At 72.4% G+C, this 56,104-nt stretch carries 52 protein-coding genes, 2 pseudogenes and 5 riboswitches (1 of these 59 only partly in view); of the genes and pseudogenes, 37 read left to right on the forward strand and 17 right to left on the reverse strand.

The window, feature by feature from the left end:
- The 5 genes from ACFOSY_RS12570 to ACFOSY_RS12590 all read left to right on the forward strand — a co-directional run.
- Window positions 1–452 carry the end of an ABC transporter substrate-binding protein gene (locus ACFOSY_RS12570; RefSeq protein WP_394306853.1) on the forward strand. Its footprint begins 559 nt before the window's first position, so only the last 452 of its 1,011 coding nucleotides appear in the window; its start codon lies beyond the left edge, outside the window; it ends in the stop codon at window positions 450–452.
- A 103-nt stretch (window positions 453–555) separates the two neighbouring features.
- Window positions 556–1,314, forward strand: a complete 759-nt coding sequence (locus tag ACFOSY_RS12575) for a methyltransferase (RefSeq protein ID WP_394306854.1) — start codon at window positions 556–558, stop codon at window positions 1,312–1,314.
- Complete coding sequence (locus ACFOSY_RS12580) at window positions 1,311–2,120, forward strand: Rossmann-like domain-containing protein (RefSeq protein ID WP_394306855.1); 810 nt, start codon at window positions 1,311–1,313, stop codon at window positions 2,118–2,120. Before ACFOSY_RS12575 ends, ACFOSY_RS12580 begins: the two co-directional genes overlap by 4 nt.
- Entirely contained in the window at window positions 2,117–3,121 is a 1,005-nt protein-coding gene (locus ACFOSY_RS12585) for a GHMP family kinase ATP-binding protein (protein ID WP_394306856.1), read from the forward strand. The genes ACFOSY_RS12580 and ACFOSY_RS12585 overlap by 4 nt, the downstream gene beginning before the upstream one ends.
- Window positions 3,079–4,092 (forward strand): pyridoxal-phosphate dependent enzyme, encoded by a 1,014-nt coding sequence (locus ACFOSY_RS12590; RefSeq protein WP_394306857.1) that lies wholly within the window; start codon window positions 3,079–3,081, stop codon window positions 4,090–4,092. The genes ACFOSY_RS12585 and ACFOSY_RS12590 overlap by 43 nt, the downstream gene beginning before the upstream one ends.
- A gap of 556 nt (window positions 4,093–4,648) precedes the next feature.
- On the opposite strand, the gene rpsR is transcribed toward ACFOSY_RS12590, so the two are convergent.
- The 4 genes from rpsR to rpmG are packed head-to-tail and all read right to left on the reverse strand — an operon-like array spanning window position 4,649 to window position 6,538.
- Window positions 4,649–4,885 carry a 30S ribosomal protein S18 gene (gene rpsR, locus ACFOSY_RS12595; RefSeq protein ID WP_369153189.1) on the reverse strand — a complete coding sequence of 79 codons (237 nt, stop codon included), beginning with the start codon at window positions 4,883–4,885 and terminating at the stop codon, window positions 4,649–4,651.
- A gap of 36 nt (window positions 4,886–4,921) precedes the next feature.
- Window positions 4,922–6,076 carry a CobW family GTP-binding protein gene (locus ACFOSY_RS12600; protein ID WP_394306858.1) on the reverse strand — a complete coding sequence of 385 codons (1,155 nt, stop codon included), beginning with the start codon at window positions 6,074–6,076 and terminating at the stop codon, window positions 4,922–4,924.
- Entirely contained in the window at window positions 6,076–6,330 is a 255-nt protein-coding gene (locus ACFOSY_RS12605; protein WP_394306859.1) for a type B 50S ribosomal protein L31, read from the reverse strand. Before ACFOSY_RS12605 ends, ACFOSY_RS12600 begins: the two co-directional genes overlap by 1 nt.
- Before the next feature lie 43 nt (window positions 6,331–6,373).
- A complete protein-coding gene (rpmG, locus tag ACFOSY_RS12610) occupies window positions 6,374–6,538 on the reverse strand; it encodes a 50S ribosomal protein L33 (RefSeq protein ID WP_269726976.1) in 165 nt (54 codons plus the stop codon).
- 72 nt (window positions 6,539–6,610) lie between these two features.
- Between rpmG and rpmB the strand changes: the two genes are divergently transcribed.
- Window positions 6,611–6,847, forward strand: coding sequence for a 50S ribosomal protein L28 (rpmB, locus tag ACFOSY_RS12615; RefSeq protein WP_030833456.1), 237 nt, complete (start codon window positions 6,611–6,613; stop codon window positions 6,845–6,847).
- A complete protein-coding gene (gene rpsN, locus ACFOSY_RS12620; RefSeq protein ID WP_225656982.1) occupies window positions 6,847–7,152 on the forward strand; it encodes a 30S ribosomal protein S14 in 306 nt (101 codons plus the stop codon). Before rpmB ends, rpsN begins: the two co-directional genes overlap by 1 nt.
- A gap of 361 nt (window positions 7,153–7,513) precedes the next feature.
- On the opposite strand, the gene metE is transcribed toward rpsN, so the two are convergent.
- From metE to ACFOSY_RS12665, 9 genes are all read right to left on the reverse strand, one after another.
- Entirely contained in the window at window positions 7,514–9,832 is a 2,319-nt protein-coding gene (gene metE, locus ACFOSY_RS12625) for a 5-methyltetrahydropteroyltriglutamate--homocysteine S-methyltransferase (protein ID WP_394306860.1), read from the reverse strand.
- Window positions 9,833–10,023: 191 nt separating this feature from the next.
- A riboswitch (cobalamin riboswitch) is annotated at window positions 10,024–10,254 on the reverse strand.
- 104 nt (window positions 10,255–10,358) lie between these two features.
- Complete coding sequence (locus ACFOSY_RS12630; protein ID WP_394306861.1) at window positions 10,359–11,159, reverse strand: ABC transporter ATP-binding protein; 801 nt, start codon at window positions 11,157–11,159, stop codon at window positions 10,359–10,361.
- Window positions 11,156–12,271, reverse strand: coding sequence for a FecCD family ABC transporter permease (locus ACFOSY_RS12635; RefSeq protein ID WP_394306862.1), 1,116 nt, complete (start codon window positions 12,269–12,271; stop codon window positions 11,156–11,158). The genes ACFOSY_RS12630 and ACFOSY_RS12635 overlap by 4 nt, the downstream gene beginning before the upstream one ends.
- The gene (locus ACFOSY_RS12640) at window positions 12,268–13,293 is read right to left on the reverse strand and encodes an ABC transporter substrate-binding protein (RefSeq protein WP_394306863.1); all 1,026 of its coding nucleotides are present in this window, start codon (window positions 13,291–13,293) and stop codon (window positions 12,268–12,270) included. Before ACFOSY_RS12640 ends, ACFOSY_RS12635 begins: the two co-directional genes overlap by 4 nt.
- A 28-nt stretch (window positions 13,294–13,321) precedes the next feature.
- Window positions 13,322–13,499, reverse strand: a riboswitch (cobalamin riboswitch).
- 53 nt (window positions 13,500–13,552) lie between these two features.
- Complete coding sequence (locus ACFOSY_RS12645) at window positions 13,553–14,302, reverse strand: class I SAM-dependent methyltransferase (RefSeq protein WP_394306864.1); 750 nt, start codon at window positions 14,300–14,302, stop codon at window positions 13,553–13,555.
- Window positions 14,271–15,539, reverse strand: a complete 1,269-nt coding sequence (locus ACFOSY_RS12650) for an MFS transporter (RefSeq protein WP_394306865.1) — start codon at window positions 15,537–15,539, stop codon at window positions 14,271–14,273. Before ACFOSY_RS12650 ends, ACFOSY_RS12645 begins: the two co-directional genes overlap by 32 nt.
- A complete protein-coding gene (locus ACFOSY_RS12655; protein ID WP_394306866.1) occupies window positions 15,532–16,785 on the reverse strand; it encodes an ATP-grasp domain-containing protein in 1,254 nt (417 codons plus the stop codon). The genes ACFOSY_RS12650 and ACFOSY_RS12655 overlap by 8 nt, the downstream gene beginning before the upstream one ends.
- A complete protein-coding gene (locus ACFOSY_RS12660; protein WP_394306867.1) occupies window positions 16,782–17,804 on the reverse strand; it encodes a cysteine synthase family protein in 1,023 nt (340 codons plus the stop codon). The genes ACFOSY_RS12655 and ACFOSY_RS12660 overlap by 4 nt, the downstream gene beginning before the upstream one ends.
- The gene (locus ACFOSY_RS12665) at window positions 17,801–18,736 is read right to left on the reverse strand and encodes a GHMP family kinase ATP-binding protein (RefSeq protein ID WP_394306868.1); all 936 of its coding nucleotides are present in this window, start codon (window positions 18,734–18,736) and stop codon (window positions 17,801–17,803) included. The genes ACFOSY_RS12660 and ACFOSY_RS12665 overlap by 4 nt, the downstream gene beginning before the upstream one ends.
- Window positions 18,737–18,903: 167 nt before the next feature.
- Window positions 18,904–19,134, reverse strand: a riboswitch (cobalamin riboswitch).
- Window positions 19,135–19,340: 206 nt separating this feature from the next.
- On the opposite strand from ACFOSY_RS12665, the gene ACFOSY_RS12670 reads away from it, so the two are divergent.
- The 3 genes and pseudogenes from ACFOSY_RS12670 to ACFOSY_RS12680 all read left to right on the forward strand — a co-directional run bounded on the left by ACFOSY_RS12670 (window position 19,341) and on the right by ACFOSY_RS12680 (window position 21,702).
- Window positions 19,341–20,321, forward strand: coding sequence for a ferric reductase-like transmembrane domain-containing protein (locus ACFOSY_RS12670; protein ID WP_394306869.1), 981 nt, complete (start codon window positions 19,341–19,343; stop codon window positions 20,319–20,321).
- A 51-nt stretch (window positions 20,322–20,372) separates the two neighbouring features.
- Window positions 20,373–20,519: riboswitch (cobalamin riboswitch) on the forward strand.
- Window positions 20,520–20,580: 61 nt separating this feature from the next.
- Entirely contained in the window at window positions 20,581–20,985 is a 405-nt protein-coding gene (locus ACFOSY_RS12675) for a (2Fe-2S) ferredoxin domain-containing protein (RefSeq protein ID WP_394306870.1), read from the forward strand.
- 34 nt (window positions 20,986–21,019) lie between these two features.
- A pseudogene (locus ACFOSY_RS12680) lies at window positions 21,020–21,702 on the forward strand ((2Fe-2S)-binding protein).
- Window positions 21,703–21,728: 26 nt separating this feature from the next.
- On the opposite strand, the gene ACFOSY_RS12685 reads toward ACFOSY_RS12680, so the two are convergent.
- From ACFOSY_RS12685 to tsaD, 3 genes are read right to left on the reverse strand one after another with little or no spacing between them, the layout of a single operon-like run.
- Window positions 21,729–22,085 (reverse strand): hypothetical protein, encoded by a 357-nt coding sequence (locus ACFOSY_RS12685; protein ID WP_394306871.1) that lies wholly within the window; start codon window positions 22,083–22,085, stop codon window positions 21,729–21,731.
- Between the two features lie 16 nt (window positions 22,086–22,101).
- Window positions 22,102–22,671: a GNAT family N-acetyltransferase gene (locus tag ACFOSY_RS12690; protein WP_394306872.1), complete on the reverse strand. Its 570-nt coding sequence runs from the start codon at window positions 22,669–22,671 to the stop codon at window positions 22,102–22,104.
- Window positions 22,668–23,717 (reverse strand): tRNA (adenosine(37)-N6)-threonylcarbamoyltransferase complex transferase subunit TsaD, encoded by a 1,050-nt coding sequence (gene tsaD / locus ACFOSY_RS12695; RefSeq protein WP_394306873.1) that lies wholly within the window; start codon window positions 23,715–23,717, stop codon window positions 22,668–22,670. Before tsaD ends, ACFOSY_RS12690 begins: the two co-directional genes overlap by 4 nt.
- A gap of 142 nt (window positions 23,718–23,859) precedes the next feature.
- Here tsaD and ACFOSY_RS12700 point away from each other — a divergent pair.
- From ACFOSY_RS12700 to ACFOSY_RS12830, 27 genes and pseudogenes are all read left to right on the forward strand, one after another.
- A pseudogene (locus ACFOSY_RS12700) lies at window positions 23,860–24,184 on the forward strand (cobalamin biosynthesis bifunctional protein CbiET); the annotation flags it as partial.
- Between the two features lie 294 nt (window positions 24,185–24,478).
- Window positions 24,479–25,963 (forward strand): PepSY-associated TM helix domain-containing protein, encoded by a 1,485-nt coding sequence (locus ACFOSY_RS12705; protein ID WP_394306874.1) that lies wholly within the window; start codon window positions 24,479–24,481, stop codon window positions 25,961–25,963.
- Window positions 25,960–26,601, forward strand: a complete 642-nt coding sequence (locus tag ACFOSY_RS12710; protein ID WP_394306875.1) for a DUF5134 domain-containing protein — start codon at window positions 25,960–25,962, stop codon at window positions 26,599–26,601. The genes ACFOSY_RS12705 and ACFOSY_RS12710 overlap by 4 nt, the downstream gene beginning before the upstream one ends.
- 127 nt (window positions 26,602–26,728) lie before the next feature.
- Window positions 26,729–26,986, forward strand: coding sequence for a hypothetical protein (locus tag ACFOSY_RS12715; protein WP_394306876.1), 258 nt, complete (start codon window positions 26,729–26,731; stop codon window positions 26,984–26,986).
- Window positions 26,983–29,280, forward strand: coding sequence for a heavy metal translocating P-type ATPase (locus ACFOSY_RS12720; RefSeq protein WP_394306877.1), 2,298 nt, complete (start codon window positions 26,983–26,985; stop codon window positions 29,278–29,280). The genes ACFOSY_RS12715 and ACFOSY_RS12720 overlap by 4 nt, the downstream gene beginning before the upstream one ends.
- On the forward strand, window positions 29,277–29,822 hold the full coding sequence (locus ACFOSY_RS12725) for a copper chaperone PCu(A)C (RefSeq protein WP_394306878.1): 546 nt from the start codon (window positions 29,277–29,279) through the stop codon (window positions 29,820–29,822). The genes ACFOSY_RS12720 and ACFOSY_RS12725 overlap by 4 nt, the downstream gene beginning before the upstream one ends.
- Before the next feature lie 161 nt (window positions 29,823–29,983).
- Complete coding sequence (locus ACFOSY_RS12730) at window positions 29,984–30,712, forward strand: hypothetical protein (protein WP_394306879.1); 729 nt, start codon at window positions 29,984–29,986, stop codon at window positions 30,710–30,712.
- A 232-nt stretch (window positions 30,713–30,944) separates the two neighbouring features.
- Complete coding sequence (locus ACFOSY_RS12735) at window positions 30,945–31,547, forward strand: sigma-70 family RNA polymerase sigma factor (RefSeq protein WP_394307355.1); 603 nt, start codon at window positions 30,945–30,947, stop codon at window positions 31,545–31,547.
- A gap of 459 nt (window positions 31,548–32,006) precedes the next feature.
- Window positions 32,007–32,561, forward strand: coding sequence for an aspartyl/asparaginyl beta-hydroxylase domain-containing protein (locus tag ACFOSY_RS12740; RefSeq protein WP_394306880.1), 555 nt, complete (start codon window positions 32,007–32,009; stop codon window positions 32,559–32,561).
- Window positions 32,562–32,651: 90 nt separating this feature from the next.
- The gene (locus ACFOSY_RS12745) at window positions 32,652–34,001 is read left to right on the forward strand and encodes an MFS transporter (protein WP_394306881.1); all 1,350 of its coding nucleotides are present in this window, start codon (window positions 32,652–32,654) and stop codon (window positions 33,999–34,001) included.
- A 41-nt stretch (window positions 34,002–34,042) separates the two neighbouring features.
- Entirely contained in the window at window positions 34,043–35,092 is a 1,050-nt protein-coding gene (locus ACFOSY_RS12750; RefSeq protein ID WP_394306882.1) for a beta-ketoacyl-ACP synthase III, read from the forward strand.
- Window positions 35,089–35,328 carry an acyl carrier protein gene (locus ACFOSY_RS12755; RefSeq protein ID WP_394306883.1) on the forward strand — a complete coding sequence of 80 codons (240 nt, stop codon included), beginning with the start codon at window positions 35,089–35,091 and terminating at the stop codon, window positions 35,326–35,328. Before ACFOSY_RS12750 ends, ACFOSY_RS12755 begins: the two co-directional genes overlap by 4 nt.
- Before the next feature lie 22 nt (window positions 35,329–35,350).
- Entirely contained in the window at window positions 35,351–36,241 is an 891-nt protein-coding gene (scoE, locus tag ACFOSY_RS12760; RefSeq protein WP_394306884.1) for a (3R)-3-[(carboxymethyl)amino]fatty acid oxygenase/decarboxylase, read from the forward strand.
- Window positions 36,238–36,789: a (2E)-enoyl-ACP glycyltransferase gene (gene scoD / locus ACFOSY_RS12765; RefSeq protein ID WP_394306885.1), complete on the forward strand. Its 552-nt coding sequence runs from the start codon at window positions 36,238–36,240 to the stop codon at window positions 36,787–36,789. Before scoE ends, scoD begins: the two co-directional genes overlap by 4 nt.
- Before the next feature lie 20 nt (window positions 36,790–36,809).
- Window positions 36,810–38,393: a fatty acid--CoA ligase gene (locus tag ACFOSY_RS12770; protein ID WP_394306886.1), complete on the forward strand. Its 1,584-nt coding sequence runs from the start codon at window positions 36,810–36,812 to the stop codon at window positions 38,391–38,393.
- Window positions 38,394–38,486: 93 nt separating this feature from the next.
- Complete coding sequence (locus tag ACFOSY_RS12775; RefSeq protein ID WP_394306887.1) at window positions 38,487–38,744, forward strand: phosphopantetheine-binding protein; 258 nt, start codon at window positions 38,487–38,489, stop codon at window positions 38,742–38,744.
- Window positions 38,731–43,182 carry an amino acid adenylation domain-containing protein gene (locus ACFOSY_RS12780; RefSeq protein ID WP_394306888.1) on the forward strand — a complete coding sequence of 1,484 codons (4,452 nt, stop codon included), beginning with the start codon at window positions 38,731–38,733 and terminating at the stop codon, window positions 43,180–43,182. The genes ACFOSY_RS12775 and ACFOSY_RS12780 overlap by 14 nt, the downstream gene beginning before the upstream one ends.
- A gap of 94 nt (window positions 43,183–43,276) precedes the next feature.
- Window positions 43,277–44,314 (forward strand): ABC transporter substrate-binding protein, encoded by a 1,038-nt coding sequence (locus ACFOSY_RS12785; protein WP_394306889.1) that lies wholly within the window; start codon window positions 43,277–43,279, stop codon window positions 44,312–44,314.
- 56 nt (window positions 44,315–44,370) lie between these two features.
- Window positions 44,371–45,336, forward strand: a complete 966-nt coding sequence (locus ACFOSY_RS12790) for a FecCD family ABC transporter permease (protein ID WP_394307356.1) — start codon at window positions 44,371–44,373, stop codon at window positions 45,334–45,336.
- A gap of 4 nt (window positions 45,337–45,340) precedes the next feature.
- A complete protein-coding gene (locus ACFOSY_RS12795; RefSeq protein WP_394306890.1) occupies window positions 45,341–46,147 on the forward strand; it encodes an ABC transporter ATP-binding protein in 807 nt (268 codons plus the stop codon).
- A 229-nt stretch (window positions 46,148–46,376) separates the two neighbouring features.
- On the forward strand, window positions 46,377–46,592 hold the full coding sequence (locus tag ACFOSY_RS12800; protein WP_394306891.1) for a hypothetical protein: 216 nt from the start codon (window positions 46,377–46,379) through the stop codon (window positions 46,590–46,592).
- Window positions 46,593–46,800: 208 nt separating this feature from the next.
- Complete coding sequence (locus tag ACFOSY_RS12805; RefSeq protein ID WP_394306892.1) at window positions 46,801–47,013, forward strand: heavy-metal-associated domain-containing protein; 213 nt, start codon at window positions 46,801–46,803, stop codon at window positions 47,011–47,013.
- 161 nt (window positions 47,014–47,174) lie between these two features.
- A riboswitch (cobalamin riboswitch) is annotated at window positions 47,175–47,353 on the forward strand.
- Window positions 47,354–47,474: 121 nt separating this feature from the next.
- Window positions 47,475–49,004: an ABC transporter substrate-binding protein gene (locus ACFOSY_RS12810; protein ID WP_394306893.1), complete on the forward strand. Its 1,530-nt coding sequence runs from the start codon at window positions 47,475–47,477 to the stop codon at window positions 49,002–49,004.
- 13 nt (window positions 49,005–49,017) lie between these two features.
- Window positions 49,018–50,055 carry an ABC transporter permease gene (locus ACFOSY_RS12815; protein ID WP_394306894.1) on the forward strand — a complete coding sequence of 346 codons (1,038 nt, stop codon included), beginning with the start codon at window positions 49,018–49,020 and terminating at the stop codon, window positions 50,053–50,055.
- A complete protein-coding gene (locus tag ACFOSY_RS12820) occupies window positions 50,052–52,535 on the forward strand; it encodes an ABC transporter ATP-binding protein/permease (RefSeq protein ID WP_394306895.1) in 2,484 nt (827 codons plus the stop codon). The genes ACFOSY_RS12815 and ACFOSY_RS12820 overlap by 4 nt, the downstream gene beginning before the upstream one ends.
- A 276-nt stretch (window positions 52,536–52,811) precedes the next feature.
- Window positions 52,812–53,234, forward strand: coding sequence for an aspartate 1-decarboxylase (panD, locus tag ACFOSY_RS12825; protein WP_006131763.1), 423 nt, complete (start codon window positions 52,812–52,814; stop codon window positions 53,232–53,234).
- Window positions 53,235–53,284: 50 nt separating this feature from the next.
- Complete coding sequence (locus tag ACFOSY_RS12830; RefSeq protein WP_394306896.1) at window positions 53,285–53,629, forward strand: GNAT family N-acetyltransferase; 345 nt, start codon at window positions 53,285–53,287, stop codon at window positions 53,627–53,629.
- Between the two features lie 839 nt (window positions 53,630–54,468).
- Here ACFOSY_RS12830 and gndA read toward each other — a convergent pair.
- A complete protein-coding gene (gndA, locus tag ACFOSY_RS12835; RefSeq protein WP_031063442.1) occupies window positions 54,469–55,908 on the reverse strand; it encodes an NADP-dependent phosphogluconate dehydrogenase in 1,440 nt (479 codons plus the stop codon).
- Window positions 55,909–56,104: the final 196 nt, after the last annotated feature.

Below are 56,104 nucleotides of genomic sequence, written 5' to 3' on the forward strand. Positions count from 1 at the left end.
TCGAGAAAAAGGCCGCCGAAGTCGTCGACGGGCTGAATAAGCGCGTGGCGGATGTCGAGGCGAAGGCCCCGGACGGTGATCCGGTACCCGTCTTCCTCTACGACTCCGGCACCGACCAGCCGTTCACCGCGGGCAACCAGGTGCCGCCCAACGACATCATCAAGACGGCGGGCGGCAGGAACGTCTTCGACGGCCTCGACGAGCGCTGGACCCAGGTCAACTGGGAATCCGTGGCCGAGAGCGAACCCGAAGTCGTCATCATCCTCGACTACGGCGACCTGCCGGCCGAGCGGAAGATCGACTTCCTCAGGAAGTCCCCGCACACCAGGGAACTCCCGGCCGTGAAGAAGAACAACTTCTTCGTCCTCGACTACAACGAGGGCATCAGCGGCCCCCGCAACATCGACGGCCTGGAGAAGTTCGCCGCCTACCTGCGCGAACTCAAGGGCTGACGTCCCACACCACGGCCTGTCCGGGCAGACGGAACGCCCGCCCGACAGGCCGTTCATCGGCGTGGCTGCGCGCCGTCCCGCTGTGTGACAAGGAAAGGACTTCATGGACATCGACCGTGACTCCCTCGGCCCGGCTCTTCTCGAGCAGTTGCCCCCGCCCCTGCCCGCCGACCTGATCATCTCGCTCAATCAGCCCAAGGCCGATCTGCACACCACCCGTGCCTACGAGTGGAACGGCTGGACGTTCGACGTTCCGCCCGGCGTCTTCCTGCCCGGCTGGACCAGCCGCCTGATCCACGAGCGGGTGCTCGACGGCCGTATCGAGACACGCGGCCTGCGGTACGCCGCCATGGGCGTGGGTCTGGGCGTCGAGGCCGCCGCGGCGGGCGTCCGGGGCGCCCGGGAGATCCACGCTCTCGACGTCCACCCGGAGAGCGTGGCCGCCGCCACCGGACACTACCGGCGCCTGGTCGGCGAGCGTCCGGACACCACGTTCCTCCCCGCGGTGAGTGACCTCTTCGACGCTCTGGCCGACGACGTCCAGTTGGACGTCGTCACCTTCAACCCGCCGGCCGTGAGCCGGACCGTCAGCGACGACCCGGACGTCGTGCGCAACGTCTGCGTGGGTGCGTCCCTCCTGGCGAAGTTCTTCGCACAGATCGCGGAGAGGAACCTGCTCGCCCCCGGCGGTGAGATCCATGTGATCGCCTCCAACACCGCCGACCTGCGTGCCCTCGTCCAGCATGCCCTGGACCACGGACTCAGTCCTCGGATCGACCACCTCCACGACTGGCAGGACGGCGTCCTGACCTTCCTCTTCCGCATCAGCCACGACACGTCCCGCACCGGAGGACAGCGATGAACAACACCGACGAACTCCTGGCCGGCGTGCTGGCGGGCGACCTCGGCCCCCGCCCCGCCGACCTGGTGGCCACGAGCGTCTTCTGGCTGCACCACGGCACGCGGCTGGCCGGCGGGAACACCACCTACCTCAATCAGTACCTCCTCGTCCGCCAGGGCGGCTCCTTCGGCGCCTGCGCCTTCGAGGCCGGCGAGGTGGACGCGGCCATATGCCGCGACGCCTCCGGGGCTTCTCTCGACACTCTGCTGCGCGAGGCACCGAGGCCGCTGCGGTTCGCCGCGCTCGACGCCTACCTCGGCGCCGTGAGCCCGCACCGGGAGGCGGCCGGGGCGGAACCGGTCACCCTGCCCGCCGGAACGCCCGAGACCCGTGCGCTGGCCCGCGACGCGGCGATCGCCGGACTGCTGGACATCGAGGCCGGGGCGAAGGTCGGTCTGATCGGTGTCGTCAATCCACTCGTCGCGGCCATCCGCGAGCGTGGCGGTGATCCTCTCCTCTGCGACTTCAACCTGCGTACCACCCAGTGGGGCGACCCGGTCACCGACGACATGCACGAGGTCCTCGACACCGCCGACGCCGTGGTGGCGACCGGCATGACCCTGAGCAACGGCAGTTTCGACACCGTCCTGGCCCGCTGCCGCGAGCGTGAGGTGCCCCTGGTGGTGTACGCCCAGACCGGCAGCGCCGTCGCACGCGCCTTCCTCGGCGCCGGTGTGACCGCCCTGTCCGCGGAGCCCTTCCCCTTCTCCCAGTTCAGCGCCGACGCCACGACCCTGTACCGCTACCGGGCGGTGGCCGCCGCATGACGTCCGTCACCCGCCCATCGGAGACCGCCGCCCCCGGCAGGGCGGGCACCGGCCACGCCGCATGTCATCACGGCGAGATCATCCAGGGCGTCTTCCTCGACGAGCGTCGCCGACCGGTTCACGCACTGGTCACCCTGCCGATGAACGGACCGGGCAGCGCCGCCCGGTTCGCGCGCCGGCCCGGCAGCCCGCCGGACGAGGTGACGGTGGAGCCCGACGGCCGGACCAAGGCCCGCACGGCCGCCGTCCTCACCGTCCGTGAGTGCGCCGCGCGCCTCGGCGCGCAACCCTGCGGCGGCGAACTGGCCCTCACCGGCGACCTCCCCGTCGGTCTCGGCATGGGCTCCTCCACGAGCGACGTCATCGCCACGATCCGGGCGGTCGCCGACGCGTGGGGTCTGCTCCTGCCACCGGACACCGTCGCCCGCATCGCGGTGCGCGCGGAGGGCGCCAGCGACCCCCTGATGTACGGCTCGCGCCCGCTGCTGTTCGCGCAGCGGGAAGGCCGGGTCCTCGAAGTGCTGGGCGACGCGCTGCCACCCGTCGTCGTGGTGGGGTGCGTACTCGGTCAGGGCGCGCCCGTCGACACCCTCTCCTTGCCCACCCGCGTCCACCACGACGACCTCGCGGCGTACGGACACCTGCTCCGCATGCTCCGCCGCGCGGTCCGCGACACCGACACCGTGCTGCTCGGCCGGGTCAGCACCGCCAGCGCACGCATGTGTCAACGCGTCCTGCAGCACGAGGAGTTCCCCGTCCTCACGGGCATCGCCGACCGCACGGGCGCGGTCGGCGTGCAGATCGCCCACAGCGGCAACGTCGCCGGCATCCTCTACGACCCCCGCTCTCCCGCGCTGCGCCGCGGCCTGCGCCACTGCACCCGCGCCCTCCAGCGGGAAGGCATCGCGCCGACCCGGACCTTCACCCTCTCCGCGTCCCCCATCAGCGAGGAGTTCCCGTGGACGACCACATCTCGGAAGCCGTCGGCCGCCCGGACCTGATACGTCTCGACGACGGTCTCGTCTGCCTGCGGTTCGAGACGATGAAGGTCGTCTCCGCCCTGGCCGCCGTACGCCACCTGCTCGACACCGGAGCCGTACGCCGCGGCGACACCCTCGTCGACAGCTCCAGCGGCATCTACGCCTACGCCCTCGCCCTGGCCTGCCACCGCCACGGCATGCGCTGCCACATCGTCGGCTCCACCACCGTCGACCACACCCTGCGCACCCAACTCGACATCCTCGGCGCCCACCTGGAGCAGATGCCGCCCAGCAGCGACCTCAAGCTGGACCAGAGCCGCCGCGTCGCCCGCGTCCAGGAAATCCTCCGCGACCATCCGGACTACCACTGGATGCGCCAGTACCACGACGACATCCACTACCTCGGCTATGAGGCCGTCGCCGAGTCGATCCACGTCCGGACCGGAGGCGGCCCTCTCGTCCTCGTCGGGGGTGTGGGGTCGGGCGCCTCGACCGGCGCCCTCGCCCACTACCTGAGGAAACGGTCCGTCGATGTGCGGCTCGTCGGCGTCCAGCCCTACGGGAGCGTCACGTTCGGCAGCGCTCACGTCGCAGACCCGGAGATCATCATCGCCGGCATCGGCAGCTCCATCCCCTTCGGCAACGTCCGCCACGACCTCTACGACACCCTGCACTGGCTCGCCTTCGACGCCGCCCTCGCGGGCAGCGTCGATCTGCTGCGCCGGCACGCCGTCTTCGCGGGCCTGTCCACGGGCGCCGCCTATCTCACCGCGCGCTGGGAACACCGTGAAGAGCCCGCCCGCACCACCCTGTTCATCGCTGCCGACACCGGACACCGCTACGTCGACACGGTCTTCGCCCGGCACCGGGAGGCGTCCCGGATCGAGGACCTGGCCCCGCGGCAGGTCCGCGGCACGGACGAACTCGCGCTCCCGTGGTCACGCATGAACTGGAACGGGGCGTCCACACCGGACGAAGCCGTTTTCAGGTAGGCCCGAGCCGGGGCCGCGACGGGGGCCAGGCAGCCGCCGAGCCGAGGCGGCCCCGGGGGTGCCAGGTGCCGGTCGCCGTCACGCAGGTGCCGGTCTCCGGTGCCCCCGCGCCGCGGACCTCCGGCGCACCGGCAACCAGGCCGGCCGGCTCCTCGCCGCCGGTCGGTGGGACGCCGTTCAAGCGCGCGCTCCGCGGAGCCCTGGCCCGGAGCGATCCGGGTGAACCGCACCGGTCGCAGACACCGGTCAGTTCCAGCGAGTGCTCGACCTCCGTGCTGAGGCCGCAGCCGCGGCAGACGAGACAGTGGCGGTGCCGCCCGTCGGCGGGCCGAGGTCGGTACAGCCGCTCCCCGCCTTTCTCCGGCATCACCATCGGTCTGACCACGGTGTACCGGATGCAAGGTGAAGCCGCCGCGCTGGTGCAGTGCGCTCATCACGGCCTTCCGTTGGCGTGTCGGGCGCAGAAAATCGAGATGCACCCCTCCTCCAAGGGGTGCATCTCGTGTGCTTCCGTATTGCTTGGGCAAAGGCTTGTGCAGGACTAAGGGGTCGCCTCTCATCGAGTCGAGTAGGGGAGAAGCGCCATCTCCCGGGCGTTCTTGATCGCTGCGGCGATCTGCCGCTGCTGTTGAGCCGTGACGCGGGTGACGCGGCGGCTGCGGATCTTGCCGCGGTCGGAGATGAACTTCCGCAGCAGGTCCGTGTCCTTGTAGTCGATGTACGTGATCCCGGCCGCGTCCAGCGGGTTGGGACGGGACTTGACGGGCTTGCGGGGGTTCTGGCGGGGGGCCATGGCGCTCCTTCTGTGCTGAGGCGGACGGGGCCTGGATTACGCGACGGGGTCGAGGAGAGAGTTGAATGCGGCCGGGAATCGCTTCCACGCTTCGGGCCCCGCGGCGTACTCGGCGTCGGTGAGCAGGCAGGACTCCAGCACCCGCTCGAGTCCGTCGCGGTCCAGGCCGGGTGAGGTGAAGACGAGGTGCTGGCAGCGGTCGCCGTGCTCGGGGTGCCAGTCCAGTGCGGCGGCCGCTCGGCGTACGGGCGGGGCCAGTTCCCAGGCGGCGTCCGGCAGGGAGGCGAGCCACGGGCCGGCGCTCTCCACGCACAGGGCTCCGCCTGCGGCGTCCCAGGCGAGCAGGGTGTCGGGGCGGTCGGCGAGCCAGAACCGTCCGCGGCTGCGGGCCGCGGCGCAGCAGAGGTCTTCCAGCGCCTGGTAGAGACGTTCGGGGTGGAACGGGCGGTGCCGGCGCCAGACGAATGTGGTGACGCCTGCCTCTTCGGCTTCCTGGGGGAGCAGGGCGCAGGCCGGGTGCTGGGCTGCCGCGGCGGCTTCGATGTCGAAGCCGGCGAAGGCCAGCCGAGCGAGTTCCGGGGAGTCGGCGCTCACCTGGCGTGCGGTGGGGTGGAGTTGAGTGAGCAGTGCGCGGTCCTCGTCGTCGGCGTCCTCGCTCTCCACGACGGCGAGAACGGGGGCGTACTCCAGTTGCCTGGCCCAGGTGTCGCCGACCGTGCGCTGGTCGCCGGCCGCGGCCGCGAGGCCCGCCTCGGCCAGGTCGTCGCCGTTGCCGAGGCAGGGGAGGACGAGTGCCGGGTCGACCGCGGTGATCACGTTGGTGAGCCGGATCGCGTCGCCGCCGTGGTGGACGACGACCTCGGCCATCCCCTTGGGTTCCACGGAGTCCCAGAGTTCGACGACGGCGAGCCGGGTGAGGCCGGTGTCGGCGAGTCGTTCCAGCTCGGGGACCAGGTCTTCGCGCAGCGCACAGCACGCGCAGTCGTTGACCAGCGGGGCCTCTTCTCGTGACAGCTCGCCCGAAGCGTCGCGCACCTGGCGCAGAACGGTGCCGTCGGCCGCGGAGGACAGGTCGTGGTGAAGGGCGACGCTGCCGGGTACCAGGCGCAGGAGGTGCTCCACGACCTTGCGGCGTGCCTCGGAGTGGAGCCCGGCGACGATGACGACGGGCAGTCCGGTCTCGTCCCGCATCAGTTGGCTCCGCGTCGGCCGTACCGGCGTTCGAACCGTTCGACTCGCCCGGCGGTGTCCAGGACCCGGGCGGTGCCCGTGTAGAAGGGGTGGCTGACGTTCGAGATTTCGACGTCGACCACCGGGTAGGTGGTGCCGTCCTCCCACTCGATCGTCTTGTCACTGGTCATGGTGGAGCGGGTGAGGAACGCGTAGTTCGCGGCACGGTCGCGGAAGACGACGGGACCGTACGCGGGGTGGATTCCGGGCTTCATGGGGCGTCCTTGGGATCGGAGGTCGGTGGCGTGGTGCGGGAGGTCAGCGTTCCTCGCGGAAGTCGACGTGGCGCCGGGCGACCGGGTCGTACTTGCGCAGGACCATGCGGTCGGGGTCGTTGCGGCGGTTCTTGCGGGTGACGTACGTGTAGCCGGTTCCCGCGGTGGAGCGGAGCTTGATGATCGGGCGTACCTCATTGCGTGCCATGAGCGGTACTATATGGGAATGGTTTCCATTACCAAAAACTAGCCCCGTCTCAGGTGAGAGGTAGGTACGACCTTGTCCGCCCACTGCCAACTGACCGGCGCCCAGCCGGGCTTCGGCAACACCATCTCCCACTCGCATCGGCGCACCTCGCGCCGTTTCGACCCCAACATCCAGCGCAAGCGCTACTGGCTGCCCAGTGAGGGGCGGTACGTCCGGCTGACGCTCAGCGCGAAGGCGATCAAGACCGTCGACAGCATCGGCATCGAGGCCGCCGTGGCCCGCATCCGCGCCCGAGGGGGGAAGGTCTGATGGCCAAGAAGAGCAAGATCGCGCAGAACGAGAAGCGCAAGGCGGTCGTCGAGCGGTACGCGGCCCGCCGCGCGGAGCTGAAGGAGATCATCCGCCGGCCGTCCTCCACCGACGCCGAACGCCGGGCCGCAGTGGAAGAACTGCGGCGCCAGCCCCGCAACGCGAGCGCCACCCGAGTACGCAACCGGGACAGCGTGGACGGGCGGCCGCGCGGTCACCTGCGGAAGTTCGGCCTGTCGCGCGTCCGCGTGCGGGAACAGGCCCACGCCGGCTTCCTGCCCGGGGTCACCAAGTCCTCCTGGTAGACCCTCCGCTGGCGCGACGGGCCCCGGGTCCGGCCGTGACTCGGCGGAGTCATGGCCGGACCGGAGGCGCTGAGCGTGCCTGCGGACGTCAGGGCAGGCACAGGCAGCTGAGCCCGGTGGCCCTCGGCCGGGGAGAGCCGCTGCGCGGCGGTGGCGGACGTGACGAACAGGTAGGGCCCGGTCGCGTGCGGGGGGCATGAAATCGAACGAGTAGGAGCGGCCTCTAGAAGCTGGCCCGCCTCCCCCTGGCGGCGCCCGCGAGTCCCCTCCGCTTGCGCGAACCGCTCCCCGCGGTGGGGCGGTCCTGTGGAGGGTGGAGGCCGGGGCACCGGTGGCGCCCCGGCCTCTCGGGTCGTGCGGGTCAGGACCCGGACAGCTCGTCGCGCACGGTGCGGGCGGCGGCGACCAGGTTTTCCAGCGAGGCGCGGGTCTCCGCCCAGCCGCGGGTCTTCAGGCCGCAGTCGGGGTTGACCCACAGCCGCTCCGCCGGGATGGCCTGCAAGCCGGTGCGCAGCAGGTCCGCGGCCTCCTCGGCGCTCGGGACACGCGGGGAGTGGATGTCGTACACGCCCGGGCCCGCCTCACGCGGGTAGCCGTGAGCGGCCAGCTCGTGGGCGACCTGCATGTGTGAGCGCGCGGCCTCCAGGCTGATGACGTCGGCGTCGAGGTCGTCGATGGCCTGGACGATGTCTCCGAACTCGGCGTAGCACATGTGGGTGTGGATCTGGGTGTCCGGCCGCACGCCGCCGGTGGTCAGGCGGAACGCCTCGGTGGCCCAGGCCAGGTAGGCCGAGTGCTCGGCGGCGCGTAGCGGCAGGGTCTCGCGCAGGGCCGGTTCGTCCACCTGGATGACGGACGTGCCGGCCGTCTCGAGGTCGGTGACCTCGTCACGCAGGGCGAGGGCGACCTGGCGGGCGGTGTCGGCGAGAGGCTGGTCGTCGCGGACGAAGGACCAGGCGAGCATGGTGACCGGACCGGTGAGCATGCCCTTGACCGGCCGGGAGGTGAGGGACTGGGCGTACGTCGTCCAGCGCACGGTCATCGGCTCGGGCCGGGAGATGTCGCCGGCCAGGATCGGCGGGCGGACGTACCGGGTGCCGTAGGACTGGACCCAGCCGTGCCGGGTGGCGAGGTAGCCGGTGAGCTGTTCGGCGAAGTACTGGACCATGTCGTTGCGTTCGGGCTCGCCGTGCACGAGGACGTCGATGCCGGTTTTCTCCTGGAAGGAGACGACCTCCTGGATCTCCGCCTTGACGCGTTCCTCGTAGGCGGCCGTGCCGATCCGGCCGGCCCGCAGGTCCGCACGCGCTGCCCGCAGTTCGCCGGTCTGCGGGAAGGAGCCGATGGTGGTGGTCGGCAGCAGCGGCAGACCGAGGTGCTCCCGTTGGGCGGCGGCCCGCTCGGTGTAGGGCTGGGAGCGTCGGGCGTCGGCTTCGGTGACGGCGGCGGCGCGGGCGCGCACGGCCGGGTCGTGGGTGATGGGGGAGCCGGCACGGGAGGCGAGGTCGGCGCGGTTGGCGGCGAGTTCCGCGGCGATCGTGTCGGCGCCCTGGGCGAGGCCCTTGGCGAGGGTGACGACCTCGGCGGTCTTCTGCCGGGCGAAGGCGAGCCAGCGCAGGATCTGCGGCTCGATGTCACGCTCGGCCGACGCGTCCAGCGGCACGTGGAGGAGGGAGCAGGAGGCGGCCACGTCGACCCGGCCGGCCAGCCCGAGCAGGGTGGCGAGGGTGGACAGGGACTTCGCCAGGTCGTTGACCCAGATGTTGCGGCCGTTGACGACGCCGGCGACCAGCCGCTTGCCGGGCAGTCCGCCGACGGCGGCCAGAGCCTGAAGGTTTCCGGCCGCGGACTCGGTGAAGTCCAGGGCGAGGCCCTCGACCGGCGCCTTGGCCAGCACCGGCAGGGCGTCACCGAGCCGGTCGAAGTACGAGGCGACGAGCAGCTTGGGCCGGTCGGTGAGGGCGCCGAGGTCGCGGTAGGCGCGGGCGGCGGCGTTCAGCTCGGCCGGGGTACGGTCCTGGACGAGCGCCGGTTCGTCCAGCTGGACCCACTCGGCGCCCGCCGCCCGCAGGTCGGCCAGAATCCGCGCGTAGACCGGCAGCAGCCGGTCCAGGAGGGTGAGCGGTTCGAAGTCCGCCGACACGCCGGGCGCGGGCTTGGCGAGCAGCAGGTAGGTGACGGGGCCGACCAGGACCGGCCGGGCGCTCAGCCCCAGCGCCAGGGCCTCCTTCAGCTCGCCGACCTGCTTGCCCGAGTCGGCCGTGAAGACGGTGTCGGGGCCCAGCTCGGGCACCAGATAGTGGTAGTTGGTGTCGAACCACTTCGTCATCTCCAGCGGCGCGACGTCCTGCGTGCCGCGGGCCATGGCGAAGTAGCCGTCCAGGGCGTCGGTCTCGACGGCGACGCGATGCCGCTCGGGGATCGCGCCGAGGGCGACGGTGGTGTCGAGGACATGGTCGTAGTACGAGAAGTCACCGGTCGGCACCTCGTGGACGCCGGCGTCGGCGAGCTGCTGCCAGTTGTCCCGGCGGAGTTCGGCTGCGGTCTCCCGGAGGGCGTCGGCGGTGACGCGGCCCTTCCAGTAGCCTTCGATCGCCTTCTTCAGCTCCCGGTTCGGGCCCTGGCGGGGGTAGCCGTACACGGTGGCCCGTGCTGCCGCGGCTGCGGACTTCGCTGTCACGGAGATCTCCTTCGCGAGACGATTCCCTGAGATCCCGGCGACGGGACGAGAGCGCGAAGGGGTGACGAACCGGACGGCACGAAGCGCGCCCGGCAAGGCACGGTCGTCCGCCCGGTATGTACTCCCCGGACTTGGTCCAGGGGTGCCCACAACCCGCCCACGAGGTCACCGGGATGTCCGCGCACGAGTGGTTCGCGCGCGGGCAGGTGGCAGGTCTTCGGACTCGCGGGCACCTCTCGTCGTACCAAGTCGTACGAGACACCTACTGGCCGTCGCTTCCCAGGCCCGTACGTCGGACCCAGTGCGTATGACGGCGGTCGTTCCCGCTCACCGCTGCGGGGCAGTCCCGGATTCCCACCGGGTTCCCTCTTGCGACGCATCCCGCCTGGCGGACGGGGCGAACCAGCTGCATCCGTCACCCTACGGGGTCGTCGTGCCGGAAGGCAGCGCGACGTCCGTCATTCGGACAACGTGACGGGACGCCGAACCGGGAACGCCACAGAGGGGGAAACGCCGCCGGAGTGGCTCACGAACGTGACTCCTCGGGGAGGAAGGTCACCTGCGGGGCGCCCGTGCGTGGATGGGTGGTGACTTCCGCCGCGACTCCGTAGACCTCGGCCAGGAGTTGTGGGGTGAGGATCTCGGAGGGCGGGCCGGAGGCGGTGATCTCACCGTCGTTGAGGACGTAGAGGCGGTCGCAGTAGTAGGCGGCGAGGTTGAGGTCGTGCAGGGCGAGCAGCACGGTCGTGGGCAGGCGGCGCAGAGCGTCGAGGACGGACAGCTGGTGGCGGATGTCGAGGTGGTTGGTGGGTTCGTCGAGGACGAGGAGGGTGGGCTGCTGGGTGAGGGCGCGGGCGATGAGGACGCGTTGGCGCTCGCCGCCGGAGAGCCGGTCGAAGGGGCGGTCGGCCAGATGGACGGCGTCGACCGCGAGGAGCGCGCGGTCGATGAGGTCGGCGTCCTCGGGGGTGTCACCGGAGAGGAGCCGTTTGTGCGGGGTGCGGCCCATGGCGACGACCTCGCGGACGGCCAGGTCGAAGTCGGCGGCCGAGTCCTGGACCACCGCCGCCACGGTGCGGGCCAGTTGCCGCGCCGGAAGCGCCCAGGCGTCGTCCCCGTCGACCCGGACGTGCCCGGTGTCGGGGCGCAGGACGCGGTAGACGGCGCGCAGGAGGCTGGACTTGCCGCTGCCGTTGGGCCCGACGAGGCCGATGGTCTCGCCGGGGCGGGCGGTCAGGGAGACGTCGTGCACCAGGTGGCGGGCTCCGGCGGTGAGCGTGACGCCGTCGACGTGCAGTTCGGCCGGGGGCGTGTCGGTCGCGGTCATGCCACTCCTCGGTCGGTGCCGCGGCGGGCGTCCCGGCGCATCAGCCACAGGAAGAACGGACCGCCGCACAGGGCGGTGAGGACGCCGACGGGTATCTCCATCGGTGATGCGACCGTCCGTGCGGCGATGTCGGCCCAGACGAGGAAGACCGCCCCGCCGAGCGCCGCCGTCGGCAGGACCCGGCGGTGGTCGCCGCCGACGAACAGGCGCACGATGTGCGGCATCATCAGGCCGACGAAGCCGATCGGTCCGGCCGCCGCGACCAGCACGCCCGTCACGAGGGAGAGCAGCACGAACAGCCGGGCGCGGAAGCGGGCGACGTCCAGTCCCATCGTGGTGGCCGCCTCCTCGCCGGCCAGCAGCAGATTCAGGTTGCGGGCCTGCGCCAGGAGGACGCCGACGCCGAGCAGCAGGGCCGTGCTCGGCAGCCACAGCGTGCCCCAGTCGACGCCGCCGAGGCCGCCGAGGGTCCAGGCGAGGACCGCGCGGGCCTCGTTGCCGCGGTCGGTGGTGAGCAGCAGCAGATCGAGGAGCGCGGTGAGGACCGCCGCGATCGCCACTCCGGACAGCACCAGCCGTGACGAGGTGATGCGTCCGCCGGTGCGGGCGGTGGCGTACACGAGCAGGAGCGCGCCCAGGGCCCCCGCGAAGGCGGCCACCGACAGGGAGAGGGGCCCGAAGAGCGTGACCCCGAACACGATCACCGAGACCGCGCCGAGCGACGCCCCGGAGGAGACGCCGAGCAGGTAGGGCTCGGCGAGCGGATTGCGCAGCAGGGCCTGCAGGGCGGTGCCGATCACCGCCAGACCGGCACCGGTGACCGCACCGAGCAGCACCCGCGGCGCCCGCACGTCCACCACGATGGTCTCCCGGGCCCGCGACCAGTCCGGATCCTGCCAGCCGGCGCCCAGCGCGTGCGTCACGATGCCCCACACCTGGCCGGGCGGCACCTGGACGGAGCCGATCGCGAGGCCCGCCATGGCGGAGACCAGGAGCAAGGCGGTGAGTACGAGCAGTGTGACGGCCAACTTCGTACGGCCCGCCCCTGACGCGTCGGCCTTCCGCCGGCGCACCGCCTCTTCGGCGGGCGTGCCCGTGGCGGCCTGGGTCACCGGAAGCTCTCGGGGTGCAGTCCGCGGGCCAGGTCCTCGACCGCGTAGGCCGAGCGGATGCCGACCAGGGTGGCGGTCAGGGGCAGGACGACGAACCGCTTGTTCCTGACGGCGGGTACGTCGGCGAGCGCGGGCTGGGAGAGAAGGTACCTCTTCTTCTCCTCGACGCTTCCGGCGCCGGCGTAGTCGTAGATGGCGATGACGTCCGGCTTGCGCTCGACGACCTGCTCCCAGGAGACGTCGCCGAAGACGTCGTCCAGGTCGGCGAAGACGTTCTCGCCGCCGGCCAGGCGGATGAGCTCGGTGCCCAGGCTCTTGCCGCCCGCGGTGAAGGCGCTCTTGTCGCCGCTGTCGTAGACGAAGACGGACACCCGGGATCCGCCCTCGACCGCCGCGGTGGCCTTGCCGACGCGGCTTTGCAGGTCGGCGACCAGCTTGGCGGCCCGGTCCGGGACACCGAAGATCGTGCCGATGGTGCGGATCTCGTCGTAGGTGTCCTGCATCGTCACCTTCTTCTTGCCGCAGTACTCGCGGTTGAGGTAGGTGTCGATGCCGGCGTCGGCGAACGCCTCGCGGGAACGGCCCTCCTTCTCGTCGAAGGCGCTGCCGTAGCCGCCGTAGACGAAGTCGGGCTCGGCGTCCAGGACCGTCTCGAACGACGGTTCCCTCTCCGCCAGTTCGGGGATCGCCTCGTAGTCCTTCTCGAGTTCGGGCAGGACGGCGGAGTCGGGGAAGGCCGTGCCGACCATGCGGTCCTTCAGGCCGAGGGCGAGCATGAGTTCCGCGGGGTGCTGGTGGATGGTGACCACCCGCGACGGGGGCTCGTCGTAGGTCGTCCTCACACCGCAGTTGTCGACGGTGACGGGAAAGCCCGCCGGCGCCGCGGCGGTGGCCTTCCCGTCACCGTCGGTCCCGTCGGACGAGCCGCAGCCGGTGGTCAGCAGCACGGACGAAAGAGCCAGGGCAGCGGCCGTGGCACGGAGGAACCCGCGTGTGCGGGCAGGGGTGAACGAAGGGGACACGTGAAGCCTCCTGGAGTCCGCGCTCCTCGGATCGGGCCCGCGACGGACCAGTGTCCTGACTCCCGGATCGGCGTTCCCTCCGCCTTCCCGCGCTGGGCGCAGTGGCATGTCGGAGGGGCGCTCCCCGGTCACAGTGGCGGGACCGTGCCGGATTCGCACCGGCTTCCTGTCTCCCGTCGCGGCGATGACCAGGTGATCCTACGTTTCCCCGAGCCGACGGCGAAAGGGCGTGCGGGCCCGGCCGCACGCCCCGCCTTCCTCACGCCTCGCGGACCGCCCGCAGGACGAGCCGCTCGGCGTTCTCGTCGTAGGGGCGCCCGTCGAACCCGCCGAAGACCTCCACGCGCCCGAACCCCGCCTCCTCGGCCATCCGCCGCAGCTCCACCGCGCTGTACACGAACCAGGTCAGGGTGGCCCGTGTCACCCGCTCGCCCCGGACCAGCACCCACTCGCTGCGCAGTCGCGCCCACGCGTCCAGCACGGTGTCGGTCTGCACCATCAGGTCGTCGCCCCGCCGCACCACCTTGGGCGGGGTGACCCTGCGGGCCAGGAGCTCCTTCCCGGCGACGTCCAGAACGAGTGTGCCGCCGGGTGCCAGGCAGGTGTACATCGTGCGCAGGACGCGCGCGTTGTCGGCGGGGTCCTCGAAGTACCCGAAGGAGGTGAACATGTTGAGGACGACGTCGAAGCCGCCCGGTGCCTCGTACGCGCGGGCGTCGGCTCGTACGTACGTCACGTCGGCACCGGCGTCCGCCGACCGCTTGCGTGCCCGGTCCAGCATGGCCGGGCTCAGGTCCACTCCGGTCACGCGGTGCCCGCGGCGGGCGAGCGGGACCGTGAACACGCCCGGCCCGCAGCACAGGTCCAGCACGCGTGACCCGTCGGGGAGAGCGAGCAGCGGGGAGGTGTCGAGCAGTTCCTCGGCCTGTTCGTAGCGCTGCTCGGAGAAGAGGAAGTCATGGAACTCGGTCCAGAAGTCATCGTCCTGGAATCCGCCCGTCCGTGTCATCGCGCGTCAGTGCTCCTTCGGGATCGCCGTCGGGGACAGGGAGCCGCGCCGTGCGACGGCGCAGCGTGAGCAGCAGAGGGGGAAGCAGCAGACACTGGACGGCGGCCAGCAGCCAGAACCATCCAGTGTGTCCCGCCCGTTCGCCGAGGCCGTACAGCTGGCCGCCCAGCACGCCGCTCGCGCAGGCGCCCAGGCCCGCGGCCAGCCGCTGCTGACCGAAGACCACGGCGTCGGAGCGGGGGCTGCGGCGCAGCGCCTCCAGGTCGTTGTTGAGGAACAGCACGATGTCGCCGAGGGTGATCAGCGCTCCGCCCGCCAGCAGTGCCGCCCGGGTACCGGCCGCCAGCACGGCCAGGCCCGCCGCCAGACCGGTGAAGCCGACCGCGAGGGCGAGGGCGTACGGCATGCGCCGGATCAGGCCGGACGCGAGCGGCTGTACGACGATGACCAGCGTGAAGCAGAGCAGCAGCACCACGCTGTAGAACGCGCTGGAGGCGCGCTCGACGGCGTACACCGCCAGGAAGTGCTGGAAGTGGAAGTAGAGGTAGAAGGCCAGCGCGTTGGCGGCGAACGGCAGGACCGCCACACCGGCGAGGAGACCCGGGCGAGCCGTGTCCGCGGACTCGGTGCGATGCGTGCCGTCGGGTCCGGGAAGCCGTGCGTGTCCCGCCGTGACCGCGAGGAACAGCGCCGTGACGGCCGCGAACAGCCAGCCGGGCGAGGACAGGACGAAGGGTCCGGCGATCAGTGGGCCGACCGCCATTCCGGCGTTGAGTGCCGCGTTGCCCGCCGACAGGAACGCCGGCCGGCGCGCGTCGTCGACGCCGTGCACCAGGTACGCCTTGTTCGCGGGCAGGTAGAGCGCGGCACCGCAGCAGGTCAGCACCAGCGCGCCGACCGCGAGGGGCGGCCAGCGCAGGGCCAGCAGGAGCCCGGTGAAACCGGCGGTGCGCACGACGAGGGCCCACACCATCGTGCGGCGCAGCCCGATCCGGTCCGCGAGGGCCCCGCCGACGATGCCGCCGGAGAACTGCACGAGCGACGCGACGGCCAGGACGACACCGACCGTGCCGAGCCCCATCCCGAGCCGTTCGTGCAGGAACACCGACATGAACGGCAGGACCATGAAGCTGCCGAGCGGAATGAGGAACGAGCTGAGCAGGAGGAACCGCAGCGGGCCGGTGAGCGGGAACAGCGAGGCCCGCAGGCCCGGTTCCCGGGCGGTGCGTTCACCCACCGGGCGCCTCCGGGCCGGCCGGGTCGGAGAACGGGCCGGTGCGTACCCGCAGGGCACCGGCCGCGGCCACCGCGCGGTGGGTGGCGAGTTCGGCGGTCTCCGCCTCGGCGTACACGATGCCCGCGTATCCCCGGCTGTCGCCCAGGTGCTCGACGGGATCGCCGACGCGTTTGACCGGGTACCAGGCGGGTGTTCCCGGCATGCCGGTGAGCCGGTCGAGCCCGGTGACGCCGGTGAACACGCCGGGTGCGGCCGGGTAGCCGAGAACGAAGGCGACGGCCGGACCGCCGGGACAGTCCGCGTCCATGAGACGGGGGCGGCGGCCGAGCGCGGCCTCGATCATCGCCTCGTACACGTTGACGCCGAGCGCCCGGCACAGGCCCTCCCCGACCAGCGCGCCTCCGATGCGGGGGTTGACCTCCACCACTTCCGGGCCGTCGGCGGTCAGTACGAACTCCACGTGAGCGAACCGGTCGGTGTAACCGATGGCGGCGAGCACCTGATCGAGCCAGGACTCGAGTGATGTCCGCTGTGGGGCCGGGAACGCCACGGGGAAGGCGGTGATCTCCTCGCGGAAGTGCGGCTCCGGCGACATGAGCCGGCTGGAGACGCCGAGCAGTCGCGTGCGGCCGTCCCAGGTGAGCGTCTCGGCGCTGTACACCGGGCCGCTGAAATAGGGTTCGGCGAACAACCGTCCCTTCAGGTCCCGGCCGGACGCCTCCGCCAGCGCCGCGTCGAGTTCCTCCTCGTCACGGACCAGCCACACGTTCTGGCTGCCGGTGCCCGCCGTGTCCTTGAGCACGAGCGGCAGCCCCGTCCGCTTGAGCAGCAGCGCGCGTGCCTCGCGGTCCGGGGCGGCGCTTTCGACGGCCCGTGCGCGGGTGAGACCCGCGTCGTGCAGCCGGTTGCGTACGGCGGCCTTGTCCCGGGTCAGCCGCAGCACGGCGGGGTCGAGACCGGGCAGGCCGAGGCGTTCGGTGAGGGCGGCGCCGGCCAGGGTCCAGGTGTCGGTGGAACTGATCAGGCCGCGCAGTCCCGGGGTGCGCCGGAGCAGAGCGGCGGACCGCTCCACGTCGAAGGTGTCGGTCACGACGACGTCGAGGGCGCCGGCGGGCAGCCGGTCCAGTTCGTAGGTGTAGTAGGCGGGGTCCCGGGTGAGGAGCAGCAGGCGCTCGCCGAGCCGGTCGGCGGCCCGGACCAGACGGCCGAGGCCGAAGGTCAGCGACTCCAGGCAGGCCACGGTCATGCGGCACTCTCCTTCCAGCGTGCCGGGCAGGGAGTGCGCCGCCACGTCATCCTCGACCAGGGCATGGTCATCTCCTCCGGACCGCGGACCTCGACGGGCTTCAGCGCGGCCGGGTCCAGGGCCTCGGTGTGCCGGGCGAACACGCGCTCCACGTAGCGGTGTCCGGTGTCGGCCCCGATCACCAGGTGCAGTCGGTCGGGGTGACGGCGGGCCTCGTACGTCGCCGTCAGATAGCCGGCACCGGTGGACAGCCCGGCGAACACCGCGTGCTCGCGCAGCAGGGCGACGGCGCCGGACATGGCGTGGGTGAAGTCCAGCCAGTGCACGGTGTCGTAGAGGTGGTGGCGGACGTTGTCGAAGACGATCGACGAGCCGATGCCGGCGATGATCGCCTCGGGATCGTGATGGTCCTGACTGCCGAAGGTGACGCTGCCGAAGGGCTGGACGCCGACCAGACGCACCGAGGGATCCGTCACGCGCAGGCGTTCCACGATGCCGCCGGTCGAGGCTCCGGACCCCACCCCGCCGACGACGGTCAGCGGCGCGTGCGGGAACTCCGCCGCGATCCGGTCGGCGACCTCCTGGTAGCCGAGGTAGTGGACGTCGTCGTGGTACTGGCGCATCCAGTGGTGGCCGGGACGCTCCGCGAGGATCTCCCGCACCCGTCGCACTCTCAGTTCCTGGTCGAGCTTGAGGTTGCGCGACGGTCTGACCTGTTCCACCGTGGCGCCGAGGATCTCCAGCTGGGCGAGGGTGGTGGCGTCGACGGTGGTGGACGCCACGATGTGGCATCGCATGCCGTACCGGTGGCAGGCCAGGGCGAGGGCGTAGGCGTAGATGCCGCTGGAGCTGTCGATGAGGGTCTGGCCCGGGCGGACCGTGCCCCGCTCCAGCAGATGGCGGACGGCGGCCAGGGCCGAGTAGATCTTCATCGATTCGAACCGCAGCAGGACCAGGCCGTCGGTGAGCCGGACGAGGTCGGGGACTTTCAGGGCGTCGGCGATGTGGGGGTGGATCACCCGTAGCCTCCTTGGGCGAAGGTGCACTGGTGGCCGAGCGAGTGGAAGAACGCGGAGAGTTCGGACGTGACCTCGGCCCGCGGGCGTGAGGTGAAGAGGTAGCCGGCCAGGCTGCCGGTGTGGGCGACGAAGACGCCGTCGGCGCCGAACCGCTCACGATGGGCCTGGAGGCTGCCGAAGGTCGCCTTGGGCAGCACCTCCTGGGACAACGCGGCGCTGACCGTCGCGGCGCGGGCGACGGCTGCCGGGTCGCCCGAGTCGAAGCCCTTCAGCAGATCGGTCAGACACCGCTCGTACTCCTCGCCGCGGCGCCGGTAGTGGTCCAGCAGCAGGGGAGTGACGGCGGCGGTGTCCACCGTGCCGGGTTCCGTCACGTAGGCGGTGTGGAAGCCGATGTCCGCGCCCAGCCGCCGCACCACCCGGTGCCGGCCGCTGAGGTACAGGGCGAACCCGTCGAGGAAGACACTGTCGGCGCGCTCGATGTCCGCGAGGACGCCGAGGACCACGTCCGTGTCGTACGGCAGGGAGAAGACGTGGAACAGGCAGCGCAGCGTCGCCACGATGTCCGCCGTCGAGCTGGCCATCCCCACGCCGACCGGAAGTTCGGAGTGAGTGCGCCAGTCGCCCGGGGGCAGGGTGAGGCCGTAGTGGTCGAGGAAGAGCCGCGCCGCTGTCGCCGACTTCTCACGCAGTACCGGAGGACGCGGCGGTCCCGTCGCCGCCCCGGGTGTGAAGTAGACCCAGGAGTGGCGGTCCACGGGGAAGGACACCACCGCGATCTCAGGGTCGGCGCCCGCTCGCAGCGGTCCCTGGTACAGCTCGCCCAGCGTTCCGTGGCAGACACCGGACACCGTGCCGCGGGACAGGTCCCGTCCCCTGAGGACACCCGCGGCGGGGCCGAGGGCCGTCTGCCCGTGGCTGCCGGGCGACACGGAGACCCGGGAGCGGAGTGACCGACGCGAAGCGGCTGGGTCCCGCACAGCATCCTCCTCCGTACCGGTCGTCGGGCAGCGACAGGGAAGGAGGCGCGGCCACACGCACGACGTACGACCGCCCGTACCGCCGACCCAGTCCACGAGGTCACGTGCACAGCCCGCGCGGGACGCGGGCGCAGTGGCAGGTCTTCGGACTCGCGGGCTCGTCCGCCGAAAGGGCGGACACCTACCGGCCGTCTCTTCCCCGGCCCTGGCGCGGGCCCAGTGACACCGACGGCTTTCGTTCCCACTCACCGCTGCGGGACAGTCCCGGATTCGCACCGGGTTCCCTCTTGCGTCGCGCCACCGGGCGTCCTGGCGGACGGGAGGCGCGAACCGACTGCGTGCATCAGCGTAGGCGCGCTCGTACGTCCGCGACAGTGGGGCTTCGACGGTTGTCCTGAATGTGAGGGGAGGCGGAAACCAGGTGTCTTCCCGGCCAGTTGTCGCCGCGCCTCTGGCCGGATCGCGCCTCGGGGGATCACTGCCCCATCAGCCAGACTTGTTGCCTCACGCCACACGCACACCGCTGCCGCGGTGGCCCGTGCCCGGGAGGCCCCTGATGACGTCAGACACGAGGCCGGACGAAGACGGGGCGGTGACCCCGGCCGGAAGGCGACGGCCTCCCGGGGACCGCGTCGCACTCCGTGCCGATCTGCGCTCCGCCGTGCCCGACGCCACCGCGGCGGTCGTGGTCACGGCGCTCGTGTTCGCCCTCCTGTGGGCGCGCATGGAGTCGGGTGCTTCGGACACCGTCGCGGTCATGCCGTTCATGGACGACGCCGGCACCTACTGGATGTACCTGCTCAGCCAGGCGTTCGGCTGGTCGGGGCTGCTGTGGGCCTGGGGCACGGTCATGCTCGGCCTGCTGCTGTCGGGGCCGCGCCCCGCCCGGCTGCCGGTCTCCCGGCAGACACTGGAGCGCTGGCACCGCACCACGAGCCTGACGACCATGGCGCTGATGTTCGCGCACGCGCTGATGTTCGCGGCGGAACTCGTGCGCTACGAGACGAAGGTGGACTGGGCCGAGCGGCTGTGGGTGGCCTTCGCGGACACCTTCGTGCCCGGCTGGTACGACTCCGGGACCGGCCAGGTCGCCATCCCGATCGGCCAGGGCGCCCTGTACCTGGCGATTCCGCTGGGGCTGTTGTTCTACGTCCGGCACCGCATCGGGGCGAACACCTGGCGCCGGCTGCACCGTTTCGTGATCGTCGTGTACGTGCTCAGCGTGTGGCACACACTGCTGTACGGGACCAACGTCTGGTACGGGGAGTGGCCGCGCACCGTCCTGTGGTTGTTGCAACTGCCGGTCGCCGCACTGCTGTTGCTGCGTCTGCTGAGACCCGCCCGGCGGGCCGAACGGCTGGGTTTCCCCGGCAAGGGCGCCGCCCGCCCGGCCTGGTGGGCGCGGGTGGCGGGACGGGTAGCCGTCGGAGCCGTCGTCGTCGGGCTGGTCGTCGTGGTGGTGTCCGGGCGTGACGGCGGACGGGACCGTCCGACCCATCCGCCCGCGACGGCCCCCCACGCACAGGAGACCGACTGACGGCCGGCACCGGGCGAGCGGGTCCGGCGGTCCCGGGATGGGATGATGGCCGCTGACAAGGCGACGGCGGAACGAGGAAGCCGGTGTGAATCCGGCGCGGTCCCGCCACTGTGATCGGCGAGCGCGTCCCGACAGGCCACTGCCCGGCAACGGGTGGGAAGGCCGGGACACCGCATCGACCCGAGAGCCAGGAGACTCACGCGGTCGCCACCTCGACGGACCCCGGGGCGGATCTCCCCGGAGAGAGGGACGGCACCGCATGCCCGCAACGCCGACCGGACGAACGACCGACGACGCGAGGACCGAGGCGGTGGCCGCCCCCGTGCCGTGCCGCGTCGTCGTGTGCCGCGACTGCTGCTGCGGCAGCCCCAAGGTGACCGGCGTCGACCACGCGGCCCAGACGGCACGTCTGCGCGCGCAGGTGCCGGTGCGGGTGTCCGCCTGCCTCGACGTCTGCGAACACGCCAACGTCATCGTCGTCCAGCCCTCCGCGCAGGGCAGGGCAGCGGGCGCCCGGCCCGTCTGGCTCGGACTGGTCAACGACCCGGACGCCACCGAGGACATCGCCGCCTGGGCACGCGCGGGCGGACCGGGCGTGGCGCCCCGGCCGGACATCCTCGACCTGTACACCATCACGCCGCCACGACGGCGCCCGGCCTCCTGACCGCACGGACCGAGAGGCGGAGGCAGGACACGTCGTGTACCAGGCCCGCGCCTCAACGACGTCGGTCGCCGCCGCGCTGCACGACGTGGCGAGCCTCGGCGGCTTCTTCACCCGCCGGTTCGGCGACCGGACGCCGGCCGGCACCCGGTCGCCCGCTCCTACACGGCGGGCTCCACCGACCTCGCCGAAGCCGTCGCACGCCGGCACCGAACCGTGGAGCCGCGCGTCGACGTCTCCCTCGCCCAACTCGGTCACGCCGCCCGCCTCTGGTCACCGGCCCTGACCTGTGTCGTCCTGCACGGCATCGTCCCCGACCTGGAGGGACTGGAGCGGGCCGACGACGGACCGGCCCTCCGGGTGCCCCGCCCGGCCGGCTGGTACGCCGACCGGCTCGCCGACGGTCCCGTCAGCGCCCTGTACGCGCAGGTGACGGGTCATCTGTCGGCACTGGCCGACGGGCTGCGCGTCTAGATCGCGCCACGCCTGCTGGACGGCAACTCGGCGTCGGCGCTCGCCGGGGCGGCCCACGCCCTGCCGGCACTTTGTCCAGCGGTGCGCGGACCGCGCACCGACCTCACGACGGCGCTGCCGGCCACCGGACGCCTGGCCGGCACCGGAGTGCTCACCGGCCCCGATCTCGCGTTCCGGCGCCGAAGCTGCTGCCTCTACCACCGTGCGGCGGAGGGCTCGACGTGCGGTGACCGCGGGCTGATGTGAGGTGTGCTCCCACGATGACCGCCGCGTCACGCGTCCGGAACAGCCCCGCAGGGTGATGCTGCGGGGTCAGGCGCGGGAGAGCAGGGCGGGCACCGAGGCGAGAGCGTCCGGGAGCGTTCGCTCGGGATCCCGCCGCCCTGGGCCCGCTCGGGGGAGCCGCCGCCTCTGCCGTCGAGCAGCCGCTTCACCAGGGCCGAGGCGTCCCTTCCCGCGTTCCGGGCCGCGCCGTTCACCGCGGCCACCAGCGTCGCCCGGTCGCCGGCCGGGGCGCCGATGACCACCACCCCGGGCCGGGCGGCGGGCAGCCGGTCCCGTACGGCGACGGTGTGGCCGCGCTCGGCGAAGACGTCGAGGAAGCGGCGGCGGATCTCGGCGGTGCGCACGGGGGACTCCGGGTGGCTACAGGGGCTGGACGGCCAGGGATCGGGCGGGGTGGCGGGGGCCGAGGAAGACCACGATGCCGTGCCCGTCGGGGGAGGGGTGGGTTGCCTGCGTCCAGCCCTGCCGACGGTAGAAGGCCACGGCCCGGGCCGACCGGAGGGAGGTGAGCAGCCAGGCACGGCCGTCCGGGGCGTCCTGGGTCACCGCGTGCAGCAGGCCCGCCGCGATCCCGGTGCCGCGGGTGGTGGAGCGGACGGCGAGTTCGTCGATCTCGCGGGCACCGCACAGCCACTCCTCGGTGCGGCGCGGCCCCAGACCGGCGGCGGCTTGCGGATAGCAGCGGTCGACCGGGAAGGGGGTGGGTGTGGTCCAGGCGGTGGCGAACCCCACGACGTCCGGTCCGTCGAAGGCGAGTGCGGCCGTGAACCCCGGACGCCGGGTGTCCGGGCCGAGCCGGGCGACGAACGCCTCGGCCCTGCCCTGGTCCTCGTTCCAGGGCGGAGCGCAGAACGCGTCGGCGTAGACGGAGCGCAGCGCCGCGCCGTAGGTCAGGAGAGCGTCGCACGGGACGACGCGGATGTCCGTCACGCCGCCACCGCTCCGGCCGCGACCGGATGCAGGGCCGCGTACTCCAGAGGCGCCGAGGGGTCGATCGACACGTCCAGCGGGGCCGGCGCGGCCCCGGCGCGTACGAGGAGGTCACCGACGGCGGCGATCATCGCGCCGTTGTCCGTGCACAGCCTGAGCGGCGGCACCCGCAGCGCGATCCCGGCCGCACGGCAGCGCTCCGCGGCCAGGGACCGCACCCGGGAGTTCGCGGCGACCCCGCCGACGACGACCAGCGTGCCGACGCCGTGCTCCGTACAGGCGGCGACCGCCTTGCGGGTCAGGACGTCGGCGACCGCCTCCTGCAGAGACGCGGCTCCGTCCCGCACGGGCAGTTCGCGTCCGGCGTGGGACTCCGCCCAGCGGGCCGCCGCCGTCTTCAGGCCGGAGAAGGAGAAGTCGTAGGAGCCCGGAAGCGGACGGGGGAAGGCGACGGCACCGGGGTCGCCCCCGCGTGCGGCACGGTCGACGGCCGGGCCGCCGGGGTACGGCAGGCCGAAGACCCGGGCGACCTTGTCGAAACACTCGCCGGCGGCGTCGTCCAGGGTGTCGCCGAGGTGGGTGATCGGGTCGCGGGCCAGGTCACGCACGAGGAGGAGCGAGGTGTGGCCGCCGGAGACGATGAGCACCACGCAGGGGTCGGGCAGCGGGCCGTGCTCGAGGGTGTCGGCGGCGACATGCCCGGCCAGATGGTGCACGCCGTGGAGCGGGACGCCCAGCGCGTAGGCGATGCCCTTCGCTCCCGCGAGGCCGACGTGCAGGGCGCCGGACAGCCCCGGGCCCGTGGTCACGGCGACCGCTCCGATGTCGGAGAGCCGCAGCCCCGCCCGGTCCAGTGCCTCCCGCACCACCGGGCGCAGGGCGTGCAGGTGGGCGCGGGACGCGATCTCGGGCACCACTCCGCCGAAACGGGCGTGCTCGTCCATGCTCGACGCCACGGCGTGCCCGAGCAGGCGTCCGTCCCGGACGAGCCCCGCACCGGTCTCGTCGCACGACGACTCGATCCCGAGCACGATCGGAGAGCCCACACCCGCCCCTTCCTGCGATCCGTTCGTTATTGCGAACAGTGTGCAATAAGATCCGTCCGCGTGTGAACCCGGATGCCGTCGCACGGTTGATCGCTCAGTGAGGTGCGCCTCTGTCGCCCCCTGAACTCCGAGGTGGCCGGCAGTGACCCCCGCCCGACAAGGCCCGCCCTCCGCCGTCACCGTCGTCGGGATCGGAGCGGACGGCCGGCAGGGGCTGGCCGAACCCGCCCGTCCGGAAGTCCGTCACCCCGAGGTGCTCATCGGCGGCCGGCGCCAGCTGGATCTGCTGCCCGCCGAGTGCGCCGGCGAGCGCGTCGTCCGGCCGTCGCCCCCGCCCCGCCGTCCCCCGTCTGCTCGCCGCTCACGCCGGCGGCCGCATCGCCGTCCTCGCCGGCGGCGACCCGATGTTCCACGGCATCGGACGAGCACTCGCCGAGGAGGCCGGCGCGCCGCGTGTCCTGCCTCACTTTCACGACGCGGGCGGAATGAGGGAAGCCCCCGCGAGGACGTGACTCGCGGGGGCTTCCTGTGCACCGGGCCGGGCGCACGCGCTCCTGGACGGCTGACCGCAGGAACCTTCCCGGGGTCTCCCGGTCGAGGGTCCCTCGCTGCGTGGTCCTCACGGCTCCTGACGCCGCGCCACCCTCAACCGCGAGCGTGTTGAACGTCACATTCCCTGCGGGGAACTCCTCTCGGTCCGCACCCGACCACTGCACCGGACCACGGATGCGGCAAGAGCCGTTCTGGCAGGGAGGACCGACATGACGGACAGCCGTACGGCGTCGGAGGCCGCGGAGATACCCGCCGGCCGAAGGCCGGACATGCCGGAGACGGACGGCGCGGACACCCCGTCCGGGCCGGCAGCGGCGGCCACCGGAACGGCCGGTGCTCCCGCGGTGTCGTGGAACGCCCTGCGCCCGCTGCTGCTGCGGCTCCACTTCTACGCCGGTGTCCTCATCGGTCCGTTCCTCCTCGTGGCGGCTGTCACCGGGCTGCTGTACACCCTGACACCGCAGATCGAGGCGGTGGTGTACCGCCAGGAACTGCACGTGACCCCCGACGGCGAACCCGAGGCCCTGTCGGCGCAGGTGGCCGCCGCGCGCGAGGCGGTCCCCGAGGGGACGCTGGTGTCGGTGACCCCGGCGCCCGGCCGCACGGACAGCACCAGGGTCGTCTTCGAGAAGCCGGGTCTGCCGGAGAACTACACGCAGACCGCCTTCGTGAACCCGTACACCAGTGAGGTCCTCGGCCAGGAACGCACCTTCGCGGGCTGGTGGATGCCCGTACGCGCCTGGGTGGACGGGCTGCACCGGCATCTGAACCTGGGCGAACCCGGCCGCGTCTACAGCGAGATCGCCGCCAGCTGGCTGTGGGTGGAGATCCTCGGCGGTCTCGCCCTGTGGCTGACGACTCCCCGGGCCCGCAACCGGGTCCGGCAGCTGTTCGTCCCCCGGCGCGGGCCGAAGGGGCGCAAACGCACCATGTCCTGGCACGCCGTGGTCGGCGTGTGGGCGTCGGCCGGTCTCCTCGGCCTGTCCGCCACGGGCATGACGTGGTCCACCTACGCGGGTGCGAGCATCGGGGAGATCCAGGCCGCCCTGGCCGGTCCGAGCCCGGCCGTCTCGACCAGCCTGCCCGACGCCGGGAAGGGCTCCGCCGCCGGCTCGGCCCCGGCGGCGGGCGATGTCGGCATCGACGCCGTCGTGGCCGCCGCGCACGCGGCCGGGCTGCGCGGGGTGATGAACGTGTCGCCGCCGACGGCGGATCAGGCCACGTACGTGGTCAAGGAGAACACCCGAAGCTGGCCCGAGCGCCACGACACCGTGGCCGTCCACCCGGCCACCGGCGAGATCACGGACCGCACGTACTGGGCCGACTACCCGTTCCTCGCCAAGATGACGAGCTGGGGCATCGACGCCCACATGGGCCTGCTGTTCGGCCTGGCCAACCAGATCGTCCTCGCCCTGCTCGCCATCGGCCTCATCGGCATGCTGCTGTGGGGGTACCGCATGTGGTGGCTGCGCAGGCCCACCCGAAGCGAGGGGTTCGCGCTCGGCAGGGCGCCGGCCCGGGGGACCTGGCGGCGGCTGCCGGGCTGGTTCCTCGCCCCCGCCGTCCTGGTCACCGCCGTGATCGGCTACTACGTACCGCTGTTCGGCATACCGCTGCTGTGCTTCGTCGTCGTCGACACGGCCGTCGGCTTCGTGCAGCGGCGCCGCGCCGGCCGGACGGAGGCCGCCGCATGATCAACGCGACCGGTCTCCGATGGATCCTCACCGTCCTGTTCGTCGTCCCCGCCCTCTACACGCTCTGGCTGGCGGCCACGCCCGCACGCACCCTCGCCAACCGGGTGGGCCACGTCCTGCACGCCGTCATGGGTGCCGCGATGGCCGCCATGGCCTGGCCCTGGGGAATGGACCTCCCCGCCGGTCCGCAGGTCGTCCTCTTCTCCGTGGCGGCGCTCTGGTTCGCGGCCGCCGCCGCGTTCCGCCTCCGCGGAACGTACTCGCTCCGGGCGGGGCTGTTCGCGGCGGTACCGCACGTCGTGATGATGCTGGCCATGGCCTGGATGGCGGCCGTGATGGACGGTCACGCGATGAGCTCCGGCGGCGGCGCCGGGGGCGGACACCACCACACGTCCGGGTCGGGCGCGGCCTCCATGATGTCGCTCAGCGGCCTGGGACAGCAGTGGACCGCCGGTCTGCTGGCCGCCGTACTCGCCGCGTTCGGGCTGGTGTGGCTGGCCCAGGCGTTCGACCAGGGGCGCGTGACCGTGCCGCCGGTGCGCGGCACCACCGTGCTCCTCCCTGAGAAGGCCGCCGAACCGGCCTGCCATGCCGCGATGGCCGTGGGCATGGCGGTGATGTTCGTTCTGCTGCTGTGAGAACCGTGAGACGCACATCACGAGCCACCCTCGGAACTCGGCCCGGCACCGGCCCGACCACTGGGACGACACGGCTACGCCTGCCATCGTCGGCAGGCTGGTTCGAAGCGACCAGGAAGGGCCGGGCATGGCCGAAGCCCCGCTGTCACCTCGCCCCGTCGGGGTGACCGCCCGCAGATTTCTCCCTCCCCCCGCACTCTGCGGCTTTCTGCTGCTCCTCGTGCTGCTGTTCGGAGCGTCCTACGCCGTCGGTACGGCGTCCGGTCCTGTCGCACCGGGCATGCACGGCACCGGGGGAACCGGCGGGGGAGGCGGTGACGGCACGTCCGGTACGGGCGGAGACACCGGGGACATGCCGGGCATGCGTCACGGGAGCGGCGAGTGAGAACGGGCGAACCGACCACGAGCCTCGTGGTCACGGACATCACCGTGGGCGGGATGACCTGCGCGGCCTGTGTACGCCGGGTGGAGAAGAAGCTCGCCAAGCTGGAGGGCGTGACCGCCACGGTCAACCTGGCCACGGGGCTCGCCCGGGTCAGCCACCCGGCCGACGTCGCCCCCGACGCTCTCGTCGCCGCGGTCGAGCAGGCCGGATACCAGGCCGCGCTGCCGGCGCCACCCGACGACGGCCCGGACACCGAACGGGCGGACCGGGACGACGCCGAGGCCCGCCGTGAGCGGGAACGGCTGCTGATCACGGCGCTGCTGGCGGTGCCGGTCCTGGTGCTGTCGATGGTCCCGGCCCTGCAGTTCCGCAACTGGCAGTGGCTGTGCTTCATGCTGAGCGCACCGGTCGTGGTGTGGAGCGCCTGGCCGTTCCACCTCCGGGCCCTGCGCGGGCTGCGGCACTCCTCCGCCACCATGGACACCCTGGTCTCGCTCGGGGTCGTGGCCTCCTTCTCGTGGTCGGTGTACGCGCTGTTCCTCGGCGGTGCCGGCGAGCCCGGGATGCGGATGTCGTTCAGCCTGGTGCCCTCGGCCTCCGAAGGCATGGCCCACGTGTATCTCGAAGCCGCCGTCAGCGTCCCGTTGTTCGTCCTCACCGGACGCTTCCTGGAGGCACGGGCCAAGCGGGGGACCGGCGCGGCGCTGCGCTCCCTGGCCGAACTGACCGTCAAACGCGTGTCCGTACGCGACGAGCACGGTGAACGCTCGATCCCCGTCGAGCAGCTGCGGGTGGGGCAGGTCTTCCTGGTGCGGCCCGGCGAACGGGTCGCCACCGACGGGCGGGTCGCCGAAGGAAGCTCCGCCGTGGACCTGTCCCTGGTCACCGGTGAGAGCAAGCCGGTGGAAGTGGGGCCGGGTTCGGCCCTGGTCGGCGGCGCGGTCAACGAGGGCGGCCTGCTGCTCGTCACGGCCACGGCGGTCGGCGCGGACACCCGGCTGGCCCGGATCACCCGGCTCGTGACCGAGGCGCAGGCCGGCAAGGCACGGGCGCAGCGGCTCGCCGACGCCGTCGCCGGCGTGTTCGTCCCCGCCGTCCTGGCGATCGCGGTGACCGTCCTCGGGTTCTGGCTGGGCGCCGGCGCCGACCCGCAGGCGGCCCTCACGGCCTGCGTGGCCGTCCTCGTCGTGGCCTGCCCCTGCGCGCTCGGTCTGGCCACGCCGACCGCGTTGATGGCCGCCACGGGGCGTGGGGCCCAACTGGGCGTGCTGGTGAGCGGACCGCAGACCCTGGAGGCGCTCCAGCACGTGGACACCGTCGTCCTCGACAAGACCGGCACGCTGACCACCGGCCACATGACGGTGGCCACGGTGACCGCGTTGCCCGGCTCACCCGGGCAGGACGAGGCGGTGCGGCTGGCGGCAGCGGTCGAGCAGGGGTCCGAGCATCCGATCGGGCGAGCGGTCGTCGCGTACGCCCGCCGCACGCTGCCCGCCGGACCGCTGCCGGACGTCTCGGACTTCACCGCGACTCCGGGCCACGGGGTCAGCGGCCGGGTCGACGGCCGCGGCGTCGAGGTGGGCGCGCCGGACGGCAGCCTGCCACGCGCCCTGAGCAAGGCCCTGGCCGCGGCGGAGGAGGCCGCGCACACGCCCGTCCTGGTGACCGTCGACGGCCGGCCCACAGCGCTGATCGCCGTCGGCGACCTGCTGCGCCCCGACGCCTACCGGGCCGTGGACCGCCTGCGCCGGCTCGGCATCCGCCCCGTGCTCGCCACCGGCGACCGCAGGGCACCGGCCGACGCCGTCGCCGCCGCGCTCAGGATCGACGAGGTGCACGACCGCTGCACACCGGAGGACAAAGCCGAACTCGTACGGCAACTCCAGGAGGAGGGCGCCCGGGTCGCGGTGGTCGGCGACGGCGTCAACGACGCCGCCGCGCTCGCCGCCGCCGACCTGGGCATCGCCATGGGCGACGGCACCGACGTCGCCATCGGCGCCGCCGACCTCACCCTGGCCCGTGGCGGCATCGAATCCCTCGTCGACGCGGTCCGCCTCGCCCGTCGCACCCTGGGCACCATCCGGGTCAACCTGGTCTGGGCGTTCGGGTACAACGCCGTCACCGTGCCCCTGGCGATGGTGGGGCTGCTCGACCCGATGCTCGCCGCCGCGGCCATGTCCATGAGTTCGGTGCTGGTGGTGGCCAACAGCCTGCGGCTGCGCGGGTGGCAGCCCGCCGCGGCCGGTGGCCACGGCCACCAGAACGGGCGCGACCGGAAGGCGGGGGCCCGATGAGGAGAACGGTCAAGGACCGGGTGTCCGCACTCGGACGTCCGGACCGGCGACGGCTGCGGGACGGGGCGCTCGCCGCTCTGGTCCCGTTCGCGGCCTGCAGCGTGACGCTGGCCGGTCTCACCACCTGGGTCGGCGCCGGCCGGGCCGGCAGCCCGGCACGCGTCGACGTCGTTCACGGTCTCGTCCTCCTGCCGTCCGCGGGAGTCCCGGAGACGGCGGCGTTCTTCGACATCGTCAACGAAGGCGGTTCGGCCGACACCCTGCTCCGGGTCACGGCACGAGGGGTGGCCGGGGAGGTGTCCCTCTCCGAGCATCGTATGGGGCGGGGAAACTCGGCCTACCGGTCCGAGATCGACTCCGTCTCGGTCGCGGCAGGGGAGAGCCTGGTCATGACGCCCCAGGGGGTGGACCTCACCGTCCCCGTGCCCATGGTCCCGTGGCAGGTCGGGGACGCCGTGACGTTCACCTTCGAGTTCCGTCGCAGCGGCCCCGTCGAGGTCCGGGCCGTGGTCGTGCGGCCCGGCTCGGTCTCCTTCCAGTAGTCGCATCCGACGGCGGGCGAGTTCCCGCGCCTCACACGTGACATGAGTCATCCGAGTCCGGGTGAGCAGGAGGACGGGTGTTCCTACGTACCCCCTGATGACGATCGAAGGCCGAGTGCGACGATGGGCGGGCCATGACTGTCCGAGGGTGGTGCCGTGCGATGCGGGCCGGCGTTTTCGCCGCCGTCTGCGTGCTGCTTGCCGCCTTCGGCCACGCGACCATGTCGGGGACTGCCGTGCCCTGGTGGACGCTCGCCGCCGGAGCAGGCGCGACGGGTGTCGCGGGCTGGCTGCTCGCCGGGCGGGAGCGCGGGCTCCCTCTGATCGTCACGGTCGTGACCGCCGCGCAGCTCGTGCTGCACGAGACCTTCTCCAAGGCACAGGCGCTCGGCCTCCCGTCCGGCCCCCGCCCGCCGGCCTCCACGGGGACCGGCGCCATGGACGCGCATTCCGTGCATCTGGGTTCCATGGGCAGCCACTCGATGGGCTCCATGGGCATGGACTCCATGGGCATGGGCTCGATGCACATGGGCTCCATGGGCTCGACGGACATGGGAGGCGGTGTCCACGCCGTCCATGGCATGGCCGGCCTCGACCATGTGCACAGCATGAGCGGTGCCTCGTCGGTCGGCATGTTCGCCGCGCACCTGCTGGCGGCCGTCCTGTGCGGCGTGTGGCTGGCTCACGGTGAGCGGGCCGTCTTCCGGGTCCTGAGGGCGACGGCGGCCTGGCTGGCGGCACCCCTGCGGCTGTTGCTGGCCCTGCCGGCCCCCGTCCCGGCCCCCTCCGTGCGCAGGCGCCGCACCACCGCCGTCGACGCCACCGTGCGTCTGCTCCTGTGCTGTTCACTCACCTTCCGCGGGCCACCCGTGGGTGCCGCTGTCGTCTGAGACAGCCGGAACCACCCCGGAGTCACCTCGCCCCGCGCCGTCCCGCTCTCACACGCGGCTCCGACGGCGCCCCGCTCGTCTCCGAGCGGGAGCCCGTCCCAGCGCGAGCGATCACCTTTCACGGGCTCCGGGTCCCGCCGTACCCCCTCGGGTACGGACGCACCCCTGTACCCGGTGACGCCTGCCCTGTTCGCGGCCGGCCACCGGAAGACCCCAAGAAGGACATCTCGTGATGATTTCCGTCCTGCCCGCCTCCGCTGCGGGCCGCGCCGCCGCGGACGCGTCCGCCACCGCCTGGGCGCTGGCCGCCCGCGGAGGTGATCCCGACGCCGCCGACCACTTCGTCCGCGCGCTCCACACCGACGTGCTCCGCTTCGTCACCCACCTCAGCGGTGACCCCCAGGCGGCCCACGACCTGACCCAGGACACGTTCGCGCGGGCCTTCGGCAGCCTGCACCTGTTCGAAGGCCGGTCCTCGGCCCGCACCTGGCTCCTGTCGATCGCCCGCCGCGCGGTCGCGGACAGCCTGCGCCGTGCCGCGGTACGTCCACGGATCGCGGACGCCGTCGACTGGCGTGCGGCACAGGAGCGGGCCCAGCCGCCCGGCCTGCCCGGCTTCGACGACGGCGTGGCCCTGCTCGATCTGCTGGAGAACCTGTCCGACGAACGCCGGGAGGCGTTCCTGCTGACCCAGGTGGTCGGACTGTCGTACGAGGAGGCGGCCGGTTTCGCCGGCTGCCCCGTCGGCACGGTCCGCTCCCGAGTGTCCCGCGCCCGCGCCGTCCTCGAGCGGCTGTTGCGGGAGGCCGAGGAGTTGAGCGCCGTCGCGGCCTGACCCCCGAGGGGTTCCCGGCGGCGCGGTCCTCGAGAGCGGATGCGTCACCGGGAACCCCGCCGGGTGGCCGGACGACTACAGGAACGTGACGGTCCAAGCCCTGGGGGCGGACCAGGATGACCGACGGCCTGGCTCAACTCCTGTATCCACAGAGGGAATTGACCGGACATCGCGGGAACTCCCCGCGAGGGGCGTCCGACCACTACTGCGACACGGACCCGGCAGCCGGCCGCGCCGGCGGTGACCGAGAGAGGCCCTATGACACCTGAGTTGGAACGCGCCTTCCAGGCGATCAGGGCGGATCACGGCACGGACTCCCTCCGCCGTGTGGAGCGGATGCTGGAGCCCGGGGGAGGCGGGGCGCGTCACCCCCTCCAAAGGGGAGCCAAGTGGGTCCTTCCCGGACTCTCCCCGACGCCCTGGCACGATCCGAGAGGGCATCCGGAACTGGTTCCGGTCGTGGAGGCGTTCGAAGCCGCCCATCCGGTGATCAAGGAGGAGCTGGCCGCGGCCTGGGCGGGGCGCCGGGGCGTCTTCTCGGACTACGAGCACTATCTGACCCGGCAGGAGGACTGGCAGGCCCTTTACCTCTACCGGGGCGGCGGGATGGTCGCGGATGCGGCGGACACGGTGCCCACCGCCTACAAGGTCCTCGAAGAATGCGCTGTCGGCACCGAGAAGATCTGTCCCTTGCTGGAGAGCCATTTCTCCACCCTGTTGCCGGGGGCGGTGATCGCACCCCACTGCGACCTGTGGAACTTCAGCATCAATCTGCATCTCGCCGTCGAGATCCCCGAGGGCTGCAGCATCACCGTGGCGGGGGAGAAGCGCTCCTGGGAAGAGGGGAGATGTCTGCTGTTCGACTACTCCTTCGAGCACGAGGCGCGCAACGGCGGCAGCAGGCCGCGCACCTGCCTGCTGGTGGACCTGTGGCACCCGGAAACCACGGTTCCGGAACGCCGGGCCCTCACGGTGCTGATCACGGAGATCCGACGCCTCATGGGGGATCTCTGACGGCCTTGTGCCGCACTCGCTCCGCAGAAGTTTTCGCGCATTCCTTTGTCAGGGAGGAGTTCTCGACCGGTGGGGACACGGCTGTCTCTCATGGTTCTGGCTTTGGCCCAGCTGGTCATCGCCCTCGACTACAACATCGTGTACGTGGCCCTGCCGGAGATAGGCACCGGTCTCGGGTTCTCCGCGCACGACCTGCAGTGGGTCGTGAGCGCCTACGTCGTGACGACGGGTGGCTTCCTTCTGCTGGGCGGTCGGGCGGCCGATCTGCTGGGCCGGCGCCGCACCTTCGTCGCCGCGGCCCTCGTCTACGCGGGGTCGAGCCTGGTGGGCGGATTGTCGGGGACAGCGTGGCTGCTGGTCGCGATGCGTGCCGTGCAGGGGATCGGCGGCTCGCTGCTGTTCCCGGCCACCCTCGCCCTGATCAACACGATCTACGAGGAGGGACCGGACCGGAACCGGGCCCTGGCCGTCTGGGGCGCTGCGGGGGCCGGGGGACTGTGCTTCGGATCGCTGCTGGGCGGAGTGCTCGTCGAGGCGTTCGGCTGGCCGTCGGTGTTCTTCGTCAACGTGCCCGTGGCGGCGGGGCTGGCGTGGGCGGGACTGCGGCTCTTCCCCGAGGACGGACCGCGCGCAGGCTCCCGGCAGTTCGACCTCGTCGGCGCCCTGGCGGCCACCGGCGGCATCACCCTGCTCGTGGTCCTCCTGGTTCACGCGCCGGAGGCAGGGTGGACCAGCCCGGTCACCCTCCTGTGCGCCGCACTCTCCGTCACGCTCCTGGGTACCTTCGCTCTCGTCGAGACCCGCTCCCGCGATCCGCTGGTCCCGGCCCGGCTCTTCGCCCACCGGGGCCTGACCACAGCGATGGGCGTCACCGCCCTGTACAGCGCCACCTTCAGCTCGCTGCCCTACTTCATGACCCTGTACTTCCAGAACGTGCGCGGCTACGGCGCGTTCGCGACCGGCCTGGCGTTCCTCGTCCCGGCCGTGGTGACCGCACTGGGAACCCAGGCCGGTGAGAGGGCCGTCGCCAAGGTCGGGGTACGCCGCATGCTCGTCGGCGGCCTGGCCCTGGGCGCGACGGGAGCCGCCGCGCTCGGACTCGCGCTCACCGGGGACGGCTCGTACGCCCTGCTGCTGCCCGGCATCGTGCTGCTCGGGCTGGGCCAGGGGGCCGCCTGGACCGGGATGTGGATCATGGCCGCCTCCGGGATCGCGGCCCGGGACCAGGGCGTGGCCTCGGGTATGGCCTCCACGACGCTCCAGGTGGGCGGTGCGGTGGGCCTCGCCCTGCTGGTCGCCCTGTCGTCGGGTGCCGGCCAGGGGCCGGCGGGCGAGGACCTGCTGACCGGGATACGCGGCGCCGTGTTCGCGGTCGCGGCCGTCCTGTGCTGTGGCGTACCGCTCGTCCTGGCCCTGCGCCGAACCACGACCGCCGCCTAGACGGCGTACCCGTCCCTTCTCACCCCATGAGGAGAAGAGCTGTGCCCAGCGACAACCCCAGCCGGCCCGGTCCGGCGGCCGTCCTGTGCGGACTGGCCGGATGGGTGCCGCCCCGCGTGGTCACCAACGACGATCTCGCCACGCGGCTGGACACCGACGACAGGTGGATCCGCACCCGTACGGGAATCCGTCGGCGTCACATCGTCGAGGCCGGCCAGGCCACCTCCGACCTCGCCGTCGAGGCCGGACGGCGCGCGCTGCGTTCGTCCGGGTCGGAGTCCGCCGACGCGGTGATCGTCACGACGACCACCCCGGACCGCCCCTGCCCCGCGACCGCGCCCGTGGTGGCCACCCGTCTTGGTCTGACGGGCGCCGCGGCCTTCGACGTCGGGGCGGTGTGCACCGGATTCGTGTACGGCCTCGCCACGGCCGCCGGGCTGATCGCCACCGGTGTCGCCCGCCGGGTCCTGCTGATAGGCGCCGACACCTACTCCACCATCGTCGACCCGCTGGACCGCACCAACGCGATCATCTTTGGTGACGGTGCCGGAGCGGTCGTGCTGCGCGCGGGAGAGGCCGGCGAGCCCGGTGCGGTCGGCCATTTCGACCTCGGCAGCGACGGAGCCCACGAGGACCTGATCACCGTCGCGGCAGGTGGCTCCCGCCAGCGGTCGGCCGGCTCCGAACCGACGCACGCCGAGCGGCACTTCGCGATGCGCGGCAAGGAGGTGTACCGGCATGCCGTGACCAGGATGGCCGCATCGGCCCGGACGACCTTGGAGCGGGCCGGCCGGAAGATTGACGAGATCGACCACTTCGTCCCCCACCAGGCCAACCTGCGCATCCTGCACTCCGTCGCCGACGACCTCGGCCTGCCCAGGGAACGCTGCGTCGCCCACCTCGACGCCGTCGGCAACACCGGCGCCGCCTCCATCCCGCTCGCCCTCGCCGACGCCGTGGCCCAGGAGCGGATCCGTCCCGGCGACCGCCTCCTGCTCACCGCCTTCGGCGGCGGCCTCACCTGGGGCTCCTGCCTGATGACCTCGCCCTCGCTCACCGCACAGCCGCAACCGGAACGGACCCGCCCATGACCACCTACGAGCAGATCGTCGACGTCATCGTCACGCTGCACGACGTACCCGCCGACCTGATCCGCCCCGAGGCCACCCTCGGGACGCTCGACGTGGACTCCCTGACCACCGTCGAGATCAGCATCCGCATCGAACGCGACCTCGGCGTCACCGTCGGCGACGACGAACTCCGGCCCGACCTCACCCTCGGCCGGCTCGCCGACCTGGTCGACACCCGTCGCACCACCGACGTCTGAATCCCGGAAGAGGACCCGCACCATGCAGATCAAGGACCAGCCCGGCGCCACGCTCGGCGTCACCGTCGAGGACTTCGACCACACCACGGCCTCGGAGGCGGACGTCCAGGCCCTCAAGGAGGCCGTCTACACCAAGAAGATCGCCGTCCTGAAGGGCCAGGACCTCACCCCGCGGCAGTTCCTCGCCCTGGGCCGGCGCCTCGGCCGCCCCGAGACCTACTACGAACCCATGTACCGGCACCCCGACGTCCCGGAGATATTCGTCTCCTCCAACGTCCCCGAGAACGGCAGACAGATCGGCGTGCCGAAGACCGGCAAGTTCTGGCACGCCGACTACCAGTTCATGCCCGACCCCTTCGGTATCACCCTCATCCACCCCCAGGTCGTCCCCGCGAGGAACCGCGGCACCTACTTCATCGACATGGGCAGAGCGTACGAGCGGCTGCCCGAGGCACTGGTGAAGGAGATCACCGGAACGCGCTGCCGGCACTCCGTGCGCAAGTACTTCAAGATCCGCCCCCACGACGTCTACCGCCCGATCTCCGAGATCCTCGACGAGGTCGAGACGAAGACCCCGCCGGTCGTGCAGCCCACCACCTTCACCCACCCCATGACCGGCGAGACCGTGCTCTACCTCAGCGAGGGCTTCACCGTCGGCATCGAGGACGCGGACGGCAACCCCCTCGACGAGGACCTGCTCAAGCGCCTCTTCGAGGCCACGGGCCAGCTCGACGAGACCTTCGCTCACGAGGGCATCCACCTCCAGAGCTTCGAGAAGGGCGACCTGCTGGTCTGGGACAACCGCAGCCTCGTCCACCGCGCCCGCCACACCACCACCCCGGAGCCCACCGTCTCCCACCGCGTCACCGTCCACGACGAGCGCCGGCTCCACGACGGGATGCCCGCCGCATGACCGCGCCCGCCACCGACCCAGGAGCCACCCGGACCGAGGGCCGGACCTTCCGCACCGACGACGAACTGCTCGCCAGGGTCCTGACGCCCTACAAGCAGAACTGCAGGTACCTGAAGTCCGCCGAGGTCACGGCCACCGCGCAACTCGCCTCCGCGCGCTGCGCGTTCGCGATCGCCGAGTCCTGCTACATCGACGACACCGGCCACCTGAACGCGGTCGAGGTCAACATCGCCTACAACCAGATGATGTACTACCTGGTCGCGAAGTCCGTGCAGGAAGGGCTGCTGACCGGTTTCGAGAACTGGACCCTGGACGACTTCTGGCGCCACCAGCTGCCGGACATCCTCATCGCCCGCTTCGCCGCGAACTTCCGGCGGCCCGTCGACCCCCGCGCCTTCACGGGGGACCTGGAATTCCGCTCCGTGACCCGGCGCACCCCCGCCGGCGGCAGCCCCTTCCTCCACGCCCGGACCGCGTTCCGCTACCAGGACGCCCGAGGCGGCCGGTGCGACGGAGAGGCCACCCTCGCGTTCGTCAACGTCCCCTGAACACCGGAGGCACAGCTTTCATGGAGACATCCACGGTGCCGCAGCCCCAGGGCGCGAGGCTCCACCACCCCGAACTGAGCACCCTGGTCCACACCGCCCGCTTCCACGCGGCCCGGCAGCCCGAGGCCACGGCGGTGATCTGCGAGGACCGCACCCTGACCTACGCGGACCTGCACCGCGCCGGCAACCGCATGGCCCACGCCCTGCGGGCCGCGGGCCTCGGCGAGGGCGACCGGGTCGCCTACCTGGGCAAGGAGTCCGAGCACTACTACGAGGCCCTCTTCGCCTGCGCCAAGACCGGCACCGTGCTGGTCCCGGTCAACTGGCGGCTGACGGCGCCCGAGGTGAGCCACATCCTCCAGGACTCCGGCACCCGGCTGCTGTTCCTGGACGACGAGTTCGCCCCGATCGTGGCGGGCATGCCGACCGAGCCGCCCGAGACCGTCGTACCGGTGCACACGATCGTCACCTGGCGTGCACAACACCCGGACACCGAGCCGGAGTTCGAGGCGACTCCCGACACCCCGGTCGCCCAGCTCTACACCAGTGGGACCACGGGCCTGCCCAAGGGTGTCGTCCTCGCCCATCGCAGCTTCTTCGCGATCCGCGACGGTCTCGCCCGAGAGGGGCTGGACTGGATCGACTGGCGGGCGGGCGACCTCGCGCTGATCGGCATACCCGGCTTCCACGTCGGCGGACTGTGGTGGGCCACCCAGAACTTCAACGCCGGTACGACCGTGGTGGCGATGCGGGCCTTCGCCGCCCGGCAGGCGGTGGACCTGATCCGCGACCTCGGCATCACCACTGCCTGCGTGGTCCCCGCCATGCTCCGCATGATGCTCACCGAACCCGGGGTGAGCGCCGCGGACTTCACCACCCTGCGCAAGACCGTCTACGGCGGCTCACCGATCTCCGAGGCCCTGCTGGAGGAGAGCCTCGCCGTCCTGGACTGCGAGTTCGCCCAGATCTACGGGCTGACGGAGACCGGCAACACCGCCGTCTGCCTGCCCCCGGCGGCGCACGTCCCGGGCGGACCGCTGATGCAGGCCGCGGGACGTCCCTATCCCGGCGTACGCGCGAAGGTGATCGACGACCAGGGGCGCGAACTCCCCCCGGGTGGGGTGGGGGAGGTCTGCCTGCACACCCCCGCCCGGATGGTCGAGTACTGGGGACTGCCCGACAGGACGGCTGAAACGCTCGTCGACGGCTGGATCCACACCGGTGACGCCGGATACCTCGACGAGGACGGCTACGTCTTCATCCGCGACCGGATCAAGGACGCCATCCTCGTGGCCGGCGAGAACGTCTACCCCGCCGAGATCGAGAACGCCCTGGAACACCATCCCGGTGTGGGGGAGGCCGTGGTCGTCGGCATCCCCGACGAACGCTGGGGCGAGAAGGTGCACGCCTTCGTCGTGCCTGCGGCCGGAGAGCGGCCCAGCCCCCGGGACCTGCACACCTTCCTCGTCCCGCGCCTCGCGGCGTTCAAGCTGCCCGCGAGCTACGAGTTCACCGACCACGTCCCGCGCAACCCCAGCGGCAAGATCCTCCGCCGCGAACTGCGCGACCGCTTCTGGAGCGACGCCGCACGCAAGGTCAACTGACGGTCCACCCGCGCCGCTGCCGTGCCGGCCGACCCCCCCGCAAGCCGGTGAGGACCGGCACACCACCGGACGAGTCACCGAGAGAGAGCCCCCATGCCCGAACCCATCACCCTGGACGGCTTCCGCGCGGACCTCGCGGAATGCCTGTTCCTGGAGCCCGGCGAAGTCGACCTGGAGGACAGCCCGCTGGACGCGGGACTGGACTCGCTGCGCATCGTCACCCTGCTGGAGCGCTGGCAGGCGGCGGGCGCCGACGTCACCTTCGTCGACCTCGCCGAACGCACCTCCTTCGCCCAGTGGTGGCAACTGCTCACCGAACGCACGCGAGGGGCGGACCATGCCGACGCCTGAACGCCCGACCACGCCCTCGCCCGAGCACCGTCCGCTGCTGGCCGCCCAGGAGGGCATCTGGGCCGGCCAGCAACTCGACACGGACAGCCCGGCGTACAACACCGCCGAGTACCTGCGCATCGCCGGTCCGGTCGACCCGGCCGTGTTCGACCGGGCCCTGCACCTTGTCGTGGCCGAGACCGAGGCCCTTAACGTCACCTTCGACACCGACGACTCCGGCCGCCCCCGGCAGATCCCCACCCACGTCGGCGACTGGCGCACCCACATCGCGGACCTCATCGCCGAGCCGGATCCGCACGCCGCGGCACTGGCCTGGATGGACCAGGACATGGCCCGCCCCGTCGATCTCGCCCGCGGCCCGGTCTTCGGCCACGCCCTGCTGCGCACCGGACCGAGGGAGCACCTCTGGTACCACCGCGTCCACCACATCGCCCTCGACGGCTTCGGCCTCTCCCTCGTGGCCCGCAGGGTGGCCGAGGTGTACAGCGCCCTCATGGTGGCAGCCCCCGTACCGGCGAGCGGGTTCGGCACCCTGGAGTCCGTCCTCGAGGAGGAAGCGTCCTACCGCGCGTCGGCGCGCCACGACAGGGACCGGACCTACTGGACCGGCCGCTATGCCGACCACCCGCCGGTGGCCACCCCGGCAGACCGCTCGGCCCTGCCCGCCCGCACCTTCCATCGCCACGTCACCGACCTCGACCCCTCGGCGGCGACGCGACTGCGCACGGTCGCCCGCGACCTGTCGGTCACCTGGTCGGAGGTGCTGCTCGCGGTGACCGCCGCCCACCTGCACCGGCTCACCGGAGCCCCGGAGATCGTGCTGAGCCTGCCGGCGATGGGACGCCTCGGCTCGGTCTCGCTGCGCGTGCCGGCGATGGTGCGCAACATCCTGCCCCTGCGCGTCCCCGTCGCCCCCGACGACAGCCTGCGCGACCTCGCGCCCCGCGTCTCGCGCGAACTGCGCGCCGGACTGCCCCACCAGCGCTACCGCTACGAGCAACTGCGCCGCGACCTGAAACTGGTGGGCGGCCGGCGTCGGCTGTCCGGACCGGGCGTGAACATCATGCCCTTCGAGTACGACCTGAAGTTCGACGGGCACTCCAGCACCGTCCACAACGTGTCCGCGGGGCCTGTCGACGACCTGGCGGTCAACGTCTACGACCGCGGCGACGGAACCGGCCTGCGCATCGCGGTCGACGCCAACCCCGACCTGTACACCGAGGGCGAGACGGGCGCCTTTCAGGAGGGGTTGCTGGCCCTGCTGCGGGAGGCGCTCACCGGACCGGACCGGCCGCTCGGCGCACCGGAATCCCACGGAAAGGATTCCCACGGAAAGGATTCTCACGGAAAGGTTCCCGTCCTCGACGGCGGCCCGCTGCTCGCCCCCGCCCGTCCGGTGCTCAGCCTGATCGCCGACCACGCGGCCCGCCGGGGCGCGGCCGTCGCCGTCGAGCACGCCGGAGAGAGCCTCACCTACGCCCAGCTCTTCGGCGCGGCACGGGACATCGCCCGCCGGCTGGCCGCTCGGGGCGTCGGCTCCGGTGACCTGGTGGCGGTGTCACTGCCCCGGGGCAACGAGGCCGTCACCGCGGTGCTCGGCGTCCTCATGTCCGGGGCCGCCTACTGCCCCCTCGACCCCCACGCACCCGCCGACCGTACCGCCCGCCTGCTCGCGGACACGGCTCCCGCACTGGTCCTGACCACCGAGGACCGCGCGGCCGACTTCACGGACCAGCCCGTGATCGCGCTGCCCGAAGCGGGCCCCGGTCCGGCCGGCACCCCGGCACCGCCCGCCCCAGGACGACCCGGGCCGCACGGTGCCGCCGCCCCGTTCCGTCCCGGCCCCGCTTCCCGTGACGGCGCCGAGCCGCACGGACCGGACGTCCGCCCGGCGGCCCCCAACCTCACGGACCTCGCGTACGTCCTGCACACCTCCGGCTCCACCGGCCGCCCCAAGGGCGTGCGGGTCGGCCACGCGGCGCTGGCCCACTTCGTCGCCGCGGCCACCCACCGCTACGGCCTGCGCCGTGAGGACCGCGTCCTGCAGTTCGCCCCGCTGCACTTCGACGCCAGCGTCGAGGAGATCTTCCTGACTCTGTGTGCCGGCGCCACCCTGGTGATCCGCACCGACGACATGACCGAGTCGGTCCCGGGCTTTCTCGACGCCTGCGCCCGGCTGAGGGTGACCGTCCTCGACCTGCCCACCGCCTACTGGCACGAGCTGGCATATACGCTCTCCACCGGCGCCGCCGCCCTCCCCGGATCGGTACGCACCGTCGTCATCGGCGGCGAGGCGGCCCTGCCCGAACGCGTCCGGCGCTGGCGGAGGGCAGTCGGCACCTCGGTCGCGCTGCTGAACACCTACGGCCCGACCGAGGCCACCGTGGTCGCCACCGTCGCCGACCTGCACGCCCCCGGCCCCGACGCCGAAGACGCCCCCATCGGCCTGCCGCTGCCCGGCACCCGCGCCGCCGTGCTCGGCGGCGAGCTGTACCTGCTGGGCCCCACCCTCGCCGACGGGTACCAGCCCGATGTCCCGGACAGCGCGCGCTTCGCCCCGCTCACCGCCCTGCCGGACGCCCCTCGCGCCTACCGCACCGGGGACCTGGTCCGCATCGGCGAGGACGGACAACTGCGCCACCTCGGCCGGACCGACAGCGAGTTCAAGATCAGCGGTCACCGGGTGCAGCCGTCCGAGGTGGAGAGCGCGCTGCTCTCCCACCCCGGGGTCCGGGAGGCGGCCGTCGCCGGGCAGATGCTGCCGGACGGCACCCGGCGCCTGGTCGCCCACCTCGTCGCCGAGGGACCGGCGCCGTCCGCCGCCGACCTCCGCGAGCACCTGCGGGCCAGACTCCCCGCCGGGATCATCCCCTCCGCCGTCGAGTTCGTCGGCCGGCTGCCCCGCACCGGTTCCGGAAAGATCGACCGGGCCTCGCTCGCCGTACCGTCCGCGCACCGGCCGCCGACTGCCGGAAGTCCACTGGAGCGGGCCATCACCGACGCCTGGCGCCGGCTACTCGGTGTCGACGCCGTAGCGGTCGACGACGACATCTTCGACCTGGGAGCCCAGTCACTTCAGGTCATCCAGGCCGCCAACCGGCTCGGCGTGGAACTCGGCCGGGAGGTGAAGGTCGCCTGGCTCTTCCAACACCCCACCGCCGAGGCCCTGGCCCGCTTCCTCACCCACGAGGAGCAGCCCGGCGCCACCCCTTCGGCGCTCCCGCCCACCCTCCTGGCCGACACCCGGCTCGACCCGGGCATCCGGCCCGGCACCCCCCGCGCTTCCCACGGCACGCCCCGGCGTGTCCTGCTCACCGGGGCGACGGGGTTCGTGGGCGCCCATCTGCTGGCCCGGCTGCTGACCGTCACCGAGGCCGAAGTCGTGTGCACGGTCCGCGCGGCCGACGCGTCCGACGCCACCGACCGCCTCCACGCGTCCCTGACCTCGCACGGCATCACCCTCGACCGCGGTGCGTCGGTCCGGCTGAAGGCACTGCCCGCGGACCTCGCCCGCGCCGGCCTCGGCCTGCCACAAGGGACCTTGTCCGACCTCGCCACGAGCTGCGACGCGATCTTCCACAACGCCGCGACCGTCAGCATCCTGCGCGACTACGCCACCCTGCGTGCCGCCAACGTCGAGTCCACCCGGCAACTGCTGCGCCTCGCCGCCGTCAACACGACACCGCTGCACTACGTCTCCACGCTTTCCGTGGCCCCGCCGGCCACCCACGGCCCGGACATACCGGAAGCGTTCCTGGCCGCCCATGAGGGCCTGCGCCACGGCTACCAGCAGTCCAAGTGGGCTTCCGAGCGGCTGCTGGAGCAGGCGGCCGAACGCGGTCTGCCCGTCACCGTCCACCGGCTCGGCCGGGTCGTCGGACCGGCCGACACGGGACACGTCAACAAGCGGGACTTCTTGTGGGGTGTACTGCGCGCGGGCGTACCCGAGGGAATCGTCCCGGAGTTGTTCGAGGACGAGATCTGGACTCCTGCGGACTTCGTGGCGAGTTCCCTCGTTCACCTGTCCCTCGAACCGAACGCGAGAGCCTCGGGCCCGGTCTTCAACCACGCCACACTGCCTCGGGTCCGGCTCGCGGACGTCTACGACTGGGTGCGTGATTACGGCTATTCCGTACGCTCCCTGCCACTGGCGCGCTGGCGTGAGCAACTGCCCCGTACGGCCGCTGCCGCGGCCACGACACTCGCCTTCTTCGACTCCACTGGAACCGGCCCCGCCGACCCGGCCACCGCGTCCGAACTGCGCCTCGGCCACGTCCGCGCCGACCGGGTCCGCGCCGGTCTGGAGGGGACCGGCATCACCTGCCGGCCCGTCGACCGCGACCTGTTCTTCCGCTACCTGGACCACTGCGTGACAGCGGGCGTGCTGCCCGCCCCGGCCCGCAGGCCGGTGTCCCGTTCCGGGACCGCCGCCGAATAGTCCGCAAGAGCCAGGAACCCTCGGCCACTTGCCCCCGACTACTGCAACGGAAAGTCACCAGCGCATGAGCACGACCCTCACCCAAGGAGCCCGCATGCCGATGAACCGGCCGGTCGCCACCGCCCTGGCCGCAGCCCTCTGCCTCCTCACGGCGGCATGCGGCTCCTCCACCGACGACAAGGCGGGTGACTCGACGACCGAGGCGGCCGCGTCGGGGAACGGCTACCCGGTCACCCTCGACAACTGCGGCCGCAAGCAGACCTTCGAGAAAGCCCCCAGCCGGGTCGTCGTCATGAACGGCGCCTCCGTCGCCGAAGTCTCCACGCTCCTCGCCCTCGGCCTGGACGACAGGATCGTCGCCAACCAGCAGACCTACGGCCACTCCGAGGTCCCCGGCCGCGCGGAGGCCATCAAGAAGCTCCCCGACGGCGACGTCACGCAGAACGACGCCTTCGACGTCCCCCGCGAGACCATGATCGGCCTGCGCCCCGACCTGGTCCTGTCCACCACGGCCTACGGCTTCGACGAGAAGAACGGCTTCGCCACCCGCGACCAGCTCGAAGCCGTCGACGCGAACAGCTACATCTCCCCGCAGGGCTGCGACCAGGACACGTCGAGGATGACCATCGCCGACAGCTACCGGCTGCTGCGCGACATGGGCAAGGTCTTCAACACCGGCGACAAGGCGGAGAAGCTGATCGCCGCCTCCGAGAAGAAGATCGCGGCCGTCGCGGACAAGGTGCGGGGGAAGAAGAAGCCCAAGGTCATGGTGCTCTTCTCCAACATGTCCATGGGCGGCAACGACTTCAGCTCGGTCGTCGCCAAGGGCATCTACAACGACATCCTCGCCAAGGCCGGCGGCGCCAACGCCTTCGAGAACGCCTCCGAGGGCTCCTTCGCCGACCTGAGCAAGGAAAAGGTCGCCGCCACCGACGTCGACGCCCTCGTCGTCATCGGCTACAACGACCCGGACCCGGCGGCGTACGCCAAGAAACTGCTCAAGGAGTTCCCCCAGTGGCCGGCCGCCAGGAACAACACGTACGTGACGCTGTCCGACTCGATGTACCTCGGTCCCAGCAACGACCTGGCCGTGGAGAAGATCGCGAAGATGCTGCACCCCGACGCCTTCTGAGCCGTCTCAGGATCATGCTGGCGTTCACCCTCCTGCCCGTCGCGCTGGCCGCGACGATGGTGGTGGCCATCAGCATCGGCGCGGTCAACATCCCCCTCGGTGACGTGTGGGCGGTCGTGCTCCACCACGTCACCGGCGCGGATACGGCCCCCTCCGACCCGGCACTCGACCAGATCGTCTGGGACTTCCGCACCCCCCGCGTGGTCCTGGCGGCCCTGGTCGGCGCCGGACTCGCGGTGACCGGGGCGGTCCTGCAGACCGTGGTGTCCAACCCGCTCGCCGACCCCATCGTGCTCGGCTTCTCCTACGGCGCCACACTCGGCGCGGTCCTCGTCATCACCCTCGGCGGCGGCGCAGCCCTCGCCGGTCTCGGGGTGTCCGCGGCGGCCTTCCTCGGCGCGGTGGCCGCGGGCGCGCTCGTCTTCGCCCTCGGGCAGCGGCGGGGACGACTGGCACCGGTCCGCCTGGTGCTGGCCGGCGTCGCCATCGGCTACGTCTTCCTGTCCGCGACCAGCTTCGTCCAGCTCCAGGCGACCCCGACCGAGCTGCGGACGGTCATGTTCTGGATGCTGGGCAGCGTGGCCGGCGCCACATGGGACCAGATCCCCACGGTCACCGTGGTCGTCCTCGTCACGACCGTCCTGCTGTCCCTCTTCGGCCGCCGCCTCAACGTCCTGCTGGCCGGCGACGAGTCGGCCACCGCACTCGGCGTCGACGTCAACCGGCTACGGGCGGTCCTGCTCGTCCTCAGCGCCCTGCTGACCGGCACGGTCATCGCCGTCGCGGGCAGCATCGGCTTCGTCGGCCTGATGATTCCCCACCTGGTGCGGCTGACCACCGGCGCCGACCACCGCCGCCTGCTGCCCCTGACCGCCCTGCTGGGAGCCCTCTACCTGGTACTCGTGGACCTGCTCTCCCGCACCGTCAACCGCCCCAACGAACTGCCGCTGGGCATCCTCACCGCCCTCCTCGGCGCTCCCTTCTTCCTGTGGCTGCTGCGCCGCAACAAGGGTTTGGACTGACCGCATGAAACTCGTCGTCGACCGGCTCCACATCACCCTGGACCGCACCCCGATCCTGCGGGACGTGAGCCTCGAGGCCCGCAAGGGCGACATCGTCGGCCTCGTCGGCCCCAACGGCAGCGGCAAGTCCACCCTGCTGCGCACCGTCTACCGCTCGCTGCGCCCGGCGGGCGGAGCGGTCAGAGTGGGCGAGGACGACGTGTGGGACCTGTCGCCCCGCGCCGCGGCCCGCCGCACGGCCGCCGTCCTCCAGGACGCCGGCGCCAACACCACCGGACTGACCGTCACCGAGATCGTGGCCCTCGGCCGCGCCCCCCACCACGGTCTGCTCGGCCGCGACGGGGAAGAGGACCACATGGCCGTGTCGCAGGCCATCGACCGCTGCGGCGTACGGCCCTTCGCCGACCGGGACTACGCCTCCCTGTCGGGCGGCGAACGCCAACGCGTCCTGCTGGCCCGCGCGTTGGCCCAGAACCCACAGCTCCTGGTCCTCGACGAACTCACCAACCACCTCGACATCCGCGCCCGGTTCGAACTCCTCGACCTCATCCGCGCCACCGGCGTCACCACCCTCGCCGTGCTGCACGACCTCGACCTCGCCGCCCGGCTCTGCGACCACCTGGTCGTCCTGTGCGAGGGAACGGTGGTGGCGGCCGGGCCGGTGCTGGACGTGCTCACACCGGAACTCCTGGCGCGGGTCTTCGGAGTCAACGCCGGCACCGACCTGCACGCGGACGGAGTCGTCCGCATCACCTACGCGGCACGGCCCCTCGCCGACGGCGGAAGCCCGCGGGGCGACGGAAGAACCTGAGTATGCGCGTCAGGCTCCGGGGCGAAGGGAACGGGGCCTCCCCTCAGTTGGTCGTTCGAGACCCGCACGTGGTTCCCGCGGGCCCCGGGACAACGGAAGCACCGGGGGCGGACCGGCGCAGGAGAGCGCGGCACCGTGCTTCGGCCACCGGGCATGGGGGCGCGTCGCCTCGCGGGCCCGGGGTAAGTCTTCCAGCGGTGCCCGATCCGTCCCCGTCAGGGAGCACACCATGAGCGACATCACCGGTCTTGAGCCGTTGGCCACCTTCTGCGGAAACTGCGACTGCGGCTGCCCGCAGCTGTTCGTCGACCCGAGCGCGCCCGAGGAGCGCCGCGTGCTGCTCACCGACGACTTCGGTCAGCGCGTCGAGATGAGCGCCGTACAGTTCGCCTCCCTCGTGGAGGAGGCGAAGGCCGGCAAGCTGGACGGCATCGCGACGGCCTGACGGCCGTCCGCCGAGCGTGCCGTCGGGGCACGCAGGACCGCCGGCAGGCCGAGGGGCACGTCCGCCCGGACGGGTGACCCGTGACACAGGCGGGAACTCGGGCGGGGAACACGGCGACTGAGTGACGGACAGCACCGGATGAACTGTCGTCCCGGTGCATCCGTACCAAGAGGCGTACGTACGCCTCGTCGCACCCAGGAGTCGCGCCATGACCCGTAAGTACCTCGTCACCGGCATGAGCTGCGGGCACTGTGCCGCAAGCATCACCGAGGAGATCTCCCAGGTCCCTGGAGTCACCGGTGTCGACGTCGATGTCGCCGCGGGATCGGTCGCCGTCGACGGCACCGACCTGGACGACACCCGGCTGCGCGCGGCGATCGTGGAGGCGGGATACGAGGTGGCCGAGAGCGCCGCGGCCTGACACGCGCACCCGCGGTGGCGCCGGTCGCCTCCGACAGCTCGGGGCAGGCGGGCGTCGGGGGCGCCGTAAAGCAGCCGGAAAGCAGCCGGAAACGGCCCTGGGGGGCCTCGCACCGCGCGGCTCATCACCCTGTGCGGTGCCCGGCCACGGGCCGCGCCAGGCCGGTCCGGCATAATGCGGGCCGTACACATGAGCGACGGGAACCAGGAAGCCGGTGCGAATCCGGCGCGGTCCCGCCACTGTGACCGGGGAGCGAACCCCATACGCCACGGCCGTACGGCCGGAAGGCGGGGCGAGCGGTGATCCGGCAGCCAGGAGACTGGCCCGTCGCTCCACCGACCGTCCGGGGCGTGGACTCCCCAGGAAGAGGTTCATGATGCGCGTCACGGCCCTCGCCCACGGCCTGCGCAGCGCCTCGCCCCGGGGACCCGTCCGGCGACCAGGGGAAGGCCCAGCAGCCCATGACATCCTCCTTCGCGCGCCGTCGCCTGCTCACCGGGGCGGGAGCCCTCGCCGCCGGAACCCTTCTGGCGGGCTGCTCAGCCGGCGGTGACGGAGGCTCGTCGGGCGGCCGAAGGCTGCGCGCCGCGTTCAGCGCGGGCGGCTCGCAGGAGACCCTCGACCCGCACATCGCGCCGCTCTTCGTCGACCAGGCCCGCGCCAAGGCGCTGTACGACAGCGTGCTCACGTACAAGGACGACATGTCCGTGCAGGCCCGGCTCGCCGAGAGCTGGGAGAGCGACCGGTCCGGCAGCCGCTGGACGGTACGGCTGCGCTCCGACGCCCGCTTCCACGACGGAAGCCCCGTCACCGCCGCCGACGTCCTGTGGAATTACCGGCGCATGGCCGACCCCGCCACCGGAGCCGCCGCACAGCAGCTCTTCTCCGGCGTCGACTTCGCGGCGAGCACCGCCAAAAACCGCGACCTCACCCTCGTCCTGACGGCGCCCGACTTCGAGTTCCCGGCGGCCCTCGGCGCCCCCGGCACCGAGATCGTCCCGAAGGACACCAAGAACTTCGCCAGGCCCGTCGGCTCCGGCCCCTTCCGGTACCGCTCCTTCACGCCGGGCGGCAAGGCCCTCTTCACCGCCTGGGCCGACCACTGGGACGGCGGACCGCACATCGAGGAACTGGAATTCGTGCCCGTCAACGACGAGCGGGCCCGCCTCAACGCCCTGCTGTCCGGCCAGGTCGACTACGCGCACGACCTGACGGCGGCCTCCGCGAGCCGCGTCACCGGCCGCGACGGTCTCGCGGTCCTGCGCAGCAGGCTCAGCACCATGCAGGCCGTGCTGCTGCGGCTGTCCCGCGCCCCCTTCGACGACGCCCGTCTCGTCCAGGCGTTCACCCTCGGACTCGACCGGGACCGGCTCGTCGAGGTCGCCCTGTCCGGCCACGGCACCGCGGGCAACGACCTCTTCGGCATGGGGCTGCGCGCCTACCCCGAGGACCTGGCCCCGCGCGAACGCGACGTCGACCGTGCCCGCGCCCTGGTCAAGGCGGCCGGCGCCGAGGGACTCGCCGTCGCCCTGGAGACCAGCGACGCCGACCCCACCTGGCGTAACGCCTCCACCCTCATCGCCGACCAGCTCAAGGACATCGGCCTGAAGGTCACCCCGCACGTCCGGTCCGCCGCCACCTACTTCGGCGAGGTCAAGGACAAGGGCGTCGCCTTCCACAGCCGCACCGCCACCCTCCCCGTCGTCACCCACCTGCGGTCCCGGCTGCGCAGCGGCGCCGCGAACAACCTCACGGGATACGCGGACGCCACCTTCGACCGGCTGCTCGCCCAGGCCACCGCCACCCGCGACGAGAAGACCCGCCTGGAACTCCTCGACCGCGCCCAGCGCCGTGCCCGGGACCGCGACGGCCAACTGGTGTGGGCGTTCAGCGACTGGAACATCGGCCACAGCGACGCGGTCACCGGACTGCGGGCGGCACCGCCCAACTCCCGCGACTGGGCCCGTTTCGACCGCGTGAAGCTCAGCTGAGGGCGCGCCGTACGTGACGCCGTACCGGCCGCAGACGCCGCCCGCAACCGCATCCGGCGCCGACCCGCCGTACCCCCGAGGACACCGCCGTGGTCTCTCGAACACCGCCGGGTACACGCTGACCAGGACGGCGACGGCGCTGCTCCAGGCCGCCTTCGTACTGGTCGCCGTGTTCGTCCTCACCTCGCTGCTGCCCGGAGACTCCGTGGACGCCGTCCTCGGCGAACAGGGCACCCCCGAACAGCAGCGCCTGGCCCGTGCCGAACTCGGGCTGGACCAACCGGCCTGGACCAGGTTCGTCCACTGGGTCACCGACCTGGGCCACGCCGACCTCGGGCACTCCCTGGTCACCGGTCTGCCCGTCACGGACGAGATCGGCAGCAGGTTCGCGGCGACGGCGGTCCTGGCCGGCGCGGCACTGGCGGTCCTCGTTCCGCTGGCCCTGACGCTGGGCGTCCTGACCGGGCTGCGGGAAGGATCGTTCGCGGACCGGGCCCTCAACGCCTCGGCCCTGGCCCTCCACGCCGTACCGGAGTTCGTCCTCGGCCTGCTGCTGACCGCCTGGCTCAGCGTCGGCCTCGGGCTGCTGCCCGCGACCGCCGCCGGCCTGCGCGGCACCGGGATCCTCACCGAGCCGGCCGTCCTGGTCCTGCCCGTCGGCGTCCTGGTCGCCCGGCAACTGTGCGATCTCGCCCGCCAGGTGCGCATCGGTGTCGCCGCACAGGTGGGCGGTCCCGTCGTCCGGCACCTGCGCCTGCTCGGCCTGCCCGAGCGCACCATCGTGCTCCGGCACGTCCTGCCCGGCTGCCTCGCCCCCGCCGTGCAGCAACTGGCGCGCTGCGTCGACGGACTGCTCGGTGGCACCGTCGTCGTCGAGTCGCTGTTCGCCGTGGGCGGCCTCGGCACCGGGTTCGTCGAGTCCGTGCAGGACCGCGACGTCCCGGCCGTCCAGGGCTACGCCCTGCTGTTCGCGGCGACCGCGCTGACCGCCAACCTCCTCGCCGACCTGACCGTGGCCCGGCTGACCCCGCAACGGGAGGAACGCGCGTGACCGTCTCCCCGCCCGGCCCCCGCCTGCGCCGTCCCGGCGCCGCGTGCCTGGACGGACTCGCCCTCGTGCTGCTCGGCGTACCGGTGCTGCTCGCCGTCGTCGGCCCCGGCCTCGCCGGCTCCACCGCCCCCGACGCCGCACCGCTCCTGCCGCCCGGCGCGGGCCACGTCCTGGGCACCGACGTCCTCGGCCGGGACGTCCTCGCGCTCGTGCTCAGCGGCGGACGGTCCGTGCTGGTCATGACGCTCGCCGCGCTCCTGGCCGCCTGCGCCGTGGGCCTGCCGCTCGGTCTCCTCGCGGCCGGCACCCGCCGCCGCTGGGCCGACGAGACGATCATGCGGACCCTGGACGTACTGCTGGCCTTCCCCGCCCTCCTCCTGGTGATGACGCTCGCGGCCTCCGGACACCAGGACGCCACGACCCTGGTCGTCACCGCCGCGGTGGTACAGGTACCGGCCGTCACCCGCCTGGTCCGCGCCGCGGCCCTCGCCCCCGGATGCCGTACGGCGGTGGAGGCCATGCGGATGCAGGGCGCGCCGTGGCACCACATCCACGGCCGCTACGTCCTACGGCGGGTGAGCGCACCGCTGATCACGGACGCGGGCAACCGTGCCGCGACCGTCCTGGCACTGCTGGCCTCCGCCAACTTCCTCGGCCTGGGCCTGCCCACCGACGCACCCGACTGGGCCGTCCTGATCGAGCGCAACGCCGAGGCACTGTTCCTCCAGCCGTACGCGGTCCTCGTCCCGGCCGTGCTGCTCACCGCGCTCGCCGTCGGCGGCAACCTCACCGCGGACCGTCTCCTGGGCCTGACCCGCCGCTCCCCGGCCCTCGCGGGCCAGGCCCCGAGGGCCGGCGGTGCGGATCCGTCCGCCACGGAGTCCGGCCCGGTGACCGTCCGTTCCGTCCCGGACCCGGCGCGCGGCAACCGGGTCGCCACCGAACCCCTGGACCGCCGGCCCTCGCCAGAACCCGCTGCGGAACCCCTCCTGGTCTGCCACGGGCTCACCGCCCGCACAGCCACCGGCGTCACTCTGCTCCACCACGTCTCCCTCGAGCTGCGACCGGGCCGCTGCCTCGCCCTCGTCGGCCCCTCGGGCAGCGGCAAGACCACCCTCGGCCTAGCCGTCCTCGCCCTCGCCCGCACCGGACTCACCCTCACCGGCAGCGTCCGCCTGAACGGCACCGACCTCCTGGCCCTGCCACCGCGCGAACTGCGCGCCGCCCGTGCCGGAACCGTCGCCCACCTGCCCCAGGACCCCGCCTCCGTCCTCGACCCGACCAGACGCGTCGGAGCGGTCCTGCGGGAAATCGCCGCTCTCACCTACGGACGAAACACGTCACTCACCGCCGGGAACCGCCGCCGAGCCGCCGCCGAGGACGTCCGGCGGGCCCTGCGCTCCGTCGGGCTCCCCGAGAACGGGCCGCTCATCCGCCGGCACCCGCACCGCCTCTCCGGCGGACAGCAGCAGCGCATGGCCCTGGCCACGGCCCTGGTCACCCGCCCCCGGCTGCTCGTCCTCGACGAACCCACCAGCGGCCTCGACGAGCACACGACCGCGCTCCTCACCCGCACCCTGCGGGACCTCGTGAGCGACGGCACGGCGCTGCTGCTCATCACCCATGATGCGCGCCTGGCCACCGAACTGGCCGACGAGACGGTCGCGATGCAGGACGGCAGGGCCGCACGCCCTGAGACGACCGGACGAACTCCCGCACCGTCACAGGAGAAGCGGGAGGGGGAGCGCTCTCGCCCCTCCCTCGCACCGCCGGCACCCGAACGGGCTCCGGACGGGGTGCGCACGCACCGGCTCACCGTCGCCGGTGAGGACCCGGCCCGTCCCCGACTGGCCCCGACGGACCTGGCCCTGCCTCCCGGCAGCCGCACCGTCGTCACCGGACCCTCGGGTGCGGGCAAGACCACCCTGGCCCGCGCCCTCGCAGGACTGACCCCGGCCACAACGGGCCGGGTCGAACACCGGGGCACGGTACTCCCCGCCGCCACGGAGCGCCGGGACCGCGCGGCCCTGCGTGCCGTCCAGTACGTGCACCAGGACGCGCGGGCCTCCTTCGACGAGTACCGCCCGGTCATCGGCCAGCTCACCTTGACCGCACGGCTGCTGCGCGGGCTCGCCCCTGCCGAGGCGTGTGAGGAGGCGGAAGCACTGGCCCGACGGCTCGGCCTGGCCCCGGACGACCTCGCCCGCCGCCCGACCGACCTGTCCGGCGGACAGCTCCAGCGCGCCGCACTGGTCCGCGCGCTGACGGCCCGTCCCGCACTGTTGATCTGCGACGAGGTGACCTCCGCACTCGACCCGCCGACCGCCCGGACGACGGTCGACCTCCTGGTCGAGGAGAGCGAACGGAACGGTACCGCCGTCCTGGTCATCACCCACGACGGCCCGCTCTTCGACCCCGTCGCACACCAGCGTCTGCGGGTGACCGACGGACGGGTCGAGGCCCGCGGCATGTGCCGCTGAGTGCAGGGGATCTCGACCTGCCTGCCGACTCACCAGGTGAGTCGGCAGGCAAGCAGCATGGGAACTGCCCCGGTCCCATGGGGCAGTCGTCCGTACATGCTCCCGGTTGACGCCGTTGTGGCAGCCTGCTTCGCGCAGCTCGCGCAGGTGAGAAGCCTGCTCGCCACGGCGCACGACGTTCTGGGAAGCCTTCGGGTCGAAGACATGCCGGTGTACAGTGAAGGACGCCCTTGACCAGCAGAAAGCCGGCAGGGAGCCGACTTCCAGGAGTCCAACGTGCTGCGCACCATGTTCAAGTCCAAGATTCACCGCGCCACCGTCACCCAGGCCGACCTGCACTACGTGGGATCCGTGACGATCGACGCGGATCTGCTCGACGCCGCCGATCTGCTGCCCGGTGAGCTCGTGCACATCGTCGACATCACCAACGGCGCCCGGCTCGAGACGTACGTCATCGAGGGGGAGCGCGGGTCCGGCGTGATCGGCATCAACGGGGCCGCCGCCCACCTCGTGCACCCGGGCGACCTCGTGATCATCATCAGCTACGCCCAGGTGACCGACGCCGAGGCGCGGGCCCTCGAACCCCGCGTCGTCCATGTGGACGCCGAGAACCGTATCGTCGCTCTCGGCGCCGATCCGTCCGAGCCCGTGCCCGGGTCGGACCAGGAACGCAGCCCGCAGGCCGTGGCCACGGCCTGAGCGGCGCCCGGGCGCCGGAAGAACAGAAGAAGGACAGGGGAGTGACCGGCATGGACGGTGTCGAGATTCGCGACGACCGGCACGCGGGACGGCTCGAGGCGGTCGCGGGCGGTGAGGTCGTCGGGCGGATCGAGTACTTCGTCCTCGACGACCCCGCGCACGCCCTCGTCCCCGTGCACACCATCGTCGAGCCCGCCCATGAGGGCAAGGGCATCGCCGGCTCCCTCGCCCGTGAGCTGTACGCCCTCGCCGCCCGTGAGGGCACCGTCGTCGCGCCGCTGTGCCCGTACGTCGTGCGGTGGGCCGCGCGGCACCCGGAGGAGGCTCCTGCCGCTGATCCGGAGCTGCTGCGTGCGGCCAAGCGGTGGCTTTCGGAGCATCCCGAGCGGTTCTGAGAGCGGTTCTGAGAGCGGTTCGGAGAGCGGTTCTGAGGGCAGGGAGGGTGACGGCCGGACGCGTCTGCCCGGCCGTCACCCCGTCACGCGCCCGGGTGACTGCGGGCGGGGCCGCCGGGTAGGCGGGGGAGTAGTCCAGTCCTAAGCCCATGTCGACCGACCGGCCGGAGGACACACGCCATGACGAACCCGTACCCGGATCCCGTTCCGCCGGGGCCTACGCCCGGTCCCGTGCCGGGGCCCGATCCCGCACAGCCGCCTTCGCCTGAGCCGGGGCCGGCTCCTGAGCCGCCGCCTCCCGCTCCGGGGCCGGGGCCCCAGCCGCCTGGGCCGCCGCCCCCTGGGCCCCAGCCGCCCGGGCCCGGGCCCCAGCCTCCGGGGCCACCCGAGCCGTCGCCCTCGCCGATTCCGCCGGGGCCGGAGCCGGTGCCTAGTCCGGAGCCGGGGCCTCCGCTGACCTGACGCTGACGTGACGTTTCACGTGCGGGTGGGTGGGGGCTGGTCGCGCAGTTCCCCGCGCCCCTGGGGGCGTGGGGCAGTGCCGTGTCTTCGGTGGTGCCGACGGCTTCGGTGTCCCGCGGGTGCGGGTGGGTGGGGGTTGAGCGCGCAGTTCCCCGCGCCCCTGGGGGGGGTGGGGCAGTGCCGTGTCTTCGGTGGTGCCGACGGCTTCGGCCTGCCCCGCCCGTGCGGGTGGGTGGGGGTTGAGAGCGCAGTTCCCCGCGCCCCTGGGGGGGGGGGAGTGCCGTGTCCGTGGATGTGCCGACGGCTTCGGCCTGCCCCGCCCGTGCGGGTGGGTGGGGGCTGGGCGCGCCGTTCCCCGCGCCCCTTCGGGCGCCTGGCTACGCCGTGGTCTCCGACCTGTCCCCGCCCCACAGGGTGTGGAACGAGCCGTCCCTGTCCACCCGGCGGTACGTGTGCGCGCCGAAGAAGTCCCGCTGGCCCTGGGTCAGGGCCGCCGGGAGGCGTTCCGCGCGCAGTGCGTCGTAGTAGGCGAGCGCCGCCGCGAAGCCGGGGGTCGGGACGCCCTGGCGGGTCGCCGCGATCAGGACCTCGCGCCAGTCGTCCTGCGCCTCGGCGATCTCCCGTGCGAACGTCTCGTCCGACAGCAGGCTCGGCAGGTCCGCCCGTGCGTCGTACGCGGCCCGGATGCGGTCCAGGAACGCCGCGCGGATGATGCACCCGCCGCGCCAGATCGCCGACACCGCGCCCAGGTCGATGTCCCAGCCGTACTCCTGGCTGCCCGCCGCGATCTCGTGGAAGCCCTGCGTGTACGACACGATCTTCGACGCGTACAGAGCCTGCTCCACCCGGTCCGCGAACGCCGACGCCTCCGCCTCGCTCATCGGCGTCGGCTTCGGGCCCGCCAGCCCCCGTGAGGCCTCCCGCAGCGCCGCGTGACCCGACAGGGAGCGGGCGAACACCGCCTCCGCGATGCCCGACACCGGCACCCCCAGGTCCAGTGCGATCTGCACCGTCCAGCGGCCCGTGCCCTTCTGCTCCGCCTGGTCCACCACGACGTCCACGAACGGCTTGCCCGTCGCCGCGTCCACGTGCGACAGCACCTCGGCCGTGATCTCGATCAGGTACGAGTCCAGCCGGCCCGTGTTCCAGGTGCGGAAGATCTCCGCGATCTGCGCGGGGGAGTACCCGGCGACGTCACGCAGCAGCTGGTACGCCTCACCGATCAGCTGCATGTCCGCGTACTCGATGCCGTTGTGCACCATCTTCACGAAGTGGCCCGCGCCGTCCGGACCCACGTGCGTCACGCACGGCGAGCCGTCCTTCGCCTTCGCGGAGATCTTCTCCAGCATCGGGCCCAGCGAGTCGTACGACTCCTTCGGGCCGCCCGGCATGATGCTCGGCCCGTTCAGCGCGCCCTCCTCACCGCCCGACACGCCCATGCCGACGAAGTGGATGCCCTGCTCGCGCAGCGCCCGCTCCCGGCGCCGGGTGTCCGCGAAGTGCGCGTTGCCACCGTCGATGATCATGTCACCGGGCTCCAGCAGAGGCGCGAACTCCTCGATCACCGCGTCCGTCGGCTCCCCGGCCTTCACCATCACGACCAGGCGCCGCGGCCTCTCCAGTGCCGCCACGAACTCCTTGGCCGTCTCGGCCGCCACGAAGCTCCCCTCGTGCCCGAACTCCTCCACCAGCGCGTGCGTGCGGGCCGCGGTCCGGTTGTGCACCGCGACCGTGTAGCCGTTGCGGGCGAAGTTGCGCGCGAGGTTGCGGCCCATGACCGCGAGCCCGGTGACGCCGATCTGCGCTGAACTGCTCATAAGGGTGCTCCTGGTGACCTCGGTATCGGTGCCGCCGGGTGCCGGTGCTGCCGGTGGACGCCCGCCGGTCCTGACATCGACCATCCTGACGTGCCGCACTTGCGTGCGCATGCGCGAGTCTTCGGGACCCGCGCAGGCACATACGCGCGAACGCGCCCTCCGTACTCATTGTTCCGGCCGGTCACCTGGCGGGCCG

This window comes from Streptomyces lusitanus (assembly GCF_042647945.1).
GTDB lineage: Bacteria > Actinomycetota > Actinomycetes > Streptomycetales > Streptomycetaceae > Streptomyces > Streptomyces pseudogriseolus.

Coding starts and splice junctions, on each gene's coding strand:
- ACFOSY_RS12575 (WP_394306854.1), top strand. CDS start 556: ATGGACATCGACCGTGACTCCCTCGGCCCGGCTCTTCTCGAGCAGTTG.
- ACFOSY_RS12580 (WP_394306855.1), top strand. CDS start 1,311: ATGAACAACACCGACGAACTCCTGGCCGGCGTGCTGGCGGGCGACCTC.
- ACFOSY_RS12585 (WP_394306856.1), top strand. CDS start 2,117: ATGACGTCCGTCACCCGCCCATCGGAGACCGCCGCCCCCGGCAGGGCG.
- rpsR (WP_369153189.1), bottom strand. CDS start 4,885: ATGGCCCCCCGCCAGAACCCCCGCAAGCCCGTCAAGTCCCGTCCCAAC.
- ACFOSY_RS12600 (WP_394306858.1), bottom strand. CDS start 6,076: ATGCGGGACGAGACCGGACTGCCCGTCGTCATCGTCGCCGGGCTCCAC.
- ACFOSY_RS12605 (WP_394306859.1), bottom strand. CDS start 6,330: ATGAAGCCCGGAATCCACCCCGCGTACGGTCCCGTCGTCTTCCGCGAC.
- rpmG (WP_269726976.1), bottom strand. CDS start 6,538: ATGGCACGCAATGAGGTACGCCCGATCATCAAGCTCCGCTCCACCGCG.
- rpsN (WP_225656982.1), top strand. CDS start 6,847: ATGGCCAAGAAGAGCAAGATCGCGCAGAACGAGAAGCGCAAGGCGGTC.
- ACFOSY_RS12630 (WP_394306861.1), bottom strand. CDS start 11,159: ATGACCGCGACCGACACGCCCCCGGCCGAACTGCACGTCGACGGCGTC.
- ACFOSY_RS12645 (WP_394306864.1), bottom strand. CDS start 14,302: ATGACACGGACGGGCGGATTCCAGGACGATGACTTCTGGACCGAGTTC.
- ACFOSY_RS12655 (WP_394306866.1), bottom strand. CDS start 16,785: ATGACCGTGGCCTGCCTGGAGTCGCTGACCTTCGGCCTCGGCCGTCTG.
- ACFOSY_RS12670 (WP_394306869.1), top strand. CDS start 19,341: ATGACGTCAGACACGAGGCCGGACGAAGACGGGGCGGTGACCCCGGCC.
- ACFOSY_RS12675 (WP_394306870.1), top strand. CDS start 20,581: ATGCCCGCAACGCCGACCGGACGAACGACCGACGACGCGAGGACCGAG.
- ACFOSY_RS12705 (WP_394306874.1), top strand. CDS start 24,479: ATGACGGACAGCCGTACGGCGTCGGAGGCCGCGGAGATACCCGCCGGC.
- ACFOSY_RS12710 (WP_394306875.1), top strand. CDS start 25,960: ATGATCAACGCGACCGGTCTCCGATGGATCCTCACCGTCCTGTTCGTC.
- ACFOSY_RS12715 (WP_394306876.1), top strand. CDS start 26,729: ATGGCCGAAGCCCCGCTGTCACCTCGCCCCGTCGGGGTGACCGCCCGC.
- ACFOSY_RS12725 (WP_394306878.1), top strand. CDS start 29,277: ATGAGGAGAACGGTCAAGGACCGGGTGTCCGCACTCGGACGTCCGGAC.
- ACFOSY_RS12730 (WP_394306879.1), top strand. CDS start 29,984: ATGCGGGCCGGCGTTTTCGCCGCCGTCTGCGTGCTGCTTGCCGCCTTC.
- ACFOSY_RS12735 (WP_394307355.1), top strand. CDS start 30,945: ATGATTTCCGTCCTGCCCGCCTCCGCTGCGGGCCGCGCCGCCGCGGAC.
- ACFOSY_RS12745 (WP_394306881.1), top strand. CDS start 32,652: ATGGTTCTGGCTTTGGCCCAGCTGGTCATCGCCCTCGACTACAACATC.
- ACFOSY_RS12755 (WP_394306883.1), top strand. CDS start 35,089: ATGACCACCTACGAGCAGATCGTCGACGTCATCGTCACGCTGCACGAC.
- scoE (WP_394306884.1), top strand. CDS start 35,351: ATGCAGATCAAGGACCAGCCCGGCGCCACGCTCGGCGTCACCGTCGAG.
- scoD (WP_394306885.1), top strand. CDS start 36,238: ATGACCGCGCCCGCCACCGACCCAGGAGCCACCCGGACCGAGGGCCGG.
- ACFOSY_RS12770 (WP_394306886.1), top strand. CDS start 36,810: ATGGAGACATCCACGGTGCCGCAGCCCCAGGGCGCGAGGCTCCACCAC.
- ACFOSY_RS12775 (WP_394306887.1), top strand. CDS start 38,487: ATGCCCGAACCCATCACCCTGGACGGCTTCCGCGCGGACCTCGCGGAA.
- ACFOSY_RS12780 (WP_394306888.1), top strand. CDS start 38,731: ATGCCGACGCCTGAACGCCCGACCACGCCCTCGCCCGAGCACCGTCCG.
- ACFOSY_RS12785 (WP_394306889.1), top strand. CDS start 43,277: ATGCCGATGAACCGGCCGGTCGCCACCGCCCTGGCCGCAGCCCTCTGC.
- ACFOSY_RS12790 (WP_394307356.1), top strand. CDS start 44,371: ATGGTGGTGGCCATCAGCATCGGCGCGGTCAACATCCCCCTCGGTGAC.
- ACFOSY_RS12795 (WP_394306890.1), top strand. CDS start 45,341: ATGAAACTCGTCGTCGACCGGCTCCACATCACCCTGGACCGCACCCCG.
- ACFOSY_RS12800 (WP_394306891.1), top strand. CDS start 46,377: ATGAGCGACATCACCGGTCTTGAGCCGTTGGCCACCTTCTGCGGAAAC.
- ACFOSY_RS12805 (WP_394306892.1), top strand. CDS start 46,801: ATGACCCGTAAGTACCTCGTCACCGGCATGAGCTGCGGGCACTGTGCC.
- ACFOSY_RS12810 (WP_394306893.1), top strand. CDS start 47,475: ATGACATCCTCCTTCGCGCGCCGTCGCCTGCTCACCGGGGCGGGAGCC.
- ACFOSY_RS12830 (WP_394306896.1), top strand. CDS start 53,285: ATGGACGGTGTCGAGATTCGCGACGACCGGCACGCGGGACGGCTCGAG.
- gndA (WP_031063442.1), bottom strand. CDS start 55,908: ATGAGCAGTTCAGCGCAGATCGGCGTCACCGGGCTCGCGGTCATGGGC.